The sequence below is a fragment of the Roseobacter sp. TSBP12 genome, assembly GCF_009129705.1.
Lineage (GTDB): Bacteria > Pseudomonadota > Alphaproteobacteria > Rhodobacterales > Rhodobacteraceae > Celeribacter > Celeribacter baekdonensis_A.
In genome coordinates this window covers 57,672-115,342 of record NZ_PYIB01000047.1, presented here as the reverse complement: position 1 = coordinate 115,342, position 57,671 = coordinate 57,672, and the positions used below count along the sequence as shown (strand labels likewise).

49 protein-coding genes and 7 pseudogenes (2 of these 56 cut by a window edge) are annotated in these 57,671 nt (G+C 58.1%); 40 read left to right on the top strand and 16 right to left on the bottom strand.

Features of this window, described 5'->3' with window-relative positions; translation table 11 throughout:
- From C8029_RS14870 to C8029_RS22430, 18 genes and pseudogenes are all read left to right on the top strand, one after another.
- On the top strand, nt 1-779 hold the 3' portion of the coding sequence (locus C8029_RS14870; RefSeq protein ID WP_009572653.1) for a class 1 fructose-bisphosphatase. The gene continues 223 nt to the left of window position 1, outside the view; only the last 779 of its 1,002 coding nucleotides appear in the window; its start codon lies off the left edge, out of view; its stop codon occupies nt 777-779.
- A gap of 22 nt (nt 780-801) precedes the next feature.
- Nucleotides 802-1,680 (top strand): phosphoribulokinase, encoded by an 879-nt coding sequence (locus C8029_RS14865; RefSeq protein ID WP_009572654.1) that lies wholly within the window; start codon nt 802-804, stop codon nt 1,678-1,680.
- 11 nt (nt 1,681-1,691) lie between these two features.
- The gene (tkt, locus tag C8029_RS14860) at nt 1,692-3,668 is read left to right on the top strand and encodes a transketolase (RefSeq protein WP_152003183.1); all 1,977 of its coding nucleotides are present in this window, start codon (nt 1,692-1,694) and stop codon (nt 3,666-3,668) included.
- A 28-nt stretch (nt 3,669-3,696) separates the two neighbouring features.
- The gene (gap, locus tag C8029_RS14855; RefSeq protein WP_009572656.1) at nt 3,697-4,698 is read left to right on the top strand and encodes a type I glyceraldehyde-3-phosphate dehydrogenase; all 1,002 of its coding nucleotides are present in this window, start codon (nt 3,697-3,699) and stop codon (nt 4,696-4,698) included.
- 100 nt (nt 4,699-4,798) lie between these two features.
- A complete protein-coding gene (gene fba / locus C8029_RS14850) occupies nt 4,799-5,848 on the top strand; it encodes a class II fructose-bisphosphate aldolase (RefSeq protein ID WP_152003182.1) in 1,050 nt (349 codons plus the stop codon).
- A 63-nt stretch (nt 5,849-5,911) separates the two neighbouring features.
- Entirely contained in the window at nt 5,912-6,286 is a 375-nt protein-coding gene (locus C8029_RS14845; RefSeq protein ID WP_152003181.1) for a triose-phosphate isomerase, read from the top strand.
- Nucleotides 6,283-6,969, top strand: a complete 687-nt coding sequence (rpe, locus tag C8029_RS14840) for a ribulose-phosphate 3-epimerase (protein ID WP_152003180.1) — start codon at nt 6,283-6,285, stop codon at nt 6,967-6,969. The genes C8029_RS14845 and rpe overlap by 4 nt, the downstream gene beginning before the upstream one ends.
- Before the next feature lie 167 nt (nt 6,970-7,136).
- Complete coding sequence (locus C8029_RS14835) at nt 7,137-7,529, top strand: ATP-binding cassette domain-containing protein (protein ID WP_152003179.1); 393 nt, start codon at nt 7,137-7,139, stop codon at nt 7,527-7,529.
- A 178-nt stretch (nt 7,530-7,707) separates the two neighbouring features.
- Nucleotides 7,708-8,103 (top strand): hypothetical protein, encoded by a 396-nt coding sequence (locus tag C8029_RS14830; protein WP_193217661.1) that lies wholly within the window; start codon nt 7,708-7,710, stop codon nt 8,101-8,103.
- A 1-nt stretch (nt 8,104) separates the two neighbouring features.
- Nucleotides 8,105-10,339: a NosR/NirI family protein gene (locus C8029_RS14825; RefSeq protein ID WP_009572662.1), complete on the top strand. Its 2,235-nt coding sequence runs from the start codon at nt 8,105-8,107 to the stop codon at nt 10,337-10,339.
- Nucleotides 10,332-12,272 carry a TAT-dependent nitrous-oxide reductase gene (gene nosZ / locus C8029_RS14820; protein ID WP_009572663.1) on the top strand — a complete coding sequence of 647 codons (1,941 nt, stop codon included), beginning with the start codon at nt 10,332-10,334 and terminating at the stop codon, nt 12,270-12,272. The genes C8029_RS14825 and nosZ overlap by 8 nt, the downstream gene beginning before the upstream one ends.
- Entirely contained in the window at nt 12,272-13,600 is a 1,329-nt protein-coding gene (locus C8029_RS14815; RefSeq protein WP_152003177.1) for a nitrous oxide reductase family maturation protein NosD, read from the top strand. The genes nosZ and C8029_RS14815 overlap by 1 nt, the downstream gene beginning before the upstream one ends.
- The gene (locus C8029_RS14810; RefSeq protein ID WP_152003195.1) at nt 13,575-14,459 is read left to right on the top strand and encodes an ABC transporter ATP-binding protein; all 885 of its coding nucleotides are present in this window, start codon (nt 13,575-13,577) and stop codon (nt 14,457-14,459) included. Before C8029_RS14815 ends, C8029_RS14810 begins: the two co-directional genes overlap by 26 nt.
- A pseudogene (locus tag C8029_RS14805) lies at nt 14,459-15,285 on the top strand (ABC transporter permease). Before C8029_RS14810 ends, C8029_RS14805 begins: the two are co-directional and overlap by 1 nt.
- Nucleotides 15,282-15,845, top strand: a complete 564-nt coding sequence (locus C8029_RS14800; protein ID WP_152003176.1) for a nitrous oxide reductase accessory protein NosL — start codon at nt 15,282-15,284, stop codon at nt 15,843-15,845. The pseudogene C8029_RS14805 and the gene C8029_RS14800 overlap by 4 nt, the downstream one beginning before the upstream one ends.
- A gap of 81 nt (nt 15,846-15,926) precedes the next feature.
- On the top strand, nt 15,927-16,766 hold the full coding sequence (locus tag C8029_RS14795; protein WP_226946349.1) for an FAD:protein FMN transferase: 840 nt from the start codon (nt 15,927-15,929) through the stop codon (nt 16,764-16,766).
- 154 nt (nt 16,767-16,920) lie between these two features.
- Nucleotides 16,921-17,025: pseudogene (locus C8029_RS22435) on the top strand (IS5 family transposase); the annotation flags it as partial.
- A 331-nt stretch (nt 17,026-17,356) separates the two neighbouring features.
- Nucleotides 17,357-17,497 carry a hypothetical protein gene (locus C8029_RS22430; protein ID WP_009572670.1) on the top strand — a complete coding sequence of 47 codons (141 nt, stop codon included), beginning with the start codon at nt 17,357-17,359 and terminating at the stop codon, nt 17,495-17,497.
- 90 nt (nt 17,498-17,587) lie between these two features.
- Here the strand turns inward: C8029_RS22430 and C8029_RS14785 are convergent, their stop codons facing one another.
- Entirely contained in the window at nt 17,588-18,610 is a 1,023-nt protein-coding gene (locus tag C8029_RS14785) for a LacI family DNA-binding transcriptional regulator (RefSeq protein ID WP_009572671.1), read from the bottom strand.
- A 143-nt stretch (nt 18,611-18,753) separates the two neighbouring features.
- Between C8029_RS14785 and iolG the strand changes: the two genes are divergently transcribed.
- From iolG to C8029_RS23140, 11 genes and pseudogenes are all read left to right on the top strand, one after another.
- A complete protein-coding gene (gene iolG, locus C8029_RS14780) occupies nt 18,754-19,764 on the top strand; it encodes an inositol 2-dehydrogenase (protein WP_152003175.1) in 1,011 nt (336 codons plus the stop codon).
- Nucleotides 19,765-19,884: 120 nt separating this feature from the next.
- Nucleotides 19,885-20,805 (top strand): sugar ABC transporter substrate-binding protein, encoded by a 921-nt coding sequence (locus C8029_RS14775; RefSeq protein WP_009572673.1) that lies wholly within the window; start codon nt 19,885-19,887, stop codon nt 20,803-20,805.
- 71 nt (nt 20,806-20,876) lie between these two features.
- The gene (locus C8029_RS14770) at nt 20,877-21,983 is read left to right on the top strand and encodes an ABC transporter permease (RefSeq protein ID WP_009572674.1); all 1,107 of its coding nucleotides are present in this window, start codon (nt 20,877-20,879) and stop codon (nt 21,981-21,983) included.
- Between the two features lies 1 nt (nt 21,984).
- Nucleotides 21,985-22,805: pseudogene (locus tag C8029_RS14765) on the top strand (ATP-binding cassette domain-containing protein).
- A 121-nt stretch (nt 22,806-22,926) separates the two neighbouring features.
- The gene (locus C8029_RS14760) at nt 22,927-24,027 is read left to right on the top strand and encodes a Gfo/Idh/MocA family protein (RefSeq protein ID WP_353617610.1); all 1,101 of its coding nucleotides are present in this window, start codon (nt 22,927-22,929) and stop codon (nt 24,025-24,027) included.
- Nucleotides 24,028-24,039: 12 nt separating this feature from the next.
- Nucleotides 24,040-25,949, top strand: a pseudogene (locus tag C8029_RS14755) (bifunctional 5-dehydro-2-deoxygluconokinase/5-dehydro-2-deoxyphosphogluconate aldolase).
- A 4-nt stretch (nt 25,950-25,953) separates the two neighbouring features.
- The gene (gene iolD, locus C8029_RS14750; protein WP_009572678.1) at nt 25,954-27,798 is read left to right on the top strand and encodes a 3D-(3,5/4)-trihydroxycyclohexane-1,2-dione acylhydrolase (decyclizing); all 1,845 of its coding nucleotides are present in this window, start codon (nt 25,954-25,956) and stop codon (nt 27,796-27,798) included.
- 37 nt (nt 27,799-27,835) lie between these two features.
- Nucleotides 27,836-28,750 (top strand): myo-inosose-2 dehydratase, encoded by a 915-nt coding sequence (gene iolE, locus C8029_RS14745; RefSeq protein ID WP_009572679.1) that lies wholly within the window; start codon nt 27,836-27,838, stop codon nt 28,748-28,750.
- Nucleotides 28,743-29,536: pseudogene (iolB, locus tag C8029_RS14740) on the top strand (5-deoxy-glucuronate isomerase). Before iolE ends, iolB begins: the two are co-directional and overlap by 8 nt.
- Before the next feature lie 31 nt (nt 29,537-29,567).
- Nucleotides 29,568-30,347, top strand: coding sequence for a TIM barrel protein (locus C8029_RS14735; RefSeq protein ID WP_009572681.1), 780 nt, complete (start codon nt 29,568-29,570; stop codon nt 30,345-30,347).
- Nucleotides 30,348-30,659: 312 nt separating this feature from the next.
- A pseudogene (locus C8029_RS23140) lies at nt 30,660-30,853 on the top strand (helix-turn-helix domain-containing protein); the annotation flags it as partial.
- A gap of 94 nt (nt 30,854-30,947) precedes the next feature.
- Here the strand turns inward: C8029_RS23140 and C8029_RS14725 are convergent.
- Nucleotides 30,948-31,742: a sugar phosphate isomerase/epimerase family protein gene (locus C8029_RS14725; RefSeq protein ID WP_152003172.1), complete on the bottom strand. Its 795-nt coding sequence runs from the start codon at nt 31,740-31,742 to the stop codon at nt 30,948-30,950.
- Between the two features lie 2 nt (nt 31,743-31,744).
- Entirely contained in the window at nt 31,745-33,439 is a 1,695-nt protein-coding gene (locus C8029_RS14720) for an FAD-dependent oxidoreductase (protein WP_152003171.1), read from the bottom strand.
- Between the two features lie 126 nt (nt 33,440-33,565).
- Here C8029_RS14720 and C8029_RS14715 point away from each other — a divergent pair, with 126 nt between their 5' ends.
- From C8029_RS14715 to C8029_RS14690, 6 genes and pseudogenes are all read left to right on the top strand, one after another.
- Nucleotides 33,566-34,480: a LysR family transcriptional regulator gene (locus tag C8029_RS14715; protein ID WP_009572685.1), complete on the top strand. Its 915-nt coding sequence runs from the start codon at nt 33,566-33,568 to the stop codon at nt 34,478-34,480.
- Nucleotides 34,481-34,704: 224 nt separating this feature from the next.
- Nucleotides 34,705-35,652: a tripartite tricarboxylate transporter substrate binding protein gene (locus tag C8029_RS14710; RefSeq protein ID WP_226946348.1), complete on the top strand. Its 948-nt coding sequence runs from the start codon at nt 34,705-34,707 to the stop codon at nt 35,650-35,652.
- A 105-nt stretch (nt 35,653-35,757) separates the two neighbouring features.
- The gene (locus C8029_RS14705; protein WP_009572687.1) at nt 35,758-36,330 is read left to right on the top strand and encodes a tripartite tricarboxylate transporter TctB family protein; all 573 of its coding nucleotides are present in this window, start codon (nt 35,758-35,760) and stop codon (nt 36,328-36,330) included.
- Nucleotides 36,330-37,832, top strand: coding sequence for a tripartite tricarboxylate transporter permease (locus C8029_RS14700; RefSeq protein ID WP_152003194.1), 1,503 nt, complete (start codon nt 36,330-36,332; stop codon nt 37,830-37,832). Before C8029_RS14705 ends, C8029_RS14700 begins: the two co-directional genes overlap by 1 nt.
- The gene (locus tag C8029_RS14695) at nt 37,829-38,662 is read left to right on the top strand and encodes a shikimate dehydrogenase family protein (protein WP_009572689.1); all 834 of its coding nucleotides are present in this window, start codon (nt 37,829-37,831) and stop codon (nt 38,660-38,662) included. Before C8029_RS14700 ends, C8029_RS14695 begins: the two co-directional genes overlap by 4 nt.
- Before the next feature lie 29 nt (nt 38,663-38,691).
- Nucleotides 38,692-40,577 (top strand): annotated as a pseudogene (locus tag C8029_RS14690) (bifunctional sugar phosphate isomerase/epimerase/4-hydroxyphenylpyruvate dioxygenase family protein).
- 4 nt (nt 40,578-40,581) lie between these two features.
- Here the strand turns inward: C8029_RS14690 and C8029_RS14685 are convergent.
- Complete coding sequence (locus C8029_RS14685; protein ID WP_009572691.1) at nt 40,582-41,355, bottom strand: SDR family NAD(P)-dependent oxidoreductase; 774 nt, start codon at nt 41,353-41,355, stop codon at nt 40,582-40,584.
- Between the two features lie 179 nt (nt 41,356-41,534).
- Between C8029_RS14685 and C8029_RS14680 the strand changes: the two genes are divergently transcribed.
- On the top strand, nt 41,535-42,290 hold the full coding sequence (locus tag C8029_RS14680; RefSeq protein ID WP_152003170.1) for an SDR family NAD(P)-dependent oxidoreductase: 756 nt from the start codon (nt 41,535-41,537) through the stop codon (nt 42,288-42,290).
- 11 nt (nt 42,291-42,301) lie between these two features.
- Here C8029_RS14680 and C8029_RS14675 read toward each other — a convergent pair whose 3' ends face one another.
- The 3 genes from C8029_RS14675 to C8029_RS14665 form a co-directional block, all read right to left on the bottom strand.
- Nucleotides 42,302-42,868, bottom strand: coding sequence for an NIPSNAP family protein (locus tag C8029_RS14675; RefSeq protein WP_009572693.1), 567 nt, complete (start codon nt 42,866-42,868; stop codon nt 42,302-42,304).
- Between the two features lie 81 nt (nt 42,869-42,949).
- Complete coding sequence (locus C8029_RS14670) at nt 42,950-43,420, bottom strand: helix-turn-helix domain-containing protein (RefSeq protein WP_152003169.1); 471 nt, start codon at nt 43,418-43,420, stop codon at nt 42,950-42,952.
- Nucleotides 43,421-43,467: 47 nt separating this feature from the next.
- On the bottom strand, nt 43,468-43,854 hold the full coding sequence (locus tag C8029_RS14665) for a cupin domain-containing protein (RefSeq protein ID WP_152003168.1): 387 nt from the start codon (nt 43,852-43,854) through the stop codon (nt 43,468-43,470).
- 158 nt (nt 43,855-44,012) lie between these two features.
- On the opposite strand from C8029_RS14665, the gene C8029_RS14660 reads away from it, so the two are divergent.
- Together C8029_RS14660 and C8029_RS14655 are read left to right on the top strand one after the other, a co-directional pair.
- Nucleotides 44,013-45,704: an FAD-dependent oxidoreductase gene (locus C8029_RS14660; protein WP_152003167.1), complete on the top strand. Its 1,692-nt coding sequence runs from the start codon at nt 44,013-44,015 to the stop codon at nt 45,702-45,704.
- The gene (locus C8029_RS14655) at nt 45,705-46,481 is read left to right on the top strand and encodes an SDR family NAD(P)-dependent oxidoreductase (protein ID WP_152003166.1); all 777 of its coding nucleotides are present in this window, start codon (nt 45,705-45,707) and stop codon (nt 46,479-46,481) included.
- Between the two features lie 23 nt (nt 46,482-46,504).
- Here C8029_RS14655 and C8029_RS14650 read toward each other — a convergent pair whose 3' ends face one another.
- The 9 genes from C8029_RS14650 to C8029_RS14610 form a co-directional block, all read right to left on the bottom strand.
- Nucleotides 46,505-47,236: an ABC transporter ATP-binding protein gene (locus tag C8029_RS14650; protein ID WP_198430614.1), complete on the bottom strand. Its 732-nt coding sequence runs from the start codon at nt 47,234-47,236 to the stop codon at nt 46,505-46,507.
- A 1-nt stretch (nt 47,237) separates the two neighbouring features.
- A complete protein-coding gene (locus C8029_RS14645) occupies nt 47,238-47,987 on the bottom strand; it encodes an ABC transporter ATP-binding protein (protein WP_009572698.1) in 750 nt (249 codons plus the stop codon).
- Entirely contained in the window at nt 47,987-48,958 is a 972-nt protein-coding gene (locus C8029_RS14640; RefSeq protein ID WP_152003165.1) for a branched-chain amino acid ABC transporter permease, read from the bottom strand. The genes C8029_RS14645 and C8029_RS14640 overlap by 1 nt, the downstream gene beginning before the upstream one ends.
- Nucleotides 48,955-49,833 (bottom strand): branched-chain amino acid ABC transporter permease, encoded by an 879-nt coding sequence (locus C8029_RS14635; protein ID WP_009572700.1) that lies wholly within the window; start codon nt 49,831-49,833, stop codon nt 48,955-48,957. The genes C8029_RS14640 and C8029_RS14635 overlap by 4 nt, the downstream gene beginning before the upstream one ends.
- Nucleotides 49,834-49,918: 85 nt before the next feature.
- Complete coding sequence (locus C8029_RS14630) at nt 49,919-51,049, bottom strand: ABC transporter substrate-binding protein (RefSeq protein WP_152003164.1); 1,131 nt, start codon at nt 51,047-51,049, stop codon at nt 49,919-49,921.
- Nucleotides 51,050-51,178: 129 nt separating this feature from the next.
- Entirely contained in the window at nt 51,179-52,306 is a 1,128-nt protein-coding gene (locus C8029_RS14625) for an ABC transporter substrate-binding protein (RefSeq protein ID WP_152003163.1), read from the bottom strand.
- Between the two features lie 70 nt (nt 52,307-52,376).
- On the bottom strand, nt 52,377-53,174 hold the full coding sequence (locus tag C8029_RS14620) for a shikimate dehydrogenase family protein (RefSeq protein WP_152003162.1): 798 nt from the start codon (nt 53,172-53,174) through the stop codon (nt 52,377-52,379).
- Between the two features lie 137 nt (nt 53,175-53,311).
- Complete coding sequence (locus C8029_RS14615; RefSeq protein ID WP_152003161.1) at nt 53,312-54,244, bottom strand: NAD-dependent epimerase/dehydratase family protein; 933 nt, start codon at nt 54,242-54,244, stop codon at nt 53,312-53,314.
- Nucleotides 54,241-55,989, bottom strand: coding sequence for an FAD-dependent oxidoreductase (locus C8029_RS14610; protein WP_152003160.1), 1,749 nt, complete (start codon nt 55,987-55,989; stop codon nt 54,241-54,243). The genes C8029_RS14615 and C8029_RS14610 overlap by 4 nt, the downstream gene beginning before the upstream one ends.
- Nucleotides 55,990-56,178: 189 nt before the next feature.
- Here C8029_RS14610 and C8029_RS14605 point away from each other — a divergent pair, with 189 nt between their 5' ends.
- Both C8029_RS14605 and C8029_RS14600 read left to right on the top strand, forming a co-directional pair.
- Complete coding sequence (locus tag C8029_RS14605) at nt 56,179-57,261, top strand: Gfo/Idh/MocA family protein (RefSeq protein WP_152003159.1); 1,083 nt, start codon at nt 56,179-56,181, stop codon at nt 57,259-57,261.
- Between the two features lie 3 nt (nt 57,262-57,264).
- Nucleotides 57,265-57,671 carry the beginning of an IclR family transcriptional regulator gene (locus C8029_RS14600; protein WP_009573734.1) on the top strand. 421 nt of this gene lie beyond the right edge of the window, so 407 of the gene's 828 nt are visible here — the first part of the coding sequence; it begins with the start codon at nt 57,265-57,267; its stop codon lies off the right edge, out of view.

Below are 57,671 nucleotides of genomic sequence, written 5' to 3'. Positions count from 1 at the left end.
TTCGACACTATGCCTCGGAAGAACAGGATAGCGTCGTCACCCTGAACGAAGGGGGTGCCTTTGCTCTGGCGATCGACCCGCTGGACGGGTCTTCCAACATCGACACGAATGTTTCCATCGGCACGATCTTTGGCATCTTCCCCGCCAAGGACGATCCGAAAGCGTCATTTCTGCGCGCCGGACGGGACCTTCTGGCCTCTGGCTATGCAATATTCGGACCGCAATGCGCGCTGTTGCTGACGGTCGGCGACGGGGTTCTAAAGTTCGTCCTCGATCCGCAAACCGGGCGTTTCGTGTCGTTGGGCGTGATCGCATCCATCCCCCCGAACTCGGTCGAATATGCCATCAACTCATCGAATTACCGCCACTGGGATGATCCGATCCGCGCCTATGTAGATGACCGCGTTGCCGGGTCCGAAGGTCCGACGAGGATCGACTTCAACATGCGGTGGATCGCCTCGCTCGTGGCGGAAACACATCGCATTCTCACCCGTGGCGGGATCTTCCTGTATCCCGGCGACGCGCGCCCCGGATACGAGCATGGCCGCCTTCGCTATGTCTATGAATGCGCCCCCATCGCTTTCCTGATCGAACAGGCAGGCGGCAGCGCAACCGATGGGCAAGAAGCCATTCTCGACCGCGTTCCGGATGCTTTGCATGCTCGGACGCCTTTTGTCTTCGGTTCAAAGAACAAGGTGGCACGCGTCGCGACCTACCACGACCTTCCTCATGAAGAGACCTCAGCGCTCTTCGGAAAACGCGGCTTTTTCCGCGTCTGACAGACAATTCTCAGGAGTCATCATGAGCAGCAAGTACCCCATCATCAGTGTGACCGGTTCTTCCGGGGCTGGCACGTCGACTGTGAAGAAGACATTCGATCAAATCTTTCGCCGTGAGAAAATCTCAGCCGTGTCCATCGAGGGCGACGCGTTTCACCGCTATAATCGCGCCGACATGCGCGCCGAGCTGGAGCGGCGCAAAGCCGAAGGTGATGATACCTTTTCCCATTTTTCCTATGTTGCGAACGAACTTGGTGAGTTGGAAAGGGTGTTTCGCGAGTACGGCAAGACCGGCAAGGGCCGCACACGGACCTATGTTCATGATGCCGAAGAGGCCGAAAAAACCGGAGTGCCGCCGGGTGAATTCACCGCATGGGCACCGTTTCCTGATGAGTCTGACCTACTGTTTTACGAAGGTCTGCACGGTTCGGTCGTCAATGACGAGGTCAATCTTGCCGCTCTGGCCGACCTCAAGATCGGCGTCGTGCCCGTCATCAATCTCGAATGGATTCAAAAGATACACCGAGACCGCGAATCGCGCGGCTATTCCACCGAGGCCGTGACCGACACCATCTTGCGCCGGATGCACGCCTATGTGCACTGCATCTGCCCGCAATTCACCGAAACGGATGTCAATTTCCAGCGTGTCCCGATGGTCGATACCTCCAACCCGTTCATTGCGCGCTGGATTCCCACGCCGGACGAAAGCCTGATCGTGATCCGCTTCCGGAACCCGCGCGGCATAGATTTCCCCTATTTGACCTCAATGATCAACGGCTCGTGGATGAGCCGGGCCAATTCCATCGTGGTCCCGGGGAACAAACTCGATCTGGCGATGCAGCTCATTCTGACGCCGCTGATCGAGCGTCTGGTTACCACCGCACGCAAACAGCGCCGCTAAGGAAGAACTCCATGAATGCTTATACCAAGACAGTTGATGAACGCCGGATGGCCAACGCCATCCGCGCACTGGCCATGGATGCGGTGCAGGCCGCCAACTCCGGCCACCCCGGCATGCCGATGGGAATGGCGGATGTTGCCGCCGTTCTGTTCAACCGGTTCATGACCCTCGACCCGGCAGCACCGGATTGGGCCAATCGCGACCGGTTCGTGTTGTCTGCCGGGCACGGGTCAATGTTGCTTTATGCCGTCAACCATCTGCTGGGCTATGACGACATGGGCATGGAACAGATCCGCAACTTCCGTCAGTTGGGGTATCGCACGGCGGGGCATCCGGAGTACGGTCATGCCAAAGGGATCGAAGTGACAACCGGCCCCCTTGGCCAGGGTCTGGCCACGTCAGTGGGTATGGCGCTTTCGGAACGGCTGGGCAACGCGCGCTTTGGCGATCTGATCGACCATTACACTTATGTCATTGCTGGGGATGGCTGCCTGATGGAAGGCATAAGCCACGAAGCCATCGACTTGGCCGGGCATCTGCAATTGGGGCATCTGATCGTCCTTTGGGACGACAACAAGATCACCATCGACGGGGACACCGGTCTGTCGACCTCAACCGATCAACAAGCCCGCTTTGCCGCCGCCGGCTGGCATGTCCTGTCGGTCGACGGCCATGACCCGGACAGTATCGCAAAGGCCATTGGAGATGCGCGCAAAGACGCGCGCCCATCAATGATTGCCTGCCGGACAGTCATCGGATTCGGGGCTCCGAACAAGCAGGGACGTCACGACGTGCACGGTGCGCCACTGGGCAACGACGAGATCGCCGCCGCGCGCAGGGAGTTGGCGTGGGATCATCCGGCCTTTGACGTTCCCGCGGATGTGTATTCCGCGTGGCACAAGATCGCGGCCCGCGGCGCCGAAGCACGCAAGACATGGGAAGCATCGTTTGCGGCGTCGGCGGACCATGACGCATTGCAGCTACATCTCGATGCCGACATCGGCCCTCTCACCAAGGCAATGATGGATTACAAGGCCAAGCTGGCGAAGGATCAGCCCAAAGTCGCCACCCGCAAGGCAAGCCAGATGGCGCTTGAGGTCGTCAACGCCGCCCTGCCGTTCACCATCGGCGGCTCGGCGGATCTGACAGGGTCGAACCTGACCCAGACCAAGGGTATGACAGCGGTCAACGCGAGAGACTTCACCGGCCGCTACATCAACTACGGCATCCGCGAATTCGGCATGTCGGCCGCGATGAATGGCCTGTCCCTTTCGGGGCTGTTCAAGCCCTATGGCGGAACCTTCCTTGTGTTTGCCGATTACGCCCGCCCGGCGATCCGGCTGGCCGCCTTGATGGGAGTACCCACAACATTTGTCATGACCCATGACAGCATCGGACTTGGCGAAGACGGCCCAACCCACCAGCCTGTCGAGACGCTGGCCAGCCTGCGCGCCATTCCGAACCTGACGGTTCTTCGCCCCTGCGATGCGATGGAAACGGCGGAAGCCTGGGAAGTCGCGATGGCATCGACAAAGACACCGGTGCTGATGGCATTGTCACGGCAGGGCCTGCCCGCGATGCGCAAAACCGCGCTGAGCGAGAACCTGCTGGCCAGAGGCGCCTATATCTTGCGCGAACCGTATGGCGGGCGCGACGTGACGTTGATCGCGACCGGCTCCGAAGTGGAAATCGCAATGAATGCCGCTGATGCCCTGGCTGAGGGTGGCATCAAGGCTGCCGTGGTGTCGGCGCCGTCCTTCGAACTGTTCGGCCAGCAACCCGACGCTTATCGCGCCGACGTACTGGGCAATGTCCCGCGCGTCGGTATCGAGGCCGCCATCCGCATGAGCTGGGAGGCCGTATTGCGCGCCGAGGACGGCTTTGTTGGCATGACAGGCTTTGGTGCCTCAGCCCCGGCGGAGGACCTCTACAAGCACTTCGGCATCACCGTCGGAGCGGTTGTCGATGCCGCCAAGGCGCGCCTCTGACCCTAAAAACCAAGAAAGAGAGACAGTCATGACAGTGAAAGTTGCCATCAACGGCTTTGGCCGTATCGGACGGAATGTGCTTCGCGCGATCGTTGAATCCGGTCGCACCGATATCGAAGTTGTCGCCATCAATGACCTTGGTCCGGTAGAGACGAACGCCCATCTGTTGCGGTTCGACAGCGTGCACGGGCGTTTCCCCGGAGAGGTCACGACGGGCGAAGACTGGATCGACGTGGGCCGTGGCCGGATCAAGGTCACGTCAATCCGCGATCCGAAAGACCTGCCTTGGAGTGGCGTCGACATCGCGATGGAATGCACCGGCCTTTTCACCGACCGCGACAAAGCTGCCTTGCATCTTGAAAACGGATCCAAACGCGTGCTGGTGTCTGCCCCTGCGTCCGGTGCCGACAAAACCATCGTCTACGGGGTCAATCACAAAACGCTGACGGCTGCTGACATGGTTGTTTCCAACGCGTCCTGCACCACCAACTGCCTGTCGCCGGTCGCCAAAGCCCTGAATGACGCCATCGGGATCTCCAAGGGTTTCATGACCACGATCCACAGCTATACCGGCGACCAGCCGACACTGGATTACATGCGCGGCGATCTCTACCGCGCCCGCGCCGCGGCGTTGTCGATGATCCCGACCTCGACCGGGGCGGCCAAGGCGGTGGGGCTTGTGCTGCCGGAACTGGCGGGCAAGCTGGATGGCGTGGCGATCCGCGTCCCGACACCAAACGTCTCGGTCGTCGATCTGGTCTTCGAAGCCGCTCGTGATACCACGGTCGAAGAGGTCAACACCGCCATCCGCGCCGCTGCCAATGGTCCGATGAAGGGCGTGCTGGGTTTTACCGACCATCCCAACGTGTCCGCCGATTTCAATCACGACCCCCATTCGTCGGTCTTTCACATGGACCAGACCAAGGTGATGGAGGGTCGCATGGTCCGCATCCTGTCCTGGTACGACAACGAATGGGGGTTCTCCAACCGAATGTCCGATACGGCAGTGGCGATGGGGGCGCTCATCTGATGACGATACCTTCAATCATGGATGTGGGGGGGTGCGGCAAGACGCTGCCCGGTATCGCCGCATTGCAAGACGCCGCGAAAGCGGCCTGAAAGGATTCAAAATGGCTTTGATTACACTTCGTCAACTGCTCGATCACGCCGCTGAAAAGGGCTACGGCGTTCCCGCCTTCAACATCAACAACATGGAACAGGGTCTGGCGATCATGAAGGCCGCCGCCGCCTGCGACGCGCCTGTCATCATGCAGGCCAGCCGCGGCGCGCGGTCCTATGCGGGCGATATCATGCTGCGCCACATGATCCAGGCATTGTCCGAGATGTATCCCGATATTCCGATCTGCATGCACCAGGATCACGGCAACAACGAAGCGACCTGCCTGTCCGCAATCCGCCACGGGTTCACCTCGGTGATGATGGATGGCTCACTCATGGAAGACATGAAGACCCCCGCTGACTGGGATTACAACATTGCCATCACCGAACGCGTGGCCCGGATGGCGCATTGGGTCGGGGCCTCGGTCGAAGGCGAACTGGGTGTTCTGGGCAGCCTGGAAACCGGCGAAGCGGCAAAAGAAGACGGTTCCGGCGCGGAGGGCAAGCTGAGCAAGGAGCAATTGCTCACGGACCCGGATGAATCGCTCGACTTTGTCAAGCTGACCAGAGTGGACGCACTGGCCATTGCCTGCGGCACCAGCCACGGTGCTTACAAATTCAGTTCCAAGCCAACTGGCGAGACGCTGGCAATCCAGCGTATCGAGGATATTCACGCCAAGATCCCCGACGTGCATCTGGTCATGCATGGATCAAGCTCGGTCCCGCAATACCTGCAAGACCTGATCAACGAAAGCGGCGGCGAGATGCCCCAGACCTATGGCGTGCCGGTCGAAGAAATCGAGCGCGGCATCAAGTCAGGTGTGCGCAAGGTCAACATTGACACCGACATCCGCATGGCGATCACCGGCCAGTTCCGCAAGGTCGCGAAGGACAAGCCGACCGAGTTCGACCCGCGCAAATTCACGATCCCCGCGATGGCGGAAATGGAAAAGCTCTGCCGCGACCGGTTTGAACGCTTTGGCACGGCGGGAAATGCCGCCAGCATCAAGGTCATCCCGATGGACGATATGGCGCGTCGCTACGCCGATGGCAGCCTTTGACTCCAGACCAACGATGGGTCGGGGCGTCTGCACCAGCCCACATTCCCTGACCCGAGGATACAAATGACCCGACGTAGCAACGCAATTGGCAACTGGAAGATAAAGGGTCTGACGACCGACCTCTCAATTGTCGACCAGATCGCGGGGGCCCTACCCGAAGGTGACAATGCAGGCAACACAATCATCGCCTACGAACGCGCCTGGGCGATCGGCACAGGGCTGACCCCCGGCATCGGCGAGATTGCACAGACCCACGCCTTCATCCGTTCCAGATTATCCGATCCTTCGCTTTCGATCCTCTGTGGCGGGTCGGCGAACGCGTCCAAAGCTGCCGGGATTTTCGCTCTTGCAGATGTCGATGGCGGTCTGGTCGGCGGTGCATCCCTGACAGCGGAAAAATTCGTTCCCATCATCCAAACACTGGAGGCCACGTCATGACATTCCACCGATCCATCAAGATCGCACCATCCATCCTGTCCGCCGATTTCGCGAATTTCGGGGCGGAAATTCAAGCCATTGAGGCGCAGGGTGCCGATTGGGTTCATGTCGATGTCATGGACGGGCATTTCGTGCCCAATCTGACGTTTGGCCCGATGGCGGTAAAAGCATTTCGCCCGCATGTGAAAACCGTCATGGACGTCCACTTGATGATTGCGCCGGTCGATCCTTACATCGACGCCTACGCGGATGCCGGAGCCGATGTCCTGACCGCCCATGTCGAGGCGGGCCCGCACATCCACCGCACGCTTCAGGCGATCCGCGGCGCGGGCATGAAAGCGGGTGCGGCACTCAACCCCGGCACGCCGGCCGAGGCGGTGGCGCATCTGCTGGACCTGACAGACCTGATCTGTGTCATGACGGTGAACCCCGGTTTCGGCGGTCAGAAATACATCGACATGACCGACAAGGTGCGACGCCTGCGCGAGATGATCGGCGACCGTGAAATCCATATCGAGATCGACGGCGGGATGGACCCGACGACCGCACCGGGGATGGTGCAGGCGGGGGCTGATGTGCTGGTCGCCGGGTCGGCCGTGTTCCGTGGCGGGTCTGTTTCCCAACCTGAGGTCTATGGCGAAAACATGCGTGCGATCCGTGATGCGGTGGAGGCGATCCAGTGATCGATCCGAACACGCTGGCTGATAGCGCCTCTGCGTTGCTCGAGACTCTTCTGGCGCATTGCTCCGACACCGCAAAGCCGCGACCTAAACGGGAAACGTTGTAACGGCCCATTGATACTGCCGCTTACGCGGCTTGACTGTCCGTTGCGGAAACCCTGGCACGAGCCATGACCATCATCGGTTGCATCATTGATCCGTCCATTGGGCAGGTCAGCCTTGATGGCGAACAGGTTTATGGCAATCGCTGGCTGCGTGGTGATCTGCGCCGTCTGCGGCTCGACAAGATCGGTTTTATCTTTCAGGCCCACAACCTGCTGCCCTTCCTGAATGCCACCGATACCGTGGCTTTGGTGTTGCAACTGGCGGGTAAAAGCCGTGTGCAGGAATTGCTGGAGTATCTTGAGATCGGCCCCCGCGCCCGCGCCATGCCCGCCCTGTTGTCGGGCGCGAGAACGCTCTCGTTATTTCGGACGTCATCGGAATTTGAGATCTTGGGTCGTCTTCATGGACGGGCTACGCCAAGCCTTTGCGGTAGACGTCCTCGCCGTTGTACGGGGTGAATTCAGAAGGTCAATTTGCGGTGTACCCTCCAAGGGCTGGTATCGGTCCAATGGAGGATATCGGCCGTCGCCTGCGCCGAGGTCCCGATGACACCATGCATTCGGCTCAAGGATCTTTTCCTTCGAACATTGTTCCAGCGCAAATAAGGCGTCACACGGCGCACCTAATGTTAGCGCCATGAGACGTTCCTTGATTCTTTCCTTTGGCGGCCTTATGTTTGGTGGTCTAATGACTGTGTGCCTTGCGCTCGCAACGTCGGCGGCTGGATATTTTCAGGTGGCGCATGAAATTGCGCGCGTCGGGCAGACCACATTGGTGATCTGCGGCCAAAACGGTCAGGCCGAGGTGACGCTTGATCAAAATGGCACCCCAGTTGATCCTGTGGAGAGCACCTGCGGCCATTGTACCCACGGCACTCTGATCTCCGGTTTCGATTTGCCGAGCGCCGCTGCATTCCCCCGCAAATCTGTTCAAACACAGTTGGTTGCGGGTCTTGCCGCCGAAACAATCCGCTTGATCTCGCGCCAAGCGATAAAAATGCCGCGTGCGCCCCCTAGCAAGGTCATTTCCTGATATGTTGCCCACACCACGAGACCTAACGATCTTTCGCTTACTGGCTCCGCTGGCCTTGATGCTGCTGGCGAGTCTTTCGGCCAATCCCGCGCTCTCGCAAACAGCGCCGACTGTGCTTTCACAGTATATATCTCAGATAAATCCCAATGAAATTGTCGAGGGCAGTGACGCCTTTGGTCCGATTCGTGACGATGTTCCCGTGGCACCTTTGCTACGCCAGGGCGCGGAAATCGGATATGTTTTCATCACTTCGGATTTCGTCGGAACCACGGGCTATTCTGGAAAACCGATCCATACGATGGTGGCCGTCGATCAAGACGCGCGGGTTCTGGGCGTCGAACTGATCAAGCATTCCGAGCCGATCGTGTTGATCGGCATTCCTGACAGCAAGATCAAAGCGATGGTGCATGATTATCGCGGCATTGATCTTGTGGCAGAGGCCCAAGCGCGTGGCTCTGCCCATGATCTTAACATTATTTCGGGCGCGACCGTGACCGTTATGGTGATTGACGACGGTATCATCCGCGCGGGGCTCAAAGTGGCCCGGGCGTTGGGTCTGGGTGGGTTACAGGCGACGACATCAGCCGACCACAGTTTTGAGATCGACCCAGACGCCACGGCACCAGACAGCTGGATGGAGATGGAAGGCGATGGCACTGTCAGACGTCTGTCGCTGGACGTGGGGCAAATCAACGCCGCTTTTGCCGCGATGAACGATCCGCGCACCGCCAAACGGGCCCTGACAGAGCCGACAGAGGCCACTTTTATCGACATGCAAGCCGCACTGGTCAGCGTGCCCAGCATCGGTAAAGCCATTTTGGGCGACGCGGAAAACAGCAATCTTCAGGGCTGGTTGGAGCCAGGTGAAAACGCCATCGTCATTGTCGGCCGTGGCCTATATTCCTTTAAGGGATCGGGCTATGTGCGCGGCGGTATCTTTGACCGGATCGTCCTGATCCAAGACGACGTGACCGTACGTTTTCGCGATCGTGGTCACCGTCGGATGGGGCTCATTGCGGTCGATGACGCGCCGGAGTTTACCGAACGCGATCTGTTCAAAATCCCAGCCGACAGTGGCTTTGATCCAACGTTGCCGTTCCGCATTCAGCTCTTGGTGCACCGCGATGTTGCGGCCATCGAAAAGGTTTTTACCACGTTTGAACTCAGCTATCAGCTGCCATCACAATACCAACGCAAGACCGTATCTGAACAGCCCACACAATCGACGGCCTCGGCATCAGGAGAACAGGTCGAAGCCGCTGCGCAATCCGCACTTTGGAAGCGGATTTGGGAAGATAAAACCATCGAAATTGCGGGATTGTTGGCGATGCTGGCGGTTCTGACGCTGGTGTTCTTTTTCCAGCAATATGTGACACGCTCGGCGCGGTTCTATTTCTGGTTCCGGATGTCATTCCTGACTGTCACTCTGGTGTTTCTGGGCTGGTACGCCAATGCGCAGCTTTCAGTCGTAAACCTGATGGCACTGTTCGGCGCGTTGGTCACGGATTTTAGCTGGCAGGCGTTCCTGTTGGACCCACTGACGTTCATTTTGTGGTTTGCCGTCGCCACAGCGTTGCTGTTCTGGGGACGTGGTGCTTATTGCGGCTGGCTTTGCCCCTTCGGCGCTTTGCAAGAATTGACCAATCGCATTGGCCGCGCGCTGCACATCCCACAGGTGCAACTGCCGTGGGGGCTGCACGAACGCCTCTGGCCGATCAAATACATGATCTTCCTCGGGCTGTTCGGGGTCTCGCTCTACTCCATTGAGCAGGCCGAACATTTGGCCGAAATTGAACCGTTCAAGACCGCCATCATTCTGAAATTCATGCGCGCTTGGCCTTTTGTCGCCTATGTCGCGGCCTTGCTGATCGCGGGACTTTTCGTCGAACGGTTCTTTTGCCGCTATCTGTGCCCGCTGGGCGCGGCGCTGGCCATCCCGGCGCGACTGCGGATGTTTGACTGGCTGAAACGGTATCATGAATGCGGCAACCCCTGCCAAACCTGTGCCCATGAATGCCCCGTCGATGCGATCCACCCAACCGGTGAAATCAATCCGAACGAATGCATCAACTGCCTGCACTGTCAGGTGTTGTACCAATCCGAAGCAAAATGCCCCGTTGTCATTAAGAAAATGAAACGGCGCGCCAAGGCCAGCTCATCTGATGCGGCTTTGGACGCTCGAATTGCAAATCATCCCAACGTGAAGAACTCAAGAAAGGAGCTTCAAGATGTCTGATGTGGACAAAAAAGGCCTAAGTCGGCGCGGGTTTATAGGGGCCTCGGCCACCGGTGCTGCACTTTTGGGCGGCACGAGTGGCAGGCTGGGCTTGTTGGCAGGTGGTGCTGTCGCGGCGACAGCGGCAGGCACCGGCGCAGCGATGGCACAGGCCAGCGATCACCTGAGCCCGGTGCCGGGTGAGTTGGACGATTACTATGGCTTCTGGTCCTCGGGCCAAACCGGCGAATTGCGTATCCTTGGCTTCCCGTCCATGCGCGAATTGATGCGGGTGCCCGTGTTCAACCGCTGCTCCGCGACAGGGTGGGGCCAGACCAACGAAAGCCTCAAGATCCTGACCCAAGACATGATGCCCCAGACCAAGGAATATCTGGCGGCGCAGGGCAAAAAGGTCCACGACAACGGCGATTTGCACCACCCGCACATGTCCTTCACCGATGGCACCTATGATGGCCGTTTTATTTTCGTGAACGACAAGGCCAACACCCGTGTGGCCCGCGTACGTTGTGATGTGATGAAATGCGACAAGATCGTCGACATCCCCAATGCCAAGGCGATCCACGGCCTGCGTCCACAGAAATTCCCGCGGACCGGTTATGTGTTTGCCAATGGTGAAGACGAAACGCCAATGGTGAATGACGGGTCTGTACTGGATGAACCGGAAAAATATGTAAACTTTTTCACTGCGCTTGACGGCGACACGATGGAAATCGCGTGGCAAGTGATGGTGTCGGGCAACCTCGACAACACCGATTGCGACTATCAGGGTAAATATGCCTTTTCGACCTCGTATAACTCGGAAATGGGCATGACCCTACCGGAGATGATGGAAGCCGAACGCGACCACGCGGTGGTGTTCAATCTCGCGGAGATCGAAGCAGGTATCGCGGCAGGTGATTACATCGAGCTGAACGGCGTCAAGGTGATTGACGGACGTAAAGGCCAAAACAAGAAATACACCCGGTACATTCCGGTGCCCAACAGCCCGCATGGGATCAACACGGCACCAGACATGAAGCACGTAGTGATTGCGGGCAAGCTATCGCCGACCTGCACGGTGCTGGATGTGACCAAGCTGGACGCGCTGTTCGAGGAAGATGCCGATCCGCGCTCGGCTGTGGTGGCTGAGCCGGAGTTGGGTCTGGGTCCACTTCACACCGCATTTGATGGCAAAGGGTTTGCCTATACGACGCTGTTCCTCGACAGCCAGATCGTAAAGTGGGACATTGCCAAGGCCGTCGAGGCCTACGCTGGCGCAGATGTCGATCCCATCGTCTCGAAGGTCGATGTGCATTATCAACCCGGTCACAACCATACCACCATGGGTGAAACCAAGGAAGCAGATGGCAACTGGTTGATTTCACTTAATAAGTTCTCCAAGGACCGGTTCATCAACGTTGGCCCGTTGAAGCCCGAAAACGAGCAGATCATCGACATTTCGACCGATGACATGAAGGTGGTACATGACGGGCCAACCTTTGCGGAACCGCATGATGTGATCCTTGTGCGCCGTGATATCGTCAACCCGGTGGATGTTTGGGATCGCCATGATCCAATGTGGGCTGACGCCCGCGCACAGGCTGAAATCGATGGCATCGACATTGATGACTGGCAAGACACGGTCATCCGCGATGGCAATAAGGTTCGGGTGTGGATGTCCAGCCAAGCACCAGAGTTCAGCCTGTCGAGCTTTACCGTCAAGGAGGGAGACGAGGTGACCGTCTATGTCACCAACCTCGATGACATCGACGATCTGACTCACGGCTTCACTTTGGGCAATCACGGCGTTGCGATGGAAATCGGGCCGCAGGCGACCGCGTCGGTCACCTTTATCGCCGCAAAACCCGGCGTGTACTGGTACTATTGCCAGTGGTTCTGCCATGCGCTGCACATGGAAATGCGCGGCCGTATGCTTGTGGAGCCGAAAGCCTGATGACACGTCTCGTCCCTCTTGCCTTTGTGTTGATCTTTGCCGCCTTGCCTGCTTTGGCGGACCGGATTGATGTGCAACCCGGTGACGGTGCGCTAGCGCGCGCGTTGTGGGCGGCACGCGCGGGGGACGAGATCGTTCTCGCATCGGGCCACTATGCGGGCCCGGTGCATATTGAAATCCCACTGACATTGACTGGCACGACAGGGGCTATCATCGACGCAGGCGGGGTGGGATCTGTCGTTACGGTTGACGCCCCCGATGTAACCATTCAATCGCTGACGCTGATCAATTCAGGCCGCGTACATGAGCCGGGAGATGCCGGGGTCAAGCTGACCCAAAAGGCACGCGGTGCGCAGGTGTTGAACAACGATCTCAAGGGCAATTTGATTGGTGTCGATATTCATGGTGCCCGTGATGCGCTGGTCCAAGACAACCGGATCGAGGGCCTGCAACTCTCGCGTATGAATGATCGTGGAAACGGTGTCTATGTCTGGAATGCACCGGGATCGATCGTCAAAGACAACGACATTCGCTATGGCCGTGATGGGATATTTTCCAACGTGTCCAAACACAACATCTATCGCGGCAATCTGTTTCGAGACCTGCGCTTTGCTGTGCATTACATGTATACCAATGACAGCGAAATCTCGGGCAATGTCAGTATCGGCAACCATCTTGGGTTTGCCATGATGTATTCCGACCGGATCGTGGCGCGTGACAATATCTCGATCAACGACCGCGATTATGGCGTGATGCTGAACTATACCAACAAGTCCGATATTTTTGCCAATCAGGTAAGCGGCGGCGCGGAAAAATGCGCTTTTGTCTATAATTCACACAACAACCTGCTGGCTGAAAACAGCTTTAATGGCTGCGATATCGGGATTCATTTCACTGCCGGGTCTGAGCGCAACACCGTCACGGGCAATGCTTTTATCGGCAACCACATACAGGTCAAATATGTTGGCGCAAGTGATGTCGAATGGAGCTTTGAGGGGCGTGGGAATTTCTGGTCGGATCATCCGTCGTTCGACCTGAACGGAGATGATCGCGCCGACAGCACCTATCGCCCCAACGATGTGATGGACCACATCCTGTGGTCTCAACCCGCCGCCAAGCTGCTGATCGGGTCGCCAGCGGTTCAGCTAGTCCGTTGGAGCCAAGAACAGTTCCCCGCGACCGCGATCGGGGGCGTGATCGACAGTCACCCGCTGATTGTGGCACCCAAGCTGACGATACCACAGAACCTATTGTTACTCGCCCAATCGACACCACATTGGGCAACCGGAGCAAGCCATGACGATGCTACAGATTTCCAACCTGACTAAGCGCTACGGCGGCCAGGCCGCATTGGACAACGTGGATTTATCCATCGCGCCGGGCGAACGCGTGGCCTTGCTGGGCCACAATGGCGCAGGCAAATCGACGTTGATGAAAATGGTGTTGGGCCTGCTGCCGCCGTCCTCTGGCACCCTCACGATCGCGGGCTACGCACCGGGGTCGCGCAATGCGCGTGATCTGACCGCTTATCTGCCAGAAAACATCGCCTTTCATCCCGCGCTGACAGGGCGTGAACAAATCCACCACTTTCTGCGGCTGCGCGGCCGTTCGGCACAAGAAGCGGACGGATTGCTAGCCAAGGTCGGGCTGGCTGATGCAGCCCGGCGGCGGATCGGGACATATTCAAAAGGCATGCGACAACGTGTTGGCCTCGCGCAGGCGTTAATCGGCAGTCCCGCGCTGATGGTGCTGGACGAACCGACAACGGGGCTTGATCCCGTGTCGCGCCGGGAATTTTATGCCTTGCTCGATGAATTGGCCTCGCGCGGTACGGCAATATTGATGTCGTCCCATGCGCTGTCCGAGGTGGAGGTCCGCACCGACCGCATCGCGATCTTGTCCAAGGGTCGCAAGGTCGCCGACGGATCGCTCAGCAAGCTGCGCAGCGGCGCAGACCTGCCTTTGACTGTACATATACACCCCCGACAAGGATGTTCACCGCAGATCGCCAGCGTCTTTCCAGAGGCGCGACACGCGGGCGAGATCTTGATAGTGGACTGCATGCAGGCCGACAAGCTGGGTATTCTGGCCCGGATCGCGGCCTTGGGCGATATGATACAGGATTTCGATATTCTGCCGCCAAGTCTTGACGACATCTATGTTCAAATCAGCAGGAGCGCTGCGTGATGTTGTTGCGCGTGCTTTCCACCTTCCAAATTGAATTTGCCATTGCCCTGCGCAATCGCTGGCTCAGCATCGCGGTTGTCTTGATGGTGTTGTTTTCTCTGGTTTTGGCCATTGCCGGAGCGGCCCCAACTGGCGCGGTGGGGGCCGATCGCTTGTCCGTCACCGTTGCCAGCCTGACGTCTTTGTCGGTTTATTTGGTGCCGTTGATGGCGTTGGTCATCTCATTCGACGCCATCGCCGGAGAGATCGAGCGGGGGACGCTGCCGTTGTATCTGGCCTATCCGGTCAGCCGGGGCGAATTGCTGGTCGGCAAGCTGTCTGCGCAACTGGTGCTGATTATCGTTGCTGTCTCTCTCGGCTATGGCACAGCAGCGCTGGTCGCCTTTTGGTTCAGCGGTGGGGACGCAATGGACGGGCTGCCAGCCCTGCTGCGATTGATCTGGACCTCGGTGTTGCTGGGGGCGGTGTTTTTATCGCTCGGACAGATGATCTCTGGCCTGTCGCGTCGCCCTTCGCTGCCGCCGGGCTTGCCATTGGGGTATGGTTGGTAACGGTTGTTCTCTACGATCTGGGACTTCTGGCGGCCATTGTCGCGGACGATGGCGGGAGTTTCACCACAGATGTGTTCCCATGGTTGTTGGTTGCCAATCCCGCTGACGCTTTCCGGATTTATAACTTGGCCGCATCCGACGCGGTTGGCGCGGCGTCCGGCCTCGCGGGAGCGGCGCAATCCATTGCGCTCTGGAAGCCACTGGCATCGCTGCTGGTCTGGGTGGTTCTGGCCGCTGGCCTTGCACGGGGCGCATTTGAAAGGGTCGAACCATGACGCGGAGTATTTTGATCGCATTAGCGGTGCTGTCGCTGAGCGCGTGCAAGACAGAAACCGTCGCATTGCCACAGCCGGTTGAGATGTCAGCAGAAGCCGTGGGGTACTATTGTCAGATGGACCTGCTGGAACATGACGGTCCCAAGGGACAAATCCACCTTGCAGGGTTGCTTGCCCCGATCTTTTTCTCTCAGGTCAGAGACACAATCGCCTATCTGCACATGCCTGAACAGAGCCACGCCGTGGAGGTCGCCTATGTTCAGGATATGGCAGATGCGGCAAGTTGGGCCAAACCGGGCGCTTGGATCGCGGCGGACCAAGCTATTTATGTGGTGGGCTCCGATCAAATGGGCGGCATGGAAGCCTCTGAGTTCGTACCCTTTTCCAGCAAGGCGGCTGCCGTCGCCTTTACCAAGCGCCACGGCGGTACTTTGCTCCGGTTTGAGGACATCACAGCACAAGATGTATTGGCGGCGGCCTCCGTAGAGCCGGCACCCTCAAATCAATCCGACATTGCCAACCGATTGCGCGCATTGGCCCCCAAAGACAGGACAAACTGATATGACATTTATGACCCGTCGCCGTTTTATTTCAATGGCTTGCGCGTCTTGCCTGATCGCCCCGTCCGCGCATGCGTTTCAATGGCAGGCACCGCATTGGGGGCCCGTGCGCGGATCATCCTTGATCATCCGAATGCAAAGGGCATCACTCAACGTGCGCTTGGAGAAATCTCCCGCCTGGAAGATATTTTTAGCCTGTATCGCAGCCATTCGGAGCTCGTCCAACTGAACGCCGCAGGCCATCTGGAGGCCCCCTCGTTTGAACTCCTGGAATGCCTGTCCATCGCCCGCCACGCGCATCGCCTCACGGAGGGTCGATTTGACCCGACCGTACAACCGCTTTGGCGCGTATTGGCCGATGCCTATAGTATGGGTCGCCCCGCTGATGATACCGAAATATCCGCCGCACGGGCACGGATCGGATTTGATCGTGTGTCATTTGACAGCGAAGGCATTCGTATGTCAGCGGATCAGCAATTGACACTGAATGGGATTGCACAGGGGTATATCGCCGACCGCATCGCGGTATTGATGCGCCGCGAGGGGATCGAAGATGTGCTGATAGATACCGGGGAAATCATTGCCATGGGCGCACCGCATGGGCAAGCCGCTTGGCCTGTTACGATCGCGGGCGAAGTGAAAACGCGCGCCTTGACGGGGCGGGCCTTGGCCACATCCGCGCCTTTTGGAACGCGCTTGAGCGCGACTGGCCAAATCGGCCACATCCTTGACCCGCGCCATGGCGGAATTTTGGAAACGGACATCCGGCAGGTCTCCGTCAGTGCCCAAAACGCAGCACTTGCGGATGCCATTTCAACCGGTCTGTGTGTCGCAAAAGATCGCAATGAAGCTCGGGGTTTGTTGCGCGGAGACAAAGATGCCGTTTTGGAAAGCGTACAAACAATGGCCGACGCCATATAGACGCCACAGAGCCGTGTTGCATGGATCGGTCCTGCGCTGATATTGATGCGGTTTGTTTCGTTCAGGATGTCATAAATGCCGCACACGTTCCTCGCTGATCGCTGTGACAAGATCCTGAAACAAAGGCACCGGGTGATCAACGGGCCGGAAGATAACGACGCGCGGCGGGCAGCCACACTATTCTGATCTGGCGATAGAGATGTGTCTGACGCTGGGCCTGATCCTCAAGCAGTCGCTGCGGCAAACGCAAGGCGTGATCTTGTCAGCCGAGATTGTCTGCTTGGATCTGACCATGGACGGCATCGGCGTCCCAACGCTGTTCCGGACCCGTTGGATCAAGTCGACGGCCCAGTTGAGCTATTCCTCGCAGACGGGGCTTACGGCGGCGGCTTAACACGTGATCTTCTCGTCGACCGCTTTGGCGGACTGATCGAGATTGCGTTCCTGCCTCCCAAAAACACAACCTTGAGGCCGAGCGCGGCGCTACATCCGACGCCACGCGACCGGGCTATTGCACAGATCATGTCCACGGGCGGATGGCTTGACAGAAGATCTCACGCTACAAACAACGGAACCGAGGGGAAACCCAAATGGGCCACTGGAAAGCTGTCATCGAGACCAAGCTGAAAGCGCGCTCCTACGCAAATCAGAAGACAGAAGCCAAGATTGGCGCCCGGATTCTCCACCGGATGACCGGACTTGGTCAGCCCACTTTCGAACGCACCGCCTGAATTCCGTCTCGGGGACGGCGCGTTCCAGACTGCAGTCGATCTATGCAACAAGGCCAGCCGAACACCATGACAAAGCCGTCAAGGCCTACATCAAGCACTTTCACGAACAACAAGCTTGCCCAGAAAATGGCGGAGATGCTCATTTTCGGACGTCCCTTTCAGGACTTCGACCAATCCTTCGGCCATTGCCGAGAGAGGCTGGCGATATGTGGTCAATTTGTAATTCGCGCTATCGGCTTGAGGAATGTCATCAAACCCGATGACGGCGATATCCTCGGGGACGCGGAGCCCCAGTTTCGTGCGGATCGCATCAACGGCCCCAACGGCAAGTGCATCGTTTTCACAAACGATGATATCAACGTTGTTCAAGGCCGGGTGATCCGCAAAATAACCTACAACCTGATCATAAGCCAACTGCGGATCGTAGCGGGCCACTGAAACAAAATCCGGCGTTGCGCCGAATGCATCCTGCCAGCGTTTGAGAAATGTCTCCTTGCGCCCCAAATGCGCCGACGTGGACTGCGGACCCGCAAGAAAAAGCGGCTTTCGATAGCCTTTCTCTACGATGTAATCCGTGATTTCGTTCATTGCCGCACGGTCGTCACAGCAGATCGAAATCGTATCGGGGTTTTCGGAGCTGCGTGCGAAGACGATCAACTTACGCACGCGGCGCGCCCCCAAAGCGGTCGCGAGGCTGCGATCCGTGAATTGTATGCCGATGAGAACCGCGGCATCTACGCGTCTTTGGCTGGCGTTGAGCAGTGCAGCAGAGGTGTCCTCTTCATCGGAGGTGTTCACCAGAAGCGTGTCCAATCCGTTCTTGCGCAGAACTCGGGTTAATCTTTCCAACATGACAAGTTTGTGCGGGTTGGCAAAATCGTCGATCAACAGACAGACAAGATTGCTGCGATCGGAGGCGAGGCTTGAGGCCAGAAGATCGGGCACATAGCCTAACGTCTGCGCGGCACCCATTACTTTTTCCCGACTTTTTCTCGAGATCGAGGCATCTTTTTTAAAGGCACGATTAACCGTCCAGCGCGAGACGCCTGCCAGCTTTGCGACATCGTCTGCGGTCACTGTCTCGTCCGACCTCTGGTTTTCCATCTGGCTCATTCGGCCCTCCGTTCATCCGAGTGTATCGCGACGGAGCCGAAAAAGACAATGTGTTTGCACGCGCGTGCAATTTATTCTTGCACGCGCGTGCAGGTTGCCGTTATGACTCCATACATACCCAAGATTCGGGAAAGGGAGGATGCATGTTGAAGGTTGGACTTCTCGGTGCGGGACGGATTGCGACAGTGCACGCAAAAGCCATCACCGCACACCGCAAGAGCACACTTGTGGCGGTTTCGGATATGATTGCCGAAAACGCAAAACAGCTCGCAGCGAACTTTGGTTGCGAGGTGCGCACCACGGACGAAATCATCGACGATCCAACGATTGATGCGGTGCTTATTGCGACATCGACCGATACGCATTCGGATTTGATTGAACGCGCAACCGCCGCCGGCAAAGCGGTGCTGTGCGAAAAGCCTGTTGATCTCAGCCTTGAGCGGGCCCGCGCGTGTCAAGCGGCGGTCGCACAGTCTGGCCGACCGGTCATGATCGGCTTTAACCGCCGCTTTGATCCAAACTTCTCGGCCGTAAAAGCCGCGCTGGCTGGCGGTGAGGTCGGCAAAGCGGAACTGTTGTCGATCACGTCGTTCGATCCGTCCCCGCCACCAGTTTCTTATATCAAAGTGTCTGGCGGGTTGTTTCGTGACATGATGATCCATGATTTCGACATGGCAAACTTCATTATGGGGGAGGCACCTGTCAGCATTTCTGCCGTTGGCTCGTCTATCGTAGACCCCGAGATCGGGATTGCGGGTGACGTTGATACCGCCGTGGTGACGATGACATATGCCGACGGCAAAATTGCCGTGATCAAAAACTCGCGGCGCGCCGTTTATGGCTATGATCAACGTCTTGAACTGCTGGGCTCGGAAGGGCTGCTTCAGGCGCAAAACATGCTGGAAAACACCATGGTGAAATCCACAGTGGCGGGCGTGACCGGAGCCAAGCCGACCTACTTCTTCCTCGAACGCTACATGCCGGCATACGAGGCGGAATGGATCGCATTTGTCGAAGCTGTCGAGACGAAATCGACGTTCCCTGTCACCCTTGAGGATGGCGTGACGGCTTTGGCAATGGCTGAGGCTGCAAATCGGTCGTTAGAGTTGGGTCGGGCGGTCTTGCTGGAGGAGGTTGCGCCAGTCTTGGCGTAACAGCGAGCGCTCGAAACAGATTTCTCCGACCGACAAAGGCCGGGGATACGAAATCCGGTACAGCCGGATGAACGCGGGGCCTCGCCCCAAATAATCAGTGGAACCTAAGGGAGGAGATCCATGAAAAAATTTGTAAAAGCCGCTCTGGCTGCGAGCGCGTTTGCGATCGCAACGCCAGTTCTTGCGCAGGACATCGTTGTTGTCGCCCATGGTCAGGCCAACGATCCGTTTTGGTCGGTTGTAAAAAATGGTGCCGAACAAGCGGCCAAGGACGCCGGCGTTAACGTCGACTATCGCTCGCCGGAAACATTCGACATGGTCGCCATGTCACAACTCATCGACGCTGCCGTAAACCAGGAACCGGCTGGTCTGATCGTGTCGATTCCCGACGCAGATGCGCTTGGACCGTCAATCCAGCGCGCCGTTTCGGCTGGTATTCCGGTCATCTCGATCAACTCCGGCTCGGATGTCTCCAAGGGCCTTGGTGCCCTTCTTCATGTGGGTCAGGACGAGTTCGATGCGGGGAAATCTGCTGGCGCAAAGCTGGCTGAGATGGGCGGCAAAACCGCTATCTGTGTGAACCAAGAGGTCGGCAACGTCTCGCTTGACCTGCGCTGCGACGGTTTTGCCGAAGGTTTTGGCGGCTCTGTGACCGTCTTGCCAACCAGCAACGATCCAGCGGAGATCGAAGCCAAGGTGGCCGCAGCTCTATCTTCGGATACCGCTATTGACACGGTGATGGCCCTCGGCGCCTCGACCGCGGGTGAGCCTGCAGTTGCCGCGGCCAAAGCATCTGGTCGCGACGTAAACGTTGCTTCGTTCGATCTGTCGGCCAGCTTCCTGCAGTCCATCGTCGATGGCGATGCTGCTTTTGCGATCGACCAGCAGCAGTTCTTGCAGGGCTATCTGTCCGTCAACTTCATGGCGCTGCACGCCAAATTTGGCCTGATGCCCGGTGGCAATGTTCCCTCGGGTCCGAACCTGATTACGGCTGACAAGGCTGCTCAGGTTATCGAACTGTCGGCTAAAGGCATCCGCTAACTCCGGGTGGCACCAAGCACAAGAACGGAGCGGCACAAAAGTGCCGCTCCACTTGAAAAAGGGAGGTCAGAATGAATGATACCGTCCAAGGCGCTGCGGACGAACGGCTCAAGGCCGAACCGTTATTTGCGCAATTGATCAAACGTCCGGAACTTGGGGCCGTCGCGGGCGTCATACTGGTTGTAATTTTCTTTTCCATTACCGCTGACAGATCAATGTTCAGCCTGTCGGGTATCATAAACTTTATGACCCCCGCATCCCAACTGGGCATTCTGGCCATTGGCGCGGCGCTGTTGATGATCGGCGGGGAATTCGATCTGTCAATTGGCTCTATGGTGGCCTTTTCGGGTTTGTTTTTCGGTGTCTGTGCGGTCACATGGCACTTGCCGCTGGTCGCCGCAATTCCGCTGACATTTATCTTTGCGGGCGCTGTTGGCGCGTTGAGCGGAAATCTTGTTATTCGCTCGGGTTTGCCGTCGTTCATTGTCACGCTGGCCTTTTTGTTCATCCTGCGCGGCTTGTCGCTTGTCGGGCTGAAATGGGCCACAGGTGGCTCGACACAGTTGCGCGGTGTGCGCGAAGCGGTCGAAAACGATTGGTTGGCACCAGTCTTTTCCGGGGACGCCTTTCCGGGGCTGTTTGCGAAGCTCGCGGATATGGGCCTTGTGGCAACCTTCAATAATGGCACGCCAAAAGTACCTGGCATCCCAGTCGAAATCCTCTGGTTTGTCGCTATCGCTCTGATCGCCACCTATGTGCTTTTGCGCATGCCGGTCGGAAACTGGATCTTCGCCGCTGGTGGGGACCGGACTGCGGCCTCGAACTCCGGTGTTCCGGTCAACAAGGTCAAGGTTTCGTTGTTCATGCTGACCGCATGTTGTGCAGCATTGGTGGCCATCATCACCGTGATGGATGCGGGATCCACAGACGCACGGCGCGGATTTCAAAAGGAATTTGAGGCGATTATCGCGGCAGTGGTTGGTGGGTGTTTGCTGACTGGCGGGTATGGATCGGCCATCGGTGCGTTCTTTGGCTCGATCATTTTCGGCATGGTCGTCATCGGGCTGACCTATACCAACTTCGATCAGGACTGGTTTCAGGTGTTTCTCGGCGGAATGTTGTTGATCGCCGTGATGTTCAACAATGCCATCCGCAAACGAGTGACGGGAGAGCGCTGAGATGACTCAAGACACCAAGTTCCATCATGGCGACGCCACACAAAACGACAGTCCGATTGTCGAAATGAAAAACATTGAAAAGCATTTCGGTAATATCATCGCTCTTGCCGGGGTCAGCTTTGATGTTCGACCCGGGGAATGCCACTGCCTTTTGGGTGATAACGGCGCGGGCAAGTCGACCTTCATCAAAACAATGTCGGGCGTACACCGACCGACAAAGGGCGAAATCCTGTTTGAAGGCAAACCGTTGAATTTCGCCACCCCGCGTGACGCGATGGAGGCCGGGATTGCGACCGTGTTCCAAGATCTGGCGATGATCCCATTGATGAGCGTGACGCGAAATTTTTTCATGGGACGCGAGCAACGACAGGACGGGGGCTGATGAAACGGTTTGACGTGGCCAAGGCCAATGAGGTCACCATTGAGGCAATGCGTCAGATGGGCATCAACCTGCGCGGTCCCGATCAAGCCGTCGGCACACTGTCCGGTGGTGAACGTCAGACCGTCGCCATCGCGCGTGCTGTCTACTTCGGGGCTAAGGTTCTGATCCTTGATGAGCCAACCTCGGCGCTGGGTGTGCGCCAGACGTCAAATGTTCTGGCAACCATCGACAGGGTGCGCAAACAGGGCATCGGCGTTGTCTTTATCAGCCACAATGTGCGTCATGCGCTGGCTGTTGGCGACCGGTTCACGGTGCTCAATCGAGGTAAAACGTTAGGGACAGCCAAGCGGGGAGAAATCACTCCCGAAGAGCTTCAAGACCTCATGGCGGGCGGTCAAGAAATGGCCGCACTCGAAGGATCGCTTGATGGTACCATCTGAACTCCTCCCGGGATGGGCTGCGCGCGCAGCTCATTCCCGGAGAGTTTGCAGGTCCTTGGACAGTAAGGCGCGGAACGACCTTCCGAGCGCACTTTAGGAAATTGTGTGTAAAATGTACAAAATGCCGGATAAATCGCTTGGTGTGGCCCTGATCGGCACAGGCTTTATGGGAAAGTGCCATGCGCTGGCATGGCGTCAGGTTGCGACGGTGTTCGGGGGCGAGCCGCCCCGACTGGAAATTCTGAGTGATGTCACAAAAGACTCCGCCGTCCGTTTTGCTCGCCAGTTTGGATTTCGGCGAAGCACCGATGATTGGCGGGCCGCCATTGCCGATCCTGCGGTCGACGTGGTGTCGATCACAACGCCCAATAGTCTGCACCGACCGATGGCAGAGGCCGCGCTGAAGGCCGGCAAGCATGTCTGGCTGGAAAAGCCGATGGCACTGACGCTGGAAGATGCCGAAGCAATGACCGCCTTTGCCGCGCGAAATCCCGATCAGGTGACGCTTCTTGGCTATAATTATCTGCGCTCACCCGCCTTTCAAATGGCGCGCAAAATACTGGCGGAGGGAGGGATCGGCGCGCCGCTGACCTTTCGCGGGGTCTATGACGAGGACTACAGCGCTGATCCGGACCTGCCTTGGTCATGGCGGATGACCAAAAAAGCGGGCGGTCTTGGGGCGCTTGGTGATCTTGGGTGCCACTTGGTCAGCGTGATGATCCAACTGATGGGGGATGTGTCCGAATTGACCGCCCAGACCCAGATCGCCATTCCCCTGCGGCACTCTCCCGAGGGCCCCAAGGCGGTTGAAAATGAGGACAGTGCGCTGGCGTTGATCCGCTTTGCCTCCGGCGCGCAGGGCGTGTTTGCGACCTCTCGGGTCGCACGCGGGCGCAAGTGTCGCTTGCAATGGGAAGTGCAAGGATCCGATGGCACGATCATCTTCGATCAAGAGAATATGAACGAACTTTGGCTCCACAGAACAGATGACGCGGGCTTCACTCGCCACCTGAGCGGGCCGGAGCAACCCGATTACGCGGCCTTCTGTCCTGCCCCGGGCCATAATTTCGGTTTCAATGAGCAAAAAGTGATCGAGGCCCGCGACTTGATCCGCGCCATAGCGGGCGATGCGCCCTGCGGTCCTGATTTCGCCGAGGGCCTGAAAATCGAGAAAATCATTCACGCGATGGCGACCTCGAACGGTCGCCCGGTGGCGCCTTAAGGAGAGAGACATATGACCAAGCTTGACGTAATCACGATTGGCCGTGCGGGCGTAGACCTATATGGATCTCAAATCGGCGGACGGCTCGAGGATATGGGGTCATTTGACAAGTATATCGGGGGCTCTCCAACCAACATCGCTTGTGGCACTGCGCGTTTGGGCCTGAAGTCTGGCCTGATCACGCGCGTTGGTGACGAGCATATGGGCCGCTTCATCCGTGAAGAGTTGGAGCGTCATGGCGTCTCGACCCAAGGCGTCATAACCGACGGCGAGCGTCTGACTGCGTTGGTGATCCTTGGCATCCGCGATGAGACGCAATTCCCTCTGATCTTCTACCGTGAGAACTGCGCGGATATGGCGCTGTGTGAGGAGGACATCGACGAGGCTTTCATCGCGTCAGCGCGATCGGTCCTTGCGACCGGCACCCATCTAAGCCACCCGCGCACTAAGGCCGCCGTCATCAAGGCATTGAAACTGGCGCGTCAGTACGGATTGAAGACGGCACTGGACATCGACTATCGCCCAAACCTTTGGGGACTGGCCGGTCACGGCGACGGTGAAAGCCGCTTCGTCGAAAGCGCTGAGGTCACCGCCAAGCTGATGGAGACGCTGCATTACTTCGACCTGATTGTCGGGACCGAGGAAGAATTCCATATCGCGGGCGGCTCGACCGATACGATCAAAGCGCTGCGTGCCGTGCGCAAGGTCTCGAAGGCGACGCTGGTGTGCAAGCGCGGAGCGGATGGTGCGGTGGCGTTTGACGGTGATATTCCTGACAGCCTGGACGATGGCCAGACCGGGCCAGGCTTTCCGATTGAGGTATTTAATGTTCTGGGCGCGGGCGACGGTTTCTTTTCGGGTCTGCTCAAAGGCTGGCTTGATGGTGAAGATTGGTCGACCACGCTGAAATATGCCAACGCCTGTGGGGCATTTGCGGTCAGTCGGCACGGCTGTACCCCGGCCTATCCAAGCTGGGATGAGCTACAGTTTTTCTTTGATCGCGGTATTGTGCGCAAAGATCTGCGCAACGACACCGAGTTGGAACAGGTGCATTGGGCCACAAATCGGCATGGCGACTGGTCGACCATACGCACCTTTGCCTTTGATCACCGCCTGCAACTTGAAGAGATGGACGGCTACTCGAAAGACAAAGGCAGCCTGTTCAAAGAGCTTTGCCTCGCGGCGGCGCTCAAGGTCCAGAATGGTCAGCCCGGGTACGGTATCTTATGCGACAATCGCATTGGACGGTCCGCCCTGCACGCCGCGTCCGGCTCTGGCCTGTGGATCGGTCGCCCGACCGAGCTGCCGGGGTCGCGCCCGATCGCGTTTGAAGAGGACCTTGGGCTTGACCTCGGCCGTTTCAAAGAATGGGCGCGCGAGAATGTGGTAAAGCTTTTGGTTTTTTGCCACCCAGACGACACGCCCGAAACCCGCGCGTTGCAGGAAGGTCGCGTCAAGCGGCTGTTCACGGCGCGCGCCGCAACAATCTTGAATTTCTGCTGGAGGTGATCCCCTCCAAGGTCGCCCCCGTGGACGACACCACAAGCGCGACCCTGATCCAGCAGTTCTACGATGCGGGTGTCTACCCTGATTGGTGGAAGCTTGAGCCGTTTAAGACGGACGCTGCGTGGCAAAACGCGGTGACCGCGATCGAACGCAATGATCCGCGGACGCGAGGGATCGTTGTGCTGGGTCTGGACGCGCCCGAGGCCGATCTTGCGCAGAGCTTTGCGTTGGCTGCCAAACAGCCGCTGGTCAAAGGTTTTGCCGTCGGCCGGACGATCTTTGGAGACGCGGCACGGGCTTGGATGAAGGGCGAGATGAGCGATACGGAGGCCGTGACACAGATGGCGATGCGCTATGAGATTCTGTGTTCGGTGTGGGACAAGGCACGGGCAGATGCTCGTCTAAATGTGGAGTGATCTGATGAGCGGAACAATCCGACTGACCGCCGCGCAGGCCATGGTAAAATGGCTGAGCGTGCAACTCACCAAAGAGGGTGACCGATTTATCGACGGCATTTGGGGGATTTTCGGCCACGGCAATGTGGCGGGGCTCGGCGAGGCCTTGCAAGACGCGGGCAACGGTTTCCCAACATGGCGTGGCCAGAACGAGCAAACCATGGCACATGCGGCCATTGCCTATGCCAAGGGGCTGAAACGCCACCGCGCACAGGCGGTGACCTCTTCCATTGGGCCGGGTGCCACCAACATGGTGACCGCAGCCGCGCTGGCGCATGTCAACCGTCTGCCGGTGTTGTTCATACCCGGCGATGTCTTTGCCAACCGCCGCCCTGATCCGGTTTTGCAACAGGTTGAAAGCTTCGAAGATGGCACCATTTCGGCCAATGATTGCTTCAAGCCGGTGGTGCGCTATTTCGACCGGATCACCCGACCTGAGCACCTTTTGACGTGCTTGCCGCGCGCCCTGACGGTGATGACCGACCCGGCCAACTGTGGGCCTGTCTGCCTTGCCTTCTGTCAGGATGTGCAAGCCGAGGCCTACGACTATCCGGTTGAATTCTTTGACCCCAAAGTCTGGCGCGTGCGCCGCCCCGAGCCGGACAGTCTCGAACTCGCCGAAGTGGTCTCGATGATCAAATCCGCCTCCAATCCGGTTATCGTCTGCGGCGGAGGCGTGATCTATTCCGATGCGGAGGCCACACTCGCCGCGTTTGCCAGCACGCACAACATCCCTGTCGTCGAAACTCAGGCCGGCAAGTCGGCGTTGGCGCAGGCTCACCCGATGAATTTTGGCGCGAGCGGTGTGGACGGCTCTGCCGCCGCCAACGCCGTTTCGAAAGATGCCGATCTGGTCATCGGTGTGGGGACACGGTTTCAGGACTTTACAACCGGGTCGTGGACGTTGTTTGAAAAGCCCGGTCGCAGGTTGGTGTCGATCAACGTGGCGGCCTATGACGCGGTCAAACATGGCGCGATCCCGATGGTCTCGGACGCCAAAGTGGCACTGGAAAAGATCTCCGCCGCCCTAGGCAATCACAGAGCCCCCGCGGTCGATGCCGCATGTCGGACGGAGTGGTTGGCCGCCGTCACGGCCCATTGTTTGCCGCGCGAGGCCACACAAGACGGCCGCCCTCTGGATGCCGAGGTGATCGGCGCGGTTCAGCGCGCGACGGGGGAAGACGCCATCGCGATGTGTGCCGCGGGCACCATGCCTGGGGCGCTCAAGCTGCTGTGGCAACCATCCCAAGGCGGCTATCACATGGAATACGGCTATTCTTGCATGGGCTACGAAATTGCGGGCGCCATGGGGCTCAAATTGGCCCGACCCGAACGCGACGTGATCTGTTTTGTCGGCGACGGATCCTACATGATGGCGAATTCGGAACTGGCAACGGCGGTGATGCGCAAGGTGCCTTTCACGGTGATTTTGACAGACAACCGTGGCTACGGCTGTATCAACCGCCTGCAAACGCTCGGCTGCGGTGGCGCGCCGTTCAACAACATGTATGCCGATTGCAATGTCGAGGCCCAGCCCGATATTGATTATGTTGCCCATGCGGCCTCGATGGGGGCCTATGCGGTCAAGGCCGAGGGCATCGCCGATTTGGAAGTCCAGATTTCACATGCCCGCGGTCGCGACATTCCCACCGTCATCGTGATCGAGACCACCGCCGAGGAAGGTCCGGGCTTCGGCGCTGCGGGGCATTGGTGGGATGTCGCTGTTCCGGCAGTGAGCAAAACGGAAAAATCGCGCGCCGCCTATGCCGATTACCTTGAAAACTTGACCCGCCAACGGCTGATAAACTGACACCCCGGCGGGCATTCCGCCATAGGAGAGACAACCGATGATCCAGTTCGGGACAAATCCCATTGCATGGGCAAACGACGACGACCAGACCCTTGGCGCCGATATTCCGACCGCACGTATCCTGGACGAGGCGGGTCGGCAGATCGGCTTTGACGGAATCGAGAATGGCCACCGCTGGCCGCAGGATGACCCAGAGGCTCTGCGTGTGCTTTTGGCCGAATACGGGCTCGCCTTTATCTCGGGCTGGCACTCGCTCAACCTGCTTTCGCATTCGATTGAGGACGAGAAAACTGCAATCCAGCCGCATTTGGACAAGCTAAAGCACAACGGCTGCAAGGTCTGCATTGCATGCGAAACGTCGAATTCGGTTCAGGGGCTGGATAGGCCGCTGTCGGATCGCCCGGTGCTTGATCGTGCCGGTATGGCCGAGTTTGCGGCTAAGGTGGAAGAGATTGCGCAATATTGCTCTGATCAAGGGGTTGATCTCGTCTATCACCACCATATGGGCACTGTCGTGCAGTCGCCTGAGGATATCGACGCTTTCATGGCGGCCACGGGGCCTGCGACGAAGCTTCTGTTTGATGCCGGTCACTGTGTTTTTGGTGGCGGCGATCCTGAGGTGGTGTTGCGCAGGCATATCGGCCGCGTCCGCCATTTTCACGCCAAGAACGTCCGCCCCGTGATCCGGGACAAGGTCGAGGGGGACGCGCTGTCGTTCATGGATGGTGTGCGTGCTGGGGTCTTTACCGTGCCAGGCGATCAGGAAGGGGGGGTGGATTTTGCTCCGCTTCTGAAGGTTCTTGCCGAGAACAACTATGACGGTTGGATCGTGATTGAGGCTGAACAGGACCCCGACCAGCGCAATCCGCTTCTCTATCAGACCCTTGGCCTGGCCACTCTCAAACGGCTCGCACGCGACGCCGGTTTTTTCGACGGAGGCGCACATGTCTGATCTTTTGAAACGTCCCTTTGGAACGCACGGAAAAGTGCATCAGATCACACCCATGTCGGCGGGCTGGCGCTATGTGGGGTTTGACCTGTTCAAATTGCGTACCGGGGAAAAAATTTCGGATGCGACGGGCAAGACCGAGGTGATCTTCGTGATGGTTGAGGGGAAGGCACGCTTTACCGCTGCGGATCAGGAATGGGGTGAGCTTGGCCATCGCATGAATGTCTTTGAGAAGACCCCGCCGCATTGCCTGTATGTTCCGAACGGAGAAGACTGGGAGGCAGAGGCCACGACGGACTGCACGATTGCGGTCTGTCGGGCGCCGGTCACTCCGGGCACAAGGCGCGACGGATCGGTCCCGATGGCATCACCCTGACCCAACGGGGCGAAGAGTCAAATTCCCGATTTATCAACAACATCGCAATGGAGAATGAGGATTATTGCGATAGCCTTTTGGTGACCGAGGTTTTCACCCCAGCGGGCAATTGGTCGTCATATCCCTCGCATCGCCATGACGAAGACGACTTCCCGAATATCACCTATCTTGAGGAAACCTATTACCACCGGATCAACCCGGCGAATGGTTTTGGAATCCAGCGGGTCTATACAGACGATTTGCAGCTCAATGAGACCATGGCGGTTCATGATGGCGACGTTGTTTGCGTGCCGCGTGGCCATCATCCTTGCGGTGCGCCGCATGGGTTCGAGATGTATTACTTGAACGTCATGGCCGGGCCGCTGCGCAAATGGCGTTTTATCGCAGCCCCTGAAGTTGAACACCTTATGTAATCCGCCTTTGGGTGGTCCCGGAGATATGAATATGACCCAACCTTTTGCACTGGCCGCATGCGCTGAAATGCTGTGGCAGGACAAGCCGATTGAATGGCGCGCATCGCGCCTCAAAGAGATGGGATTTGGAGTTGGCCTATGGAATTGGCCCGACCATGATCTCGCCAAGTTGGAGGCCACGGGGGCGAACTTCACGATCATGAATGGCTACCTCCAAGGCCGCTTGAGCGACGCAGAAGGCGCCCAAACCCTTCTCGCTTCGGCCCGTGAAACCGCTCACGTTGGCAAACGGCTTGGGGTTGCCCGGCTTAATCTGCATGGCACCGGTCTGGGCGATGGCGGAATTCCGATCCCGCGTCATGGAGTGTTTTCCCCCGGCATGATGCAGCGTGCCATTGATACGCTGCACCGCGTTTGCGACATGGCCGAGGAAGAAGGCGTAACGTTTACATTGGAAAACCTGAATCCGCTGGATCACCCGGGGTGCCCTTTCGGGTCTACGGCTGATGTTTTGGCGCTGGTTTCAACCGTCAATCGCCCCCAACTGCGGATCAATCTGGACCTATATCACACCCAAATTGGCGAAGGCGATCTGGTGCGGTGGTGCGCCGCTTGCTTGCCCTGGATCGGTGAAGTGCAAGTCGCGGATAATCCGGGCCGCTGCGAGCCGGGCACGGGCGAAATCAACTATACAGGCGTTGCGCGGGCGCTCGACGAGATGGGATACCGTGGACCTGTTGGCATGGAGGCCTTTGCCGCCAACGATCCAGATGCCGCGCTCGCCGCCTTCCGCGCCGCATTTACAATATAATTATTCCCGGTTTGTGACCCATGTGGCGTTGGGCCATATGGATCTCGAACATTCGCTGAGGTTGGGCCGTGCGCGCGCCCACCATCCGGCAAAGTGCTCGTTGGGATTGGTTGCCGCACGATCCAGATGTCTACGCAAAACGAACCTTGTCGAACGGTTCTTTTGCAGAGTGAAGGACATGCACAGACTGACAACCAGATGCGAAAAACTCAAACGAAACTTCCTATCAATGGTCTACAGCTTCGCGATCAGATGTTGGATCCATTGAGGCCACAGCCTCGATCAAGCCTCGATGTAAATCAGGAGGATATGATAAAACGACCCTACCGAAAATTGACTCTAGATGAACGTAGAATCTTAGCGAGATGCTTCAGGCGAAGGCCACCAAGACAAAGATCTCTATGACACTTGATCGAGATCGTTCAACCACCCGCCGAGAGATCAAAAGGAACTTCTGGGCTGATGATGCCGTCCCGAAGACGTACGCAGGATACTTCGAAATGGCTGTTATAGGCGCAACCTACCTTTTCAAAGCGCATCTCGCCTTTGACAGCCGTCTTCGGCCTGTCCGAGGTCATGAAGGCGTGTCATGAATGTTATTCACTGCGCCAGCCAATGCCGTGCGATGTAGCACACATGAGCCAGCACAGCTTCGGCCCCCTCTGCAGACCTCATCGGCACCTCAAGCGACAATGGCAGATCGTCAGGCAAAGCCTCCACAAAAGCGCGTAGATCAATCTGGCCCTCGCCCGGCGCAAGCCGCGCTTCGCGCGCGGTGAACAGCAACTCATCGGTTGTATAGTGCTCGGCCACAGGCGCGTCACACAGATGCGCAAAGGGAAGACGATCGGGCGAAATCGCAGCAAGCTGGGCAAGCGAGGACCCCGAGCGATCAAAATGCAAACTATCGACCAAGAGATGCACCTCAGGTCCGGCCGCCTCCACCACCCGCAACGCAGTGTCGAGATCGGGCACATCGGTCCAAGGGAAAAACTCGTGAATGATCGCCACGCCGCGCGATTTACCGGCCTCCGCCAGCGCAGACAGCGTGTCGGACAGTCGCGACAGATCAGGGTCATAAGGGGCGGTGATCAGGTGATGCGCCCCAAGCTCCGCCCCCATGTCAAACAACCACTCATAGTCCGCAACCCGCGTGTCAGGCGTTACCTTGAGAAACTCGATGTCACCAACGGTGATCCCGGTGGCGGCCATCGCCGTTTTGGTGGCGCGTAGCATCGCGGGATCGTCAGACAGCGGATAACCGGGGGACGTGTCCGTCACGCGCAAAAGCCGCAGTCCGACACCATCAAACCCGGCTTTGGCGGCGGCTTCGATGAAACGCGGCGGGGCAAGGTCGATGGCGGTGAGGTGGGCGGCACTCAAGGGACGGGACATGATCAAATCTCCTGTGTGGCGGCATGACGTCCGGCCACAAAACCAAAGGTCATGGCAGGCCCAAGGTTGATCCCACCCGCCGGATAAAACCCACCAAACACATTCGCATTGTCCGTGCCCGCCGCGTAAAGACCCGCGATGACGTGCCCCTGCCCGTCCAGCACACGCGCCGATCCATCGGTGCTCAGGCCCGCAAAGGTGCCAAAGCTGCCCGGCACAACCTCGACCGCATAAAACGGCCCCTGCTCGATCGGGGCGACGTTCGGATTTGGAGTATATTCGGGATCGCCCTGAAGCCGCATATAGGCGGTGCGGCCGCGCCCAAAGACCGGGTCTTCGCCACGCCGGGCACCCTCATTCCACTCAGCCACCGTTGTCTCCAACCCGGACGGATCAATACCACAGGCCTTGGCCAGCGCCGCAATCGTCTTGCCCGTTTTGAGGTAACCGGACTTGACCCAGTAGCCAAAGGGCACCGGCGCAGGCCGCACGACGCCAAGTCCGAAACGCCGCAAGAAACGATGATCACAAACCAGCCAGGAGCGCGCCGGGGCATCGGCGTCGACCGCATCCATCATGGATGTCACATAATCATGATAGCCAAGCCCCTCATTGCAGAACCGTTTGCCGTCCGAAAGCACCCCGATCACACCGGGTTTGCCGCGATCAATGATATGAGGGAACGGGCCTTTGGACCCGTCCGGCCACACAACATGCGACACCGGACAATAGGCGGTGGCGCTGGCCAGATCGAGATCCATCACGGCACCGACAGCTTCGCCAAGCCGGAGCCCGTCGCCCGTTGCCGAGGGCACGGCGAGGGTCAGGTTTTCGTCATTGCGTTCAAAGGTTTCCGCGCGACGCGCCAGATCATGACCATAGCCGCCACAGGCCAGAACAACGCCACATTTGCCGATCAGCGTTGACCCATCCTTCAGGCGCACGCCTGTGATGCGCCCCCCATCAAAAATCAAACCAGAAACGGATTGCGACACTCTCAGATCAACCCCCGCATCCTTGGCCGATTTCATCAAGCGTCCAATCAAAGCCGCGCCATTGCGCAGCTCCATGCCCCGTTTGTGAAACGCAAGATCGCGGAAATGTCGCAATACGCGGCGGGTCACATAGGCAAAGGATTTGACTGATCGCGTCATGGTCATAAAGGCCTTGAGATCGGCACCGGATTGAATCGTCATACCCTTGAACGAGGTCTCTTTTAGAGGCTTACGCAGGATGTTCACGCTCGCACCCAAAGCCCGCGCATCAAAGGGTTTGGCAATCACCGATCGCCCGCCCATGCCCGCACCCGGCTGATGGCCGTAGGTGTCGGGAATGACCAAGCCGCCGTCAAATTGCAGAGCGGTGTTGTCTTCGAAAAAGGCGACCATTTTCGGGGCGGCATCGAGAAAGGCCTCGACCTTTTCCTCTTTGTAATAGTTGCCCGTGACGGCCTTAATATACTGACGCGGCGCGTCTATGTCCTCGACGATGCCCGCGCGCTGCGCCACCGGATTGCGGGGCGCAAAAATCCATCCGCCGGACCAGGCCGAGGTCCCTCCCATCACCGGCTCTTTCTCAAGCACGACAACAGAGCGCCCCAGATGCGCAGCGGTCACGGCGGCACTCAGCCCGCCCGCACCAGACCCGATCACGATCAGATCAAAGGTCTCTTGGGAAGGGGTCGCGTGAGCAGTCATGATATTTTCCTCCAAATTGGAAAGACTTTTCATACTTGCATGAATTAACGTCAAGTATCATGTATATTTCTACATTAACATTGTGTTATTCATAACCGAGCGTCAGTGCCCGATGAGGACCCATCCATGCGTGATATCACCCTGAGACAAATCGAAGTCATTCGTGCGGTCATGTTGCGCGGCACGATCATGGGCGCGGCGGAGTATCTCGGCGTGTCTGCGCCGGGTGTCAGCCGGTTGATCAAGCACACCGAGGAGACGCTGAACCTGCGGCTGTTTGAACGCCGCTCCGGGCTTTTTGTCCCCTCCGTCGAGGCGCAAACCGTGTTCGACCAAATCCGCGCCGTTTATAAGGGGGTTGAAAACCTCCAACTGTCTCTTGAGAGCCTGCAAAAAGGCGAAAACGTTCAACTCGCCTTTGCCTCTGCTCCCTCCGTCGCCCAATTCATCGCCGCCCGTGCCCTGCGCAATGTCCGCTCCCGTTTCCCCGATCTGTATATCGACCTGAACATTCTCAAGATCGAAGAGACCGTCGACTACCTTTTGTTGGAACGGGGCGAATTTGTGATCATGAGCTCCAAGGTCGATAACCCCGGTATCGAAACCGAAGAGATCGCCGCGACCACGTTGGTCTGTGTGTTGCCAGAGGGGCATCCTTTGGCGGAGAAAGACGAAATCTCGGTCCACGATCTGGTCAATGAACCTCTTGTCGGGGTCGATCCCGATGATCCCTATGGCGCTTTGCTGGTCAAACCGTTTCTGGATCACGGCATAGACATGCAACACAGTATGCGTGGTCGTTTTGCCCAAACCGTTGTCAGCCTCGTGCGCCATGGTCTTGGCGTTGCGTTGATCGACCGCTTTTCCGTTGCCGAAGTGTACATGCCCGGGATCGTGCGTCGTCCGCTGAAAGAGGCCAGCTGCATCCGCAGCTATGTGGTCAAAAAACAGGGGCGCGTCTTATCCAGCTTTGCCGAATACGCGATAACGCAGTTTCGCAAAGAACTGGTGCTTGCAGCGACTGAGCCGTTAAGCTCCTAAAATGGCATCGCTTTTGCGCGCAAAACTGTGCGGTGGCAGATGATAAAATAACACTAGGTTAATAATATTAAAGTTTCGGTATTTGACGTTATTCACAATTTGCATATCTGTTATGCACAGGCGGGCCAAGAACCAAAGGCTCTGCACAACATTGATGGGAGGACATCTATGAAACGTTTCTTGATCGGCGCAGTCTCCGCACTGAGCCTTATGTCGCTGCCGCCGTGGCACAGGAGTACCCAGCCAAGGAAATCCAAGGGATCATCCAATGGGGCGCCGGTGGATCGACAGACACTGTGATGCGTGCCGTGACGCCGCATGCCGAAGAGATCCTGGATGGCACAATCGTGTTGCAAAACATGACCGGCGGTGTTGGCGCCATCGCATTGAACCATGTCGCAAACGAGGATGCTGACGGCTACAAAATCTTGATGGGGGCTGAAAACCCGCTGTTGTATAAAGTCATGGGCTTTGGCGACAAAGATTACTCCGACTTTACCCCGATCAACATTCTGGCCCGCGGCACGCCCATTCTTGTGGCCGGTGCGGATGCGCCGTTTGACGATTACGCTGGCATGATCGCATATATCAAAGAGCATCCGGGTGAAGTGCGCCTTGGTTCCACAGGTCCGGGCGGTGTGCCCTCTGTTGTCACTGCGATGATCGAAACGGTCGAAGGCGATCTGGACGTGATTTCTGTGCCTTACGATGGTGACGGCCCGGCATTGACCGCCCTGCAAGGGGGCGCAATCGACGTGATGCCTGCGGTTTTGGGGGCTGCAATTGAAAGCGTGCGCGCTGGCAAAATCAAAGCCCTCGCCGTGGTAGATATCGAAGAAAACGAATACCTTCCGGGCGTTGCTCCGGTGTCAGCAACCAACGAAGGCTTTGCGACCTATCTGCCCTGGGGTCCCTTCTTTGGCGTTTTCGTCAAAAAAGGCACACCCGATGATGTCGTTAAAAAACTCGAAGGCGCTTTTGCCGTGGCCGCGACCAATCCGGACTTTACCGACCTGATGGAAACCCGTGGCTTCACCTTGATGAGCATTTCGGGCGACGAAGCCGAGGCCTTCCTGACCAAATGGCAGCAAGGCACCACGTGGTTGCTCCAAGACGCTGGCATGACCAAATCTTCGCCGGAAGAGTTCGGCATCGCGCGTCCCGGCGAATAAGCACCAGACGTCCAAAACGCGTTCGGCTTTGGCCGAACACTGGCACCGCCCTTTCCGGTAAGGGGCGGTGTTTCAATTCACAGCAGACAAACTCTTGGAGGAGAGATGCAAGATCACGTTCATCACCATGACTCGACGCGGGACGGCTCATCGGACGCTACCCCTGGTGGCATCGTCGACAAACGTCGCCCTGGCGAGCTTGTCTTTACTGCATGTCTCGTGATCTTCAGCGGTGTCCTGCTGTGGAACGCCTATGGAATCTCCGGGTTTGAGGCGCTGTCCGGCGCGGGATCTGTCCCCATGGCCACAGCGGCCGTGATGCTGATCAGCGTGGCGATTGTCTTTTGGCGCACTGTGAAACTGTCGAAAACAGAAGACGAAACCGTGATGGAAGACATCACACCCCCGCTCGTTATTATCCTTGCCCTGTTTCTCGTCGCCTATGGCGTCCTCTTGAAACCACTTGGATTTTTGCCAACATCCGCGCTTTTCCTGATTGCGTCGATCAAACTTCTCTCCAAACGCAGTTGGGGTTTCACCCTGCTCGTCTCGCTGGGCAGCCTGCTCGCGATCTATCTGGTGTTCCGCATCGTGTTCACTGTCTTGATGCCCGCTGGCATCGTTCCCGAGGCTGAGGCCCTTCAGCTGTTGCGCAATCTTTTTAAAGGAGGTGCATGATGGACGCGTTCATGGCATTTCTGACGATTTTCACCCATCCTGAATTGTTGGTACTTGTCGGCGTGGGCACATTTGCGGGCGTTTACGTCGGCGCGATCCCCGGCCTGTCTGTGACCATGGCCGTGTCGATCCTTATTTCCTTCACCTTCTCCTGGGATGTTTTGCCCGCGATTTCGCTGATGATCGGCATCTATATGGGCGGCGTGTACGGTGGCTCGCGCACGGCGATCCTCTTGAACATCCCCGGCGCGCCCTCTGCCATCGCCACCGCGATGGACGGTTACCCCATGGCGCAACGCGGCGAAGCCGGTGAAGCCATCGGCACCACCACCGTCATGTCGTTTTTCGGCGGTCTGGTCGGGATCGTTGTGCTGGGCGTTCTGGCCCCGGTCGTCTCGGATTTCGCGCTTAAATTCCAACCGCGTGACTATATGCTCTTGGCCGTTCTCGGCATTCTGCTTGTCGGTTCTTTGTCCTCCGGGTCGTTGGTCAAAGGTATTTTTGCGGGCGCTCTTGGGATTGCCATTGGCGCAGTCGGCATGGACCCGTTGACCTTTACCGAACGCTTCACCTTTGACATCCCGTTGATGCGCGGCGGCATCAACTTTATCGCCGTGATGATCGGCATGTTTGGCGTCTCCGAAGCTCTCATGCAACTCCACCACGTCGATACCCCCGCGATCCGCCAGAAAATCAACCGCATCGTTCCCTCCTTTGGCACGATCCGCAAACACTTGCCGCTGTCGCTTCAGACCTCGACCATCGGCGTTCTGATCGGCGCCCTCCCCGGCACCGGCGGCGATATCGCGGCGTTGATGGCCTATGATCACGCCAAACGCGTCACCAAAAACCCGTCCCGTCCCTTTGGCGAAGGCGCGATTGAGGGCCTTGTGGCACCGGAAACCGCCAACAATGCTGCCGTGGGCGGGGCCTTTATCCCGATGATGACGCTGGGCATTCCGGGCGACGCGGTGACCGCGATCATGATCGGCGCGCTGTTCATTCACGGGCTGAACCCCGGCCCGATGTTGATGGTCGAGCAACCCGATATGTTCTGGTTCATTGTCGGCGCTTTGGTCATGGCCAACTTCTTTATGCTGCTGTTTGGCCTCACCGGCATCAAACTGTTCACCAAAATCGTCGAAATGCCGCGCGCTGTGTTGATCCCGCTGATCCTGCTCTTGTCCATCGTCGGGGCCTATGCGGTGAACAATTCGATCACCGATGTCTATTGGATGCTTGGCTTTGGCGTCTTTGGCTATTTCATGCGCCATTATGGCTATCCGCTTGGTCCCGTGATCCTCGGTGTGATCCTGTCGCGCCTTTTGGATGACAATTGGCGGCGCGCCATCATTTCTGAACGCGAAGACCTTGGCCGGTTTTTCCATGGCATCGTGACCAGCCCGCTGTCGCTCGTGCTGTTTATCGCCGTGATCCTGATCTTTGCGTCGCAAACCCCGCTCTGGACCAAATTCCGCAAGAAAGAGACCGCTTCAAAATGAGTGCTCCCGACATTCTCCTCGGCCTGATCGGCGACAATATCGCCGCCTCCCGCTCCCCGCGTCTGCATGAGCTCTGCGGCGCACAAAACGGCAAGCATGTCCGCTATGACCGCCTTGTCCCGCATGACATCGGTGCAAGCTGGGACACGATTTTCGCAGGGCTGGCGGCCAAGGGCTATCGCGGCACCAATGTGACTTACCCTTACAAGGAAAAAGTGGTGGCCAAGGTCGAGATTGATGATCCTCTGGTGCGGGCGATCGGCGCGGTCAACACCGCTATTTTCGAGAACGGCCACACCAAAGGCTTTAACACCGACTATTCCGGCTTTGTCGCCGCCTACACCCGCCAGCGCGCCGCGATGCCCACGGGAGTCACCTTGATGATCGGCACTGGCGGTGTGGGCCGGGCTGTGGCCTTTGGCCTCATTGCCCTTGGTGCGGCTGAAATTCGTCTGGTCGATATGGACCGCGCCAAGGCCGAGGACCTTGCTGCCGATCTGCGCACCGCCGCGCCCGACACCACGGTCACGGTCTTTGACAGCGCCGCAGAGGCCGCCAAAGGTGCCGCCGGTTTGATCAATTGCACACCCGTTGGTATGGTTGGCAAAGAGGGAACCCCCCTGCCCGCCACAGCGATGGAGGGGGCCGAATGGGCCTTTGATGCGGTTTACACACCCGTCGAGACCGAATTTTTGACCGATGCCGCGGCCCAAGGTCTCGACATCATCTCGGGCTGGGAATTGTTCTTTTTCCAAGGCGTTCACGCTTGGGGCCTGTTCACCAACCTGCCGCTTGACCAAGACCGCCTGCGCCAAGATCTTTTGTCCTAAGCTCACTTAAGCTGTCCAAGGAGCCTGCCATGAAAACCTCGATTGCGACCGTTTCTGTTTCCGGCGATCTGCGCGAAAAACTCGACGCCATTGCGGCGGCCGGGTTTGATGGGATCGAGATTTTCGAGCAAGACTTCATCGCCTTTGACGGCAGCCCGCGTGATGTGGGCAATATGATCCGCGATCACGGGTTGGAAATTTCCCTGTTCCAACCCTTCCGCGATTTCGAAGGTCTGCCCGAACCCCTGCGCGCCAAGGCCTTTGACCGGGCCGAGCGCAAATTCGATCTCATGCAGGAACTTGGCACCGATTTGGTGTTGGTCTGTTCGTCGTGCCATCCACAGGCTTTGGGCGGGATTGACCGTGCCGCAGCCGATTTTCGCGAGCTGGGCGAACGGGCCGCAAAACGCGGTCTGCGTGTGGGCTATGAGGCGCTGTGTTGGGGCAAACATGTGAACGATCACCGCGACGCTTGGGAAATCGTGCGCCGGGCGGATCACCCGAACATCGGCATCATCCTCGACAGTTTTCACACACTGGCGCGCAAAACCGCGCCCGACAGCATCCGCTCGATCCCCGGCGACAAAATCTTTTTCGTTCAGATGGCCGATGCGCCGCTGATCGACATGGACCTGCTCTATTGGTCGCGCCACTTTCGCAATATGCCCGGCGAGGGCGATCTTGATGTGACGGGATTCACCCGCGCCGTCATGGCGGCGGGCTATACGGGGCCGATTTCGTTGGAGATTTTCAACGACCATTTCCGTGGCTCCAACACCAAACAAGTGGCCAATGATGGCTATCGCTCCCTCATCGCCTTGATGGATGATGTGCATCGCGCCGAACCGGGCCTCAAACTCGACCTGCCCGCCCTGCCCCAGCGCGTCAAGCCCGAAGGCGTGTCCTTCGTCGAATTTGCCACCCGCGGCAAAGAGGCCGAAACCCTGAGCGAGCTGCTCAAAACCCTCGGGTTTGCCCGCGCCGCCACCCATCGCAACAAAGCCGTCACACTGTGGCAACAGGGCGACATCCGCCTTGTCATCAATGAGGAAACCGACGGCCACGCCGCCCATGCCTACAATGCGCGGGGCACGACCGTTTGCGATCTTGGCATTCTGGTCAACTCCGCACAGGACGTGATCACCCGCGCCACAGCCACGGGGGCACAGAGTTTTTCCCAAGACCTCGACATTGGCGAATTGGACATTCCGGCGATCCGGGGCCTTGGCGGCTCTGTGATGCATTTCATCGACAAAGAGACGGGTCTGGATCGGGTCTGGGAGGTGGAATTCAAGGTCGCAGATGCACCCGATTTGACCGGGGTCGGTCTGATGCATATCGACCATATCGCCCAGACGATGAGCTATGAGGATATGCTGAGTTGGACCCTGTTCTACACCGCCATTTTTGATGTCGAGAAAAGCCCGATGGTCGATGTGATCGACCTGACGGGTTGGTGCGCTCGCAAGTGATCGAAACCCGCGATGGGGCGTTTCGCATCACCCTCAACGGCGCGGACACGCATCGCACTTTGGCGGGACAGTTTCTGGCCGACACCTTTGGCGCTTCGGTGCAACACATCGCGTTGGCAACGGCTGATATTTTTGACACCGCCGCAAAATTGGCAGGGCGCGGTTTTGCGCCCTTGCCGATTTCCCCCAACTATTACGACGATCTCGCCGCACGGTTCGATTTCCCGCCGGGTCTTCTTGAGAAAATGAAAGCCGCACATGTACTCTATGATCGCGATGAGAAAGGCGAGTTCTTTCAGCTCTATTCCGGCAGTTTCGCCGGTGGGTTGTTCTTTGAAATCCTTCAACGTGGAAGCTACATGGGATTTGGCGCGCCGAACGCGCCGTTCCGTATTGCCGCCCAAAAACGGCGCCTGCGCCCAAAAGGTATGCCGTTGCGCTGACCGATCAGCTCGGCAGGTTGTTCAGCCCTGTCGCCGACACGCCGCCATCGGCCAAAAGGGTCTGGCCCGTGACATAGGCGGCACCGTCCCCGGCCAAAAAGGCGACGATGGCGGCGATGTCTTCAGGCCGCCCCACCCGGCCCAAAGGCACTCTTTGCGCGCGGGCTTGCTCCAACCCTTCCTTGGCATAGATTGCCGCCGTCAGAGGCGTGCGGATCATCCCCGGGGCCACCGCATTGACCCGAATGCCATCGGACGCCCATTCCATCGCCAGATTTTCCACCAGTGAAATCACCGCAGCCTTGGCAGGTGCGTAGGCCGCCTGACCCAGATGCGCTTGCATCCCCGACATCGACGCGACGACAACAATCGTGCCCTTGGACGCCTTGAGCGCGGGATAAAACGCCTGTGCCAGAACGAAGGTTGAGCGCACATTGAGATTGAACATGCGGTCCCATTCCTCAAGCGATTGCTCGGCCAAGGGCGCGGGCTTGCCGGCCCCGGCGTTTGAGACAAACACATCCAGCCCGCCCAGAAACCCAAGCGCCTTTGCCGCGATATCGCGCGCAACCTCGGCGTCTCCCAAATCTCCCGTCAAAAACAAGACCTCGGCCCCGTAGCGTTCAAGATCGGCAATCAATGCCGCGGGGACGGGATTGCGCCCCGATGCGGTTGTCACAATTTTTGCAGGGCGGCCCGCAGCCTGTGCCTCTCGTGCCATCTGGCGCAATGTCGCACCCCCAATGCCCTCGCTTCCACCTGTCAACATAATCCGCATGATCGTCCTCCCTGTCGCGCGTTGGAGGACAGAATTTCAAACCCCATAAGGGGCAACAATGGACATTTCCCTAAGAGCCTTAAACCTTTCGTAAATATCCAAGATTTTTCACGCCTCGTGCATCGCGCCACCCGTCAAATTCCCTCAACGTATCGCAGTCGCATAGGGGAGGCATGCAGATGAACTTCAAAGGCAAAACAGTTGTCATCACCGGCGGGGCCGCAGGCATCGGCTGGGCCACTGCCAACCTTTTCGCCGCGCGGGGTGCCCGTGTGGCCCTGCTTGATCTAAACGGCGATCTGGCCCAGCACCGCGCAGGCGAATTGGGGGCGGATCATCTTGGCCTTGCGGTCGATGTGACCGACGAGCGGGCGGTGATCTCGACCTTGAATGAGATTGGCCCGGTCGACATTTTGGTCAACAACGCAGGTCTTGGCGACGTCAATACGCCGACAGTCGATCAAACCCTCGCCCATGTCCGGCGTTTGCTCGATATCCATCTTGCGGGCAGCTTTTTGATGAGCCGCGAGGTTGCACGCGGCATGATCGGCAGCGGGCGTGGCGGGGCGATTGTCAACCTCGCCTCCATCGCCGCCCTCACCGGCCTGCCCCGGCGCAATGCCTATGGCGCGGCCAAGGCAGGGCTTGTGGCGATGACAAAATCCATGGCCGCCGAATGGGGCCGTCAAGGCATTCGTGTCAACGCGGTGGCCCCCGGCTATGTCGCCACCGATCTTGTGCGCGGGCTGATCCGGGATGGGCTTTTGGCCAAAGACAAGATCCTCAGACGGACCCCATTGGGGAGGATGATCGACCCGTCTGAAATTGGCGAAGCCATTGCCTTTCTCGCCTCCGATGCCGCCTCTGCCATCACTGGCACCGTGCTTTCGGTCGATGCCGGTTGGATGGCCTATGGGGCCGCAGAGGATCTTTAGCGCGATGATCTTTAACGCAGCGGAGAAACCGCAATCGGACGCAGGATTTCGTGGCGCGTCGCGCCTTGTGATGTGGCCATCGGATCGCCACCCCACAGCGTGACGGTCTCGCCCGGAGTTTCACCGGACATCACCCGCCAGCGAGCGACCAAGGGCTCATCGCTTTGCACCTCTTTGCCAAAGGTCAGACTTTGAAGACCCGGCGCAAACAGCGGGCCGATCGTGTCATTCGGGTGCTGGGTTTTGCGTCCCGCCTCCGCCGCGTCCAAGGCAACACTTCCCTCAATCCGGGTCATCATCATATTGCGCTGCGCGACGATGAGCGGAAAACCATATGGCACGAACCCCTCGATCCAGTCACGGTTCGCCGCAAACCCAACCCGCGCTGCGGCGCGTTCCTCAAGGCTTTCGTAAATCCACAAATGGTAGAGCCGGTTGAGCGCGCCAGTGTCGGTCAACCAATATCCCGCCATCGGCAAATGAGAGGTCAGCGCCTTCATCCCCGTGCGCATCAACAGCGCCAGATACTCTGACCCGGTTCCGGGTTTGAGGTCATAGACCCGCAATTCGTAAATCATATCATCCTCCACATTGCGCTTGGACAATTCCACGGCTGGCACCGGGAAAACATGTAGAGAGCGCGGTTTGACTTGGACGATTCACGCCTTTTGCCGCTCTGTTTGATAGGTCTCGCGATAGGCGCCGGGCGGTTGACCCACACGTTGCGAAAAGAAGCGCGAAAAATAGGCCGGGTCTTCGAACCCAAGATCATATCCCACCTCGGCCACGGTCATCGTCATATAGATCAAACACCGCTTGGCCTCGATCACCACCCGTTCATGCAAAAGCTGTGAGGCGGTTTTGCCCACCCGTGCCTTGCAGGCCAGATTGAGCCTTTGGATGGAAACGCCCAGTTTGGAAGCATAAAATTCAAGCCCCTTTTCGGATTTGAAATGGGTCTCCAAGATTTCGCGGTATCGGCACAGGAGGTCATAATCGCGGTCCACGCGCTGGGTTTCCTCTGCCCCAACCTCAAGCCGCAACCGCATCAGCGCCACGAGAATACGCTCGAACTGCGCCTTGATCGCCAAGCGCCGCCCCGGCGCATTCCACGTATATTCGCGCCGCATCCACTCAAAACTCTCGCGCAAGGTGCCGCAATTTGGGTCACCCTCAATCAGGCATAGGCCGCGGGATGCTCCAAAGCGTCGGCAAAGCGCGCGTCGCCTTGGGTCGTTGCCTTGGCGTAGGTGCAGGCGGCAGTGATCACAAAGCCATCCGTGCCCGGCAAAAACCGGATTTCATGCACCATTGCCACTGGGATGACCACCATTGCAGGCACGGGGATTGCATAGGTCCGGGCTTCGATCTGGATCTCGCCACCGCCGCGTTCCACGAACAAAAGCTGGACGTGATCTGGATGCGCATGGGCGCGAATTGTCCAATCATTGGCGCCGGACCGATCGCGGATCGGTTCAACGTGAATGAAGTCAAGCTCCACCTCCGCAAGGGTATCTCCGTAGAGATAGTAGCGCGGAATCGGTTGCTCTGCTGAGATCAGCATGGGGTGTATCCTCCTCTTTGCTCCCAGTTCCTCCCCCGGGAGCACCTGTGAATAGTGCAATGAATATCGGCGTCCGTCCATTCGCGTGACACAGGGCATTTGCCATATCTCAACCATGGGAGGCGGCTGATCCGCGCCGCACAAAAGGAGGAGAAATCATGCAAACGCGTCTCAGGGATGGCACGGAATGCGATGTACTTGTCATCGGGTCGGGGGCCGGTGGGATGGCCACCGCCATCACCGCCGCCAAACAGGGGCTTGATGTCATCATTATCGAAAAAGCCCCGGTCTTTGGTGGGACAACCGCCTTTTCCGGTGGCGTTGTTTGGATACCCGGCAATCCCAATTGCCCGCCGGACGACATCGCACAGGCGCGCGAATATATGAAACACGAGACCGGAAATTTTTATGATGAAAGCGCGGTGAATGCCTATCTCGACACCGGTGCCGAAATGCTTGCGTTTTTCGAACGCGAAACCGAGGTCAAATTCAGCCCCTCGCTTTATCCCGACTATCACCCGGATGCGCCGGGTGGGGCCGACGTGGGTCGTTCGCTGACAGCAACACCCTATGACACCAGCGCCTTGGGGGACAACCTCAAACGCCTGCGCCCGCCGTTGTCGACGATCACCTTCATGGGGATGATGTTCAATTCCTCGAATGCCGACATCAAACATTTCTTTAACGCGACCAAAAGTGTGCGCTCTTTCGCCTATGTCGCCAAACGCCTTGCCGCGCATGCCGCCGAAGTGGTCCGCTATGGTCGCGGCACGCATGTGACCTCGGGCAATGCCTTGGCCGCGCGTTTGGCGAAAAGCTGTTTTGATCTGAACATTCCGATCTACACCGACAGCCCCGCACGGGACCTTTTGACCGAACACGGGGCGGTTGTCGGCGCCAAGGTCAAAGGTCAGATGGGCGATGTGATTGTGCGGGCGCGCAAAGGCGTGGTCTTGGCCGCAGGGGGCTTTGCCCATGACATTGCAAAAATCCGCGAGGCCTATCCGCATCTCAAACGCGGCGGCGAACATCTCTCGCCCGTGCCCAAAGACAACACCGGCGACGGCATTGATCTTGGCCGCACCGTCGGCGGTCAGTTCGAGGTGCGGTTCCCGGAAACCTCCGCCTGGATGCCCGTCTCGAAAGTGCCCACAAAAACCGGGTTCAAACCCTTTCCGCATCTGATTGACCGTTACAAACCGGGCATCATCGGCGTGTTGAAATCCGGCAAACGCTTTACCAATGAAAGTGCCAGCTATCACGATGTCGGTGCCGCGATGATCAAGGCCTGCGAGGGCGAGACAGAGACCGCCTGTTGGCTGATTGCAGACCGTCCGACGATCCGTAAATACGGACTTGGCTTTGCAAAACCCGCCCCGGTGCCGCTCGCGCCCTATCTGAAGAATGGCTATCTTGTCTCCGGCAAGACGCTTGCCGATTTGGCGCGAAACGCAGGGATAGACGCCAAAGGGTTGGCGGCGACGATTGCCACCTACAACAAGGATGCCGTGCGCGGCGCGGACCCCGAATTTGGCCGTGGGGCCACCAGTTTCAACCGCTATCTTGCAGACCCCGACGTGGGTCCGAACCCTTGCGTTGCGCCGATCACCGAGGGGCCATTCTATGCGCTCAAACTCGTCATGGGCGATCTGGGCACGTTTGACGGGCTGGCAACGACCGTCGAGGGACAGGTTCTCGACACCCAAGGCACGCCCATCGGCGGGCTTTACGCAGTGGGCAATGACCGCGCTTCGATCATGGGCGGCAACTACCCCGGTGCGGGGATCACGCTCGGCCCGGCGCTGACCTTTGGCTATATAACTGGCCGTCATCTGGCGGGAGTGGCATAAATGAGCTGGATTGATTTCACAGGTCAAATCGTCGTCGTCACCGGCGGATCGGGCGGGATTGGCCGCGCCATGTTGGATGCATTCAAAGCCTTGGGGGCCACGGTGGTGGCCCTCGATTACCGCGCAGAGGAGGCCGAAGCGGCGGCCCATGCAGTCGGAGGATATGGTTTTGGCTGTGACGTGTCCGACCTGCGCTCTGTTGAGGCGGCGGCGGATCACATCGCCAAACTTGGTGGCGCGGATGTGTTGGTGAACAATGCTGGTATCCTGCGCCCGGGTCCGCTTGAGGATCTGGCGATTGAGGATTGGCAAGCCATGCTCAAGGTCAACTTGGATGGCTGTTTCCTCACCGCTCAGAGCTTTGGCCAACAAATGATCTCCAAAGGCGCCGGGGCTTTGGTCCATGTCGCCTCGATTTCTGCCAGTCAGCCGCAGCCCTTTTCGGGCGCTTATTCGCCCGGCAAGGCCGGTGTGGCGATGTTGTCGCGGGCGCTGGCCTATGAATGGGGACCAAAGGGCGTGCGCTCGAACGTGGTCTCGCCCGGTCTGGTTCTGACTCCGATGTCCGAGCCGTTCTATGCCAATCTTGAGGTCAAAGCCGCACGCGAGCGCCGAGTGCCCACCGGGCGCATCGGCACCGCACAAGACATGGCCAATACGGCCGTTTTCCTCGCCTCGGCGCGGGCGTCCTATATCAACGGTCAAGAGATTGTGGTGGACGGGGGGCTGAGCCAAACCTTGATGGGGAGCGTCCCCCGCCCAGGATATACGGAATAACGTCAAGAAGGTGGGGGTGGCGATTACGCCACCTCCTCCATGTGACCACCAAGGAAAAGCTGGCCCACTCTGGGATCGCCCAGCAAAACATCGGCCCGCTCGTGCATCCGCATTTGTCCCAGTTCCAACACGATCCCGTCATCCGACATCGCGAGTGCGGCTTTGGCGTTCTGTTCGACCATCAGGATCGTCACACCCTCGTCGCGCAGGGTTTTCAGGGTTTCAAACACCTCCTGCACCAGATTGGGCGACAGGCCGATCGAGGGTTCATCAATCAGCACAAGTTTCGGATCAAGCAGCAGCGAGCGTGCGATTTCGAGCTGTTTTTGCTGTCCGCCCGACAATTCAATCGCCTTGCGGTCTTTGAATTTGCGCAGCATCGGGAACTGATCCATGACCAGCTCCATCCGCCGTTTCACGCTCGGTTGATCGGAGGAGGTGATCCCGCCCATTTCCAGATTGTGCCACACAGAAAGCTGCGGGATGACATTGCGGCCCTGCGGCACATAGGTGACGCCATGACCGATCATCTGTTTCGGCGTCGAACGCGTCACGTCTTCGCCATCAAACATGATGGAGCCGGATTGAATATCCAGCATCCCAAAAATGGCTTTGAACACTGTCGATTTCCCCGCCCCGTTCGGGCCGATCACCGTGGTGATCGTACCGCGCGGGATGGAAAATGTCGTGCCATTGAGAATGGTGATTTTGCCATAGCCCCCGTAGAGGTTTTTCAGTTCCAACATTGCCGACATGTCAGCCTCCCAGATATGCATCGATGACGTTTTGATTTGCGCGGATGTCCTCGGGCGCGCCTTCGGCGATGATTTCGCCTTCGGCCAACACGATGATCCGCGTGCACAGCGACATCACGAATTCCATGTTGTGCTCGATGACCACAAAGGTGGTGCCATGTTCGCGGTTGTAGGTGATCAAACGCTCTTTGAGATATTGCAGCATGGTCAGATTGACCCCGCCCGCCGGCTCATCAAGCAACACCAACCCCGGCCCTGCCATAAACGCCATAGCCGCATCCAACAGCTTTTGTTGGCCATAGGACAAGGACCCCGCCATCTCGTCGCGCAGATGCCCGAGACGGAAGAATTCGATCATATCCTCTGCAGCGCCGGTCAGCCCCGCGTCCGATTTGCCGAACAGCCGGGTGAACATCGTGCCATGGTGCTCTTGACCCGCCATGATGATGTTCTCGATCACCGACATTTGTGGAAACACTGAAAGCTGTTGGAAGGTGCGGCCAACGCCAAGCCGGTTGAGATCATGCGCCTGTGCGCCCGCGACAGATTTGCCGTTGATCTGAACCGTGCCCGAACTGGGCGCCAGTTGTCCGAGAATACAGTTGAACAGCGTCGATTTGCCGGAGCCATTCGGACCAATAAGGCCCAGAATTTCGCCCTTTTTCACCTCGAATGAGACACCATTGACGGCTTTGATCGGTCCGAAATGTTTGGTCATGTCTTTGACCGATAGAACGGTTTCAGTTTGCATCACAACTGTGCTCCCTGTTTGAGATCGCCGCGCTCTTTGCGAGGTTTCATCGCGATCAGGAGTTTACGCCCAAGCCCTAAAAGCCCCTGCGGTGAGAAGATCATGACCACAAGCACCAGAAGCGCGTAGATGATGAGGTAATAGCCATCGGTAAAGCGCAGCATTTCCGGCAACAGCACGACAAGAGCCGCGCCAAGAATGGGACCGAAGAAATAACCAGAGCCGCCGACAATTACCATGAGCAGGATTTTAAGCGACAGGATCAACGTGAACGAGCCGGGTTCGATGAACTGCACCAAGGGCGCTTGCAGCGCACCGGCCAGACCGGCCATGGACGAACCGATGGCAAAGGCCAAAAGCGTCATGCGGGTTGTGTTGAGACCCAAGGAATTAGCCCGGATCGGATTTTCGCGCAGCGCTTTGAACGCGCGACCCCAAGGCGAATGCAACATCCATGCCATCGCGCCCGCCGTCACCAGGAAACACACAACCGTAAAGTAATAGAACGGCAGTTGCTTCATGGTGTCGAAAGGGCCGAACACCGGGCGCGGGATGCCGACAAGGCCCAGCGAGCCGCCTGTAAGCCATTCCTCGTTGCGCAAGACCAGAAAGACGAGCGCATTGAAGGCAAGTGTGACGAAGGCCAGAAAATGGTGTTGGACCCGAAGCGCCGGGTAGCCCAAAGCCAGACCGATCAAGAAGGTCGCGGAGATCGAGCAAAACACCGCGACGAGCCAATGTATGCCCGCCATGGTCAAAAGTGCCGTGACATAGGCCCCGATCCCCATGAATGCGGCCTGCGCCAAACTGATTTGGCCGGCGTATCCGAGCGTCAGATTCAGCCCCATGGCGGAGATCGAAAAGATCAGCCAGGAACACAGGATATAGATGATGTAGTTGCTCTGCCCGATCGGTGCGAACAGGAGAGCCACACTAAAAGTGATCAGGAAAAGAATGCGGAAAGCGGTCATACGGTCCTCCCTTCGGACGTGCCCATGATGCCTTGTGGGCGCACCATGATGATGACGATGAGCAGGATAAGCGGGATTGCCGTGCGATATTCGGCAGAGATGTAAACCGCGGCAAGATTGTCCAGAACGCCAATCAAAAGCCCGCCGACCAGCGCGCCTCGGATTTGGTTAAACCCGCCGACGATGGCCGCGATAAAGGCAATCATACCAAGCGTTTCCCCGTTGGAGAATTTGGCCAGATAGACCGGCGAAATCAGGATCGATGCGATGGCGGCCAAGGCACCGTTGATCAAAAACGTGTACATCACCATCCGTTTCACATCGACGCCAAGGATTTCGGCCACGCGCGGATCTTGCGCGGTGGCTTGCATGGCGCGACCCGTCCGGGTGCGTTGCAAAAACAATTGCAAAGCGATGATCGCGGCAAAGGCCACGGCAAGGTTACAGAGATCCTGAACCGACACCGACGCGCCAAAGACATTCATCACATGCTGCGGAAACAGCGATGGAAAGGGCTGACCTTGGGCGGAATAAAATTCCTTGACGCTTTCTTTCATCAAAAGCCCCAGTGCAATGGTGGCGATCACCAAAGGCATCGTGCCATGCGGCAGCATCGGCTCTACCACCAGCTTTTTGAACATCGCGCCAAGGATCACGATCGACAGCACAAAGGCGGTCAGGATGGCCGCCCAAAGCGGCAGTCCAAACAAAGTCATCCCCGCCAACACGAAAAAGGCAGGCAACATGACAAATTCGCCCTGCGCGAAGTTGATGGTTTGCGAGGCCTGCCACAACAGGGTGAACCCCACGGCGGCCAAGGCATAAATCGCACCGGACGACAGGCCCGATATGAGGATTTGCAGGAGTTCGGCCATCGCCATTCCTTCCCGTTTAGTGTTAAAAGACCCTCTGCTCCGATGGAACAGAGGTCGCGGAGCGGTGCCGCATGCGTTGCGAACCTCAGTTGGCGGGGAGAACCTCGGAGACCGTTTCACGGCCGCCCTTGACTTCCACCATGTAGCTTTGGCGCGACACTTCACCGACGTCGTCCCAGCACATGTCGATCAAAACGCCAGGGTAGGTCTTGGCATCAAGACACAGCCCGTGCACAACATCGGCGAGTTTTTGACTGTTCACTTCGCCGACCATTTCCGTGCCATATTTGATCGTATACGCACCGATATAGCCCTTCATCCCGTTGTAATCGGGGCTATAACCGAAGCGCTTAGAAAATTTTGCCGCGAACTCTTGCACCAAAGGATCAGAGGCGGCGATGGTGAGGGCGGCATGGCTTTTGGCGCCATTGGCCGCCGGACCCGCAAGATCAATGACCTTCTCAGAGGTCAAAACACTGTCGCCAATGCGCGGAATGTCGAGACCCTGTTTGACAGCTTCCATCAGGAACCGTGCGGCTTCTTCTTGGGTGAGGTAGATGAAAACCGCCTCAGCGCCGGAGTTTTTGATCTTCAAAACATCGGCGGAAAAATCCGCTTGGCCCTGTTCAGAGGGCACATCCGCCACAACGTCCAAACCGACTGCTTTGACGTTTTCAACGAAACTGTCATGGCCGCCTTTGCCAAATTCCGTATTGGCCCAAGCGACGGCCACTTTGCTCACCCCAAGCTGATCCTTGAGATAGGTCGCGATTTTGGGCATGCCCTTTTGCGCACCCCAATTGGTGCGGAAAATATAGGGGTTGCCCTTTTGCGTGATCGACGGGGCCTCGGAGGCGGTGAATTGTGGGATGCCGTTTTGCTGGGCGACCAACATGTTGACCACGGTCGAGGAGGAATACACCGTCCCCAGCAGCGCAAATGCGCCCTCATCAATGGCCTTTTGCACCAAGGCGCGGCTCACCTGTGGGTCGGTTTGTGTGTCGTATTTTGACATATCAACCTGCATCCCGAGGATTCCACCCTGTGCATTGATCTCATCAATCGCAAGATCCACGCCGTCGGACCACACCGACCCTGCGGCAGCCCCAGGTCCCGACAGTTCCGCAATATTAGCGATTTTCACCATCTCAGCATGCGCGGACATCGCCATCATCATGACGCTCAGGCTCACACCCGTAAAAACTCTACGTTTCATATCCATTCCTCCCATGTGTTCCCCTGATGATTTGGATCATCAGAGCTGTGCAATCGGCTGGCGTCATAGCGCGCCTTTGCCGGATCACCCCGCGCCCCGTCATATGAGGCGCGGGGCGGGTGGCCTGTCTCAGTTCGGCGGCAGAATGGTCGTGATGTCCTGTGCGCCGTTTTTGACTTCAACCATGAAACTTTCGCGCGACACTTCGCCGGTTTCATCCCAGCAAATGTCCATCAAAACGCCGGGATAAGTGGCCGCATCCAGACAGGTGCCATGCAATGCATCCGTCAGTTTTTGGCTGTCCGCCTCGCCAACGATCTCCGTGCCGTATTTGATCGCATAGGCACCGATATAGCCTTTGATCGCGTTGTGATCGGGGCGATAGCCAAACCGCTCGGTGAACTTCGCGCTCATCGCCTGCAACAGCGGCACGGGGGCGTCCGCCGAAAGTGCGACATGACCCAAGGCACCCTCGGCGGCTCCCCCGGACAGGTCGATGACCTTTTGCGACGCCAAAACCGTGTCGCCCACCATCGGAATGTTGAGACCTTGCTTTTTGGCCTCAATCAAAAACCGCGCGCTTTCCTCTTCGGTCAGATAAATAAACACGGCTTCAGCGCCAGTGTTTTTGATCTTGAGAATATCGGCGGAAAAATCCGCCTGGCCCTGCTCGGAGGGCACATCAGACACGATCTCAAGCCCTATCTCTTTGGCCACATCGACAAAGGCATCATGGCCGCCCTTGCCATATTCCGTATTGGCCCAAGCGATGGCCACTTTGCTCACCCCCAGACCGTCTTTGAGATAGGTGCCGATTTTCGGCATGCCCTTTTGCGCGCCAAAGGTGGTGCGAAAAATATAGGGGTTGCCTTTTTGGGTGATCGACGGGGCCTCGGAGCCGGTGAATTGCGGGATGCCGTTTTGCTGGGCGACCAACATGTTGACCACGGTCGAGGAGGAATACACCGTCCCCAACAGCGCAAATGCGCCCTCATCAATGGCTTTTTGCACCAGGGCCCGGCTTTGCAGCGGGTCGGTTTGGCTGTCGTATTCCGACATATCGACCTGCATCCCAAGGATGCCGCCGGTCTCGTTGATCTCATCAATCGCCAAATGCACCCCATCGGCCCAGACCGACCCAGCTGCGGCCCCGGCACCCGAAAGTTCGGCGATGTTGGCAATTTTAAGTGTGTCCGCCTGTGCGGCCCATCCCAGACCTGCGGCAAGCGCGGTCCCTGTCAGAAGCGTTTTCAGCATAGTATCCTCCCTGATTGATGCTGGTCGTTGAAACGGGGCTATGTGTTTTGTTTTCCCGCTTTCATTGCTGTCATGGTGTTCCTGTCATGGCGTTCACCAAAAGATCCGCTTGCGCGTTGAACATGCCAAGCCCGGGCATGGTGGCGCAGCCTTTGGCCTGTGCAATCGCAAGCTGCGGCGTGATCTCTGGTTTGGTGATGCAGTCGGCCACGAATTGATGACTTTGATATTTGTCGGCCTCAATCGGCAGCGGATCGCCTTCGCGCATCCCCACAGGTGTGGCATTACCGATGAAATCATACCCTGTTGGGTCTGCCGATCCGGCCCCGACCTGTCCGGGAAACCGCGTATCAAGCCGTGCAATCGCGGCGTCGCGGCGCGCCTCATCCGCATCGTGAATCGCCAGATAAGCGGCACCGCGCGCGAGGATTTCATATGCAATCGCAGCGCCCGCCCCGCCGACACCAACCAAAAGCGCGCGTTTGCCCGCAACCTCATAGCCACAGGCCGCAACGCCGTTCAGATAGCCCTGACCATCGGTGTTATCGCCTTCCCAAGTACCGTCCTCACGCTTGTGCATCACGTTGACGGAACCTGCGAATTGCGCACGTTCGGAGGGGTGGTCGCATAGCGCGAGCGTGGCTTGTTTATGGGGTACGGTTGCGATCAAGCCGCGCACATTATGTGTCGTTTTCATCGCCGCCACAAAGGCCGGATAGGCCGCCGCCGTCACATGCGTCGGAATGACAAGCCCATTGATCCCACGCGCCACAAGGATTTCCGTCAACAGGCCCGGCGATTTCACCTGAGCAATCGGATCCCCGGCGATCGGAAACAACACGGTCTCCCCCGTAAGTGTCACGTCCATCCCATCCTCCTCCCTGACGCGCCTCACGCAACGTCACCTCGCCCTCAAAATTGCAATCCTTCGCCGATTTAAGAATGGACGGCGCTCCATATAACTTGGACAATTCGCTAGACTCCAAAGTCGGGGCCGTCGCCCGCTCACAGACACGCAGCCTGTATGTCAGAGGTCGTGCGCCAATGGGTCAAAGTAGTGGCAATCCCCTCCTCCAAAGAGGTCACACGCAGCGCATCAAACCAATCAGAATGGCCCCCTCCTTGGAGCAATGCGGGTGTTTTAAGCCTTGGCCCCTCGCCCGAAACCGCGGCATCCGGCACCGCCCGCTTGAGCGCTGAGATAAAGTCATCAACCGTGGCCGAGACCCCATGCAGGTCATAGACCTGTGCCCCCTCCCAAGCGTCAAAAAGCCCGGCCACAAAGGCCCGTGCAACGTCTGAGACATGGACAAATCCCACGGGACCGGAAAAATGAATTGTGGCAGATTGTCCAAGGGCAGCCGCCCGCAATGCAATCGACGGCCCGGCTGCAATGCCCCTGCTCACACCGGGGCCATAGACGATATAGGGGCGAAATCCGACGCTTGGCAGGCCGTGATCCAGCCACGCACAGCGCGCCATGCCCTCAATCGCCAGTTTGTGCACGCCATAAAGCGTTTCGGGATTTGGCAAGATGCCCTCCCCCGATCCATAAACCGCCGAACTCGACGCGTAGGCCAATCTCTCCACGCCATTCTTGATCGCCAAATCCATCACCGTCTGACTGCCGATGAGATTCACCTGAGCGGCGCGCAGCGGATCGGCCTTGCAATCGACGGTCATCAGCCCGGCCAGGTGGACAACCGCACCACAGCCTTCCATCCCCCGTGCCACGTCCTCGCGCCGGGTCACATCGCCCGCAACAATCTCACAGCTCTGCGACAGGCCGCCCCGCACGAAATCAAGCGTCTCGGCGTTGGGATGTCGATCAAACACCCGCGGGCGCAACCCCTGGGCCACGAGGTCTCGCGCGACGAAAGCCCCAAGAAATCCGGTCCCGCCGGTCACCAAAACTGGCTTGTCTTGCCAGCGGCTCATGATGCCATCCGATCTGTGTGGGCGGTCTTGCGCTGCGCGGCATGGGTCGCCGCGATCGAGCCAAAAACGATGCCCGGACCAATGGTGATGCCGGGGCCGGGATAGACCCCGCCCATGACCGAATTCATATCCGCCCCGGCGGCATAAAGCCCGTCGATTACGGCTCCATTTTCCGTCAGCAAACGGGCGTTTTCATCGGTAACAAGACCCTGAGCCGCGCCAATATCGCCCGGATAAAGTTTGACCGCATAATACGGCCCCGTGCCAAGCGGGCGCAGGGTTGGGTTCGGCCCGTCATGCGTGGCATCGCCATTGGCGCGCTCATAGACGGTTTCACCGCGGTGAAAATCCTGATCGACGCCCTGCTTTGCCATCTCATTAAACCGCGCCACGGTGGCGCCTAGGTTTGTGCCATCAATGCCAAGTTGCGCGGCAAGATCAGTCAGATCGCGCCCCTCGGTCAGATAGCCTTCGGCGATGAACGGTCCAAAATCCCTGGTCCCCGGATGGATCATGCCCATGCCGTATTTACGCGCCGCTGCCGCGTCGGCAATGAGGAACGTCGGAATATGCGACCCGTCCTTGTCGGCCGCATACATGGCGGAGACGAATTCATGATAGCTGCGGCTTTCATTGACGAACCGCTTGCCGTCGCGCCCAACCGAAATGATCCCCGGCTTCGAACGGTCCAACACGAAATGTGGAAACGCGGCTTCTGTGCCGTCCGCCCGTTTGCGGATCGACACCGGCGCCCAGTAACACGGCTGCGCCGCACTGTTAGAGTAATGCGCACCAAGCCCAAGAACGATGTCATGCAACTCACCCGTATGCCCCGGCGCGGCAGGCGACACGCGCGGCGTCGGCGCGGGCATCATGGTCTGACGTTTGACGGGGTGACGGGCAAAGCCGCCGGAGGCGAGCACCACCCCTTTGGTCGCTGTGATGTCAAAAGACTGCCCGCCTTGCTCCAAAGTAAGCCGATACGCTCCCTCTCCGAGGGGCGTCAATCCTGTGGTTTTGGTCTGGGTGACAATCTCAACCCCACGCTTGCGCGCCTCATAGAGAAACCGCCCGATCAACGCATTGCCCATCAACAGACGCGTGTCGCGACCATGCGCCCATTTGCGCAAATAATAGCGTGCGACGATGCGGATCGAATAGGCCAGCGAATGCAGGCTTTTCTTCATCTTGAGCAAATGCGCGATGTCATCACGGTCAATCTGCATCCCGCCCAAAATAGTGAATTCCGGGATCGGTGGACGCACAAGCTTTAGGTCATCGCCCAGCAACGCGCCGTCAAAGGGCACAGGCTCAAGCGCGCGACCAAAGGCGGTCGAGCCTTCGAGTTCAAACAAGTAGTCGGGATGGAAAGGACGACCCCGGAACCGGACGTTTGTCTCATCTTCAAGGCGATGGATCGCGCCGGGGCCGCGTTTGACAAAGGCCTCGCGCAGGGCACGCGGCGCGCGGTTCCCAACGGCACGATCCAGAAACGCCAGAACAGACTCTTCGCTGTCTTTCGCCCCCAACTCATCACGAAACCGGGTGTTTGGCACCCATGTGGTTGCCGCCGACAAAGCCGAGGTGCCTCCAAGGAATTCTGTGCGTTCCACCAGCAAAACGCGCACGCCTTCAAGAGCCGCAAACACGGCGGCAGACAGGCCTGCCGCCCCCGCCCCAAGAACGACCACATCGTAGCTGGCGCCATTTTCGAGCTGTGCGCCAGAGCGCGATTCTTTTAGCATAGAGTCCTCCCTGAGCGCTCAAGCCTTTTATTTAACAAGACTTTTATACCAAACGCCCTAATTCTTTCATCAGCATGTCTTAAAATAGAAACTCTTTCAACTTTTAAATCTTGTTTTATTTTCAGCTTTGGTTGATATAGTTGTGGAAAGCACAGGTGCTCCGAAACACCTGTCTGAGGGAGGACCCACATGACACAGACACGATTGGCCATTGTTGGGGGCGGCATCATTGGGCGCACCCATGCCGATGCGATCCGCACCTGTCCCGGCACCGATCTCGTTGCCATTGTCGATCCGTTTGAGTCGGGCAAATCCCTCGCCAAAGACTTGGAGTGCCCCCATCTGGAAACACTTGCAGCCCTGATTGGGCTGCACCCAGACGGAGTGATTATTGCCACGCCAAATGCGCTTCATGTGCCGCAGGCGATGACATTGATCCGTGCGGACCTTCCTGTGCTGGTCGAAAAACCCTTGGGCGACACGGCCAATAGCTGCGCGGCTTTGGTGGCCCTGTCAGATCGCACAGGGGTGCCGGGGCTTGTCGGTCACCACCGTCGCCACAACCCGATCGTTCAAGCCGCTAAAACGGCCATCACCGAGGGCCGTTTCGGCACATTGGTCAGCGGCACAATCTCCGCCACGCTCTACAAGGATGCCCGCTATTTCGACGTTGCCTGGCGGCGCGAACCGGGCGCAGGTGGGCCGATCCTGATCAATTTGATCCATGAAATCGACCTCGTGCGGCATTTGTTTGGCGAAATCACAGAGGTCACGGCCCTCACCTCAAACAGTCAACGCGGCTTTGACGTCGAAGACACCGCCGCAGTGATCCTGCGCCTTGAAACCGGCGGGTTGATCACCATTGCGCTGACCGATGCGGGCGTCGGGCCGTGGTGCTGGGACACGACCGCGGGCGAAAATCCGGCGCGGTTTCCGGCGATGCCCGCCGTCTCGCATATGTTTGCCGGGACACAGGCCGGGATGAGCCTGCCGGATCTGTCGTTCTGGACCCATGAGGGTCCCCGCGATTGGACTGTGCCTCAGGTCAATCGGCTGCTCGATCGGGTCGCGACCGACAGCTATATCGAACAAATCCGCCATTTTGCTGCCGTGATCAAAGGCAATGAAACCCCTCGCATCACCTTGTCCGATGGCGCACGCAACATAGCGGTGATCGAGGCGATCCGTGGGTCCATCACACAAAGACGCCCTGTTCCGCTTGGCACACACAGGATAAACACGTCGCCAAAGCCAAAAGCGATGATGGAGTAAGCGATGTCCGGTGTGATGGAGAGAACCCTTTCGATCCTTGAACTTCTTGGGAAACATCCCGAAGGCGTTCAAGTGAGCGCGATCGCGAGCGAGCTGGATATGCCCGCCTCGGCAGCGCATCGATTGCTCAAAGAACTGTCGCAATACGGCTATGTGCGACAACTCAGGAACCAAGGCGATTACGCTCTCACCATCAAACTCGCAGGCATCGGGTTGGCGTTTTTGGCCCGCACCGGCGTGCCCGACATTGCGCAGCCCATCCTCGATCGCTTGGCGGCGGACTCGCGCGAACTCGTTCGCCTGTCCGTGATTGATGGCGAGGATCTTGTCTGGGTCGGCGTGGCGCAGGGCGCGGTTGCGGGCCTGCGCTATGACCCCGGTCGTGAACAGGGGATCAAGGTGCATTTGGC

Excerpts from the sequence above, each read along its gene's own strand:
- iolG (WP_152003175.1), top strand. The coding sequence starts at position 18,754 with ATGTTGAAGGTTGGACTTCTCGGTGCGGGACGGATTGCGACAGTGCAC.
- C8029_RS14830 (WP_193217661.1), top strand. The coding sequence starts at position 7,708 with ATGAGACGTTCCTTGATTCTTTCCTTTGGCGGCCTTATGTTTGGTGGT.
- C8029_RS14800 (WP_152003176.1), top strand. The coding sequence starts at position 15,282 with ATGACGCGGAGTATTTTGATCGCATTAGCGGTGCTGTCGCTGAGCGCG.
- C8029_RS14675 (WP_009572693.1), bottom strand. The coding sequence starts at position 42,868 with ATGATTTACGAATTGCGGGTCTATGACCTCAAACCCGGAACCGGGTCA.
- tkt (WP_152003183.1), top strand. The coding sequence starts at position 1,692 with ATGAATGCTTATACCAAGACAGTTGATGAACGCCGGATGGCCAACGCC.
- C8029_RS14785 (WP_009572671.1), bottom strand. The coding sequence starts at position 18,610 with ATGAGCCAGATGGAAAACCAGAGGTCGGACGAGACAGTGACCGCAGAC.
- C8029_RS14630 (WP_152003164.1), bottom strand. The coding sequence starts at position 51,049 with ATGAAACGTAGAGTTTTTACGGGTGTGAGCCTGAGCGTCATGATGATG.
- rpe (WP_152003180.1), top strand. The coding sequence starts at position 6,283 with ATGACATTCCACCGATCCATCAAGATCGCACCATCCATCCTGTCCGCC.
- C8029_RS14720 (WP_152003171.1), bottom strand. The coding sequence starts at position 33,439 with ATGACTGCTCACGCGACCCCTTCCCAAGAGACCTTTGATCTGATCGTG.
- C8029_RS14650 (WP_198430614.1), bottom strand. The coding sequence starts at position 47,236 with ATGTCGGCAATGTTGGAACTGAAAAACCTCTACGGGGGCTATGGCAAA.
- fba (WP_152003182.1), top strand. The coding sequence starts at position 4,799 with ATGGCTTTGATTACACTTCGTCAACTGCTCGATCACGCCGCTGAAAAG.
- iolE (WP_009572679.1), top strand. The coding sequence starts at position 27,836 with ATGATCCAGTTCGGGACAAATCCCATTGCATGGGCAAACGACGACGAC.
- C8029_RS14610 (WP_152003160.1), bottom strand. The coding sequence starts at position 55,989 with ATGCTAAAAGAATCGCGCTCTGGCGCACAGCTCGAAAATGGCGCCAGC.
- C8029_RS14685 (WP_009572691.1), bottom strand. The coding sequence starts at position 41,355 with ATGCGGATTATGTTGACAGGTGGAAGCGAGGGCATTGGGGGTGCGACA.
- C8029_RS14705 (WP_009572687.1), top strand. The coding sequence starts at position 35,758 with ATGCAAGATCACGTTCATCACCATGACTCGACGCGGGACGGCTCATCG.
- nosZ (WP_009572663.1), top strand. The coding sequence starts at position 10,332 with ATGTCTGATGTGGACAAAAAAGGCCTAAGTCGGCGCGGGTTTATAGGG.
- C8029_RS14810 (WP_152003195.1), top strand. The coding sequence starts at position 13,575 with ATGCTACAGATTTCCAACCTGACTAAGCGCTACGGCGGCCAGGCCGCA.
- C8029_RS14635 (WP_009572700.1), bottom strand. The coding sequence starts at position 49,833 with ATGGCCGAACTCCTGCAAATCCTCATATCGGGCCTGTCGTCCGGTGCG.
- C8029_RS14795 (WP_226946349.1), top strand. The coding sequence starts at position 15,927 with ATGGCAGGCACCGCATTGGGGGCCCGTGCGCGGATCATCCTTGATCAT.
- C8029_RS14670 (WP_152003169.1), bottom strand. The coding sequence starts at position 43,420 with ATGCGGCGCGAATATACGTGGAATGCGCCGGGGCGGCGCTTGGCGATC.
- gap (WP_009572656.1), top strand. The coding sequence starts at position 3,697 with ATGACAGTGAAAGTTGCCATCAACGGCTTTGGCCGTATCGGACGGAAT.
- C8029_RS14775 (WP_009572673.1), top strand. The coding sequence starts at position 19,885 with ATGAAAAAATTTGTAAAAGCCGCTCTGGCTGCGAGCGCGTTTGCGATC.
- C8029_RS14645 (WP_009572698.1), bottom strand. The coding sequence starts at position 47,987 with ATGCAAACTGAAACCGTTCTATCGGTCAAAGACATGACCAAACATTTC.
- C8029_RS14845 (WP_152003181.1), top strand. The coding sequence starts at position 5,912 with ATGACCCGACGTAGCAACGCAATTGGCAACTGGAAGATAAAGGGTCTG.
- C8029_RS14640 (WP_152003165.1), bottom strand. The coding sequence starts at position 48,958 with ATGACCGCTTTCCGCATTCTTTTCCTGATCACTTTTAGTGTGGCTCTC.
- C8029_RS14770 (WP_009572674.1), top strand. The coding sequence starts at position 20,877 with ATGAATGATACCGTCCAAGGCGCTGCGGACGAACGGCTCAAGGCCGAA.
- C8029_RS14655 (WP_152003166.1), top strand. The coding sequence starts at position 45,705 with ATGAGCTGGATTGATTTCACAGGTCAAATCGTCGTCGTCACCGGCGGA.
- C8029_RS14620 (WP_152003162.1), bottom strand. The coding sequence starts at position 53,174 with ATGGACGTGACACTTACGGGGGAGACCGTGTTGTTTCCGATCGCCGGG.
- C8029_RS14700 (WP_152003194.1), top strand. The coding sequence starts at position 36,330 with ATGGACGCGTTCATGGCATTTCTGACGATTTTCACCCATCCTGAATTG.
- C8029_RS22430 (WP_009572670.1), top strand. The coding sequence starts at position 17,357 with ATGGGCCACTGGAAAGCTGTCATCGAGACCAAGCTGAAAGCGCGCTCC.
- C8029_RS14835 (WP_152003179.1), top strand. The coding sequence starts at position 7,137 with ATGACCATCATCGGTTGCATCATTGATCCGTCCATTGGGCAGGTCAGC.
- C8029_RS14615 (WP_152003161.1), bottom strand. The coding sequence starts at position 54,244 with ATGAGCCGCTGGCAAGACAAGCCAGTTTTGGTGACCGGCGGGACCGGA.
- C8029_RS14760 (WP_353617610.1), top strand. The coding sequence starts at position 22,927 with ATGCCGGATAAATCGCTTGGTGTGGCCCTGATCGGCACAGGCTTTATG.
- C8029_RS14660 (WP_152003167.1), top strand. The coding sequence starts at position 44,013 with ATGCAAACGCGTCTCAGGGATGGCACGGAATGCGATGTACTTGTCATC.
- C8029_RS14825 (WP_009572662.1), top strand. The coding sequence starts at position 8,105 with ATGTTGCCCACACCACGAGACCTAACGATCTTTCGCTTACTGGCTCCG.
- C8029_RS14695 (WP_009572689.1), top strand. The coding sequence starts at position 37,829 with ATGAGTGCTCCCGACATTCTCCTCGGCCTGATCGGCGACAATATCGCC.
- C8029_RS14865 (WP_009572654.1), top strand. The coding sequence starts at position 802 with ATGAGCAGCAAGTACCCCATCATCAGTGTGACCGGTTCTTCCGGGGCT.
- C8029_RS14665 (WP_152003168.1), bottom strand. The coding sequence starts at position 43,854 with ATGCTGATCTCAGCAGAGCAACCGATTCCGCGCTACTATCTCTACGGA.
- C8029_RS14605 (WP_152003159.1), top strand. The coding sequence starts at position 56,179 with ATGACACAGACACGATTGGCCATTGTTGGGGGCGGCATCATTGGGCGC.
- iolD (WP_009572678.1), top strand. The coding sequence starts at position 25,954 with ATGAGCGGAACAATCCGACTGACCGCCGCGCAGGCCATGGTAAAATGG.
- C8029_RS14680 (WP_152003170.1), top strand. The coding sequence starts at position 41,535 with ATGAACTTCAAAGGCAAAACAGTTGTCATCACCGGCGGGGCCGCAGGC.
- C8029_RS14815 (WP_152003177.1), top strand. The coding sequence starts at position 12,272 with ATGACACGTCTCGTCCCTCTTGCCTTTGTGTTGATCTTTGCCGCCTTG.
- C8029_RS14725 (WP_152003172.1), bottom strand. The coding sequence starts at position 31,742 with ATGTCCCGTCCCTTGAGTGCCGCCCACCTCACCGCCATCGACCTTGCC.
- C8029_RS14735 (WP_009572681.1), top strand. The coding sequence starts at position 29,568 with ATGACCCAACCTTTTGCACTGGCCGCATGCGCTGAAATGCTGTGGCAG.
- C8029_RS14715 (WP_009572685.1), top strand. The coding sequence starts at position 33,566 with ATGCGTGATATCACCCTGAGACAAATCGAAGTCATTCGTGCGGTCATG.
- C8029_RS14625 (WP_152003163.1), bottom strand. The coding sequence starts at position 52,306 with ATGCTGAAAACGCTTCTGACAGGGACCGCGCTTGCCGCAGGTCTGGGA.